55 protein-coding genes (2 of these 55 cut by a window edge) are annotated in these 56260 nt (G+C 61.6%); 29 read left to right on the top strand and 26 right to left on the bottom strand.

Annotated elements, in window-relative coordinates; translation table 11 throughout:
• Both C6382_RS18845 and C6382_RS18840 read left to right on the top strand, forming a co-directional pair.
• Nucleotides 1-487, top strand: the 3' portion of a protein-coding gene (locus tag C6382_RS18845; protein ID WP_107025869.1) for a protein-glutamate O-methyltransferase CheR. Its footprint begins 329 nt before the window's first position; 487 of the gene's 816 nt are visible here — the last part of the coding sequence; its start codon lies off the left edge, out of view; it ends in the stop codon at nucleotides 485-487.
• Nucleotides 488-605: 118 nt separating this feature from the next.
• Nucleotides 606-1262 carry a response regulator transcription factor gene (locus tag C6382_RS18840; RefSeq protein ID WP_107025868.1) on the top strand — a complete coding sequence of 219 codons (657 nt, stop codon included), beginning with the start codon at nucleotides 606-608 and terminating at the stop codon, nucleotides 1260-1262.
• 9 nt (nucleotides 1263-1271) lie between these two features.
• Here the strand turns inward: C6382_RS18840 and C6382_RS18835 are convergent, their stop codons facing one another.
• On the bottom strand, nucleotides 1272-1700 hold the full coding sequence (locus C6382_RS18835; RefSeq protein WP_107025867.1) for a thioesterase family protein: 429 nt from the start codon (nucleotides 1698-1700) through the stop codon (nucleotides 1272-1274).
• Nucleotides 1701-1923: 223 nt separating this feature from the next.
• Between C6382_RS18835 and C6382_RS18830 the strand changes: the two genes are divergently transcribed.
• On the top strand, nucleotides 1924-2268 hold the full coding sequence (locus C6382_RS18830) for a hypothetical protein (protein WP_256589142.1): 345 nt from the start codon (nucleotides 1924-1926) through the stop codon (nucleotides 2266-2268).
• Complete coding sequence (locus C6382_RS18825; RefSeq protein WP_107025865.1) at nucleotides 2268-2540, top strand: type II toxin-antitoxin system RelE/ParE family toxin; 273 nt, start codon at nucleotides 2268-2270, stop codon at nucleotides 2538-2540. The genes C6382_RS18830 and C6382_RS18825 overlap by 1 nt, the downstream gene beginning before the upstream one ends.
• A 68-nt stretch (nucleotides 2541-2608) precedes the next feature.
• Here the strand turns inward: C6382_RS18825 and C6382_RS18820 are convergent, their stop codons facing one another.
• From C6382_RS18820 to C6382_RS18805, 3 genes are all read right to left on the bottom strand, one after another.
• Entirely contained in the window at nucleotides 2609-4150 is a 1542-nt protein-coding gene (locus C6382_RS18820; protein WP_107025864.1) for a phosphoenolpyruvate carboxykinase, read from the bottom strand.
• Nucleotides 4151-4329: 179 nt separating this feature from the next.
• Nucleotides 4330-5232: an Hsp33 family molecular chaperone HslO gene (hslO, locus tag C6382_RS18810; protein ID WP_107025863.1), complete on the bottom strand. Its 903-nt coding sequence runs from the start codon at nucleotides 5230-5232 to the stop codon at nucleotides 4330-4332.
• 62 nt (nucleotides 5233-5294) lie between these two features.
• Entirely contained in the window at nucleotides 5295-5696 is a 402-nt protein-coding gene (locus C6382_RS18805) for an RNA-binding S4 domain-containing protein (protein WP_107025862.1), read from the bottom strand.
• A 141-nt stretch (nucleotides 5697-5837) separates the two neighbouring features.
• Here C6382_RS18805 and C6382_RS18800 point away from each other — a divergent pair, with 141 nt between their 5' ends.
• Both C6382_RS18800 and rimK read left to right on the top strand, forming a co-directional pair.
• Nucleotides 5838-6320, top strand: a complete 483-nt coding sequence (locus C6382_RS18800; protein ID WP_107025861.1) for an ATP-dependent zinc protease — start codon at nucleotides 5838-5840, stop codon at nucleotides 6318-6320.
• Complete coding sequence (gene rimK / locus C6382_RS18795; RefSeq protein ID WP_038605625.1) at nucleotides 6317-7222, top strand: 30S ribosomal protein S6--L-glutamate ligase; 906 nt, start codon at nucleotides 6317-6319, stop codon at nucleotides 7220-7222. Before C6382_RS18800 ends, rimK begins: the two co-directional genes overlap by 4 nt.
• 57 nt (nucleotides 7223-7279) lie before the next feature.
• On the opposite strand, the gene C6382_RS18790 is transcribed toward rimK, so the two are convergent.
• Entirely contained in the window at nucleotides 7280-8593 is a 1314-nt protein-coding gene (locus C6382_RS18790) for an ATP-binding protein (protein WP_107025860.1), read from the bottom strand.
• 127 nt (nucleotides 8594-8720) lie between these two features.
• Nucleotides 8721-9461 carry a two-component system response regulator OmpR gene (gene ompR / locus C6382_RS18785; protein WP_045180947.1) on the bottom strand — a complete coding sequence of 247 codons (741 nt, stop codon included), beginning with the start codon at nucleotides 9459-9461 and terminating at the stop codon, nucleotides 8721-8723.
• A gap of 240 nt (nucleotides 9462-9701) precedes the next feature.
• On the opposite strand from ompR, the gene C6382_RS18780 reads away from it, so the two are divergent.
• The 4 genes from C6382_RS18780 to C6382_RS18765 all read left to right on the top strand — a co-directional run bounded on the left by C6382_RS18780 (nucleotide 9702) and on the right by C6382_RS18765 (nucleotide 14771).
• The gene (locus C6382_RS18780; protein WP_107025859.1) at nucleotides 9702-12020 is read left to right on the top strand and encodes a Tex family protein; all 2319 of its coding nucleotides are present in this window, start codon (nucleotides 9702-9704) and stop codon (nucleotides 12018-12020) included.
• Nucleotides 12020-12403, top strand: a complete 384-nt coding sequence (locus C6382_RS18775; protein WP_107025858.1) for a PaaI family thioesterase — start codon at nucleotides 12020-12022, stop codon at nucleotides 12401-12403. The genes C6382_RS18780 and C6382_RS18775 overlap by 1 nt, the downstream gene beginning before the upstream one ends.
• Before the next feature lie 153 nt (nucleotides 12404-12556).
• Nucleotides 12557-14143 (top strand): glutamate--cysteine ligase, encoded by a 1587-nt coding sequence (gshA, locus tag C6382_RS18770; protein ID WP_107025857.1) that lies wholly within the window; start codon nucleotides 12557-12559, stop codon nucleotides 14141-14143.
• Between the two features lies 1 nt (nucleotide 14144).
• The gene (locus C6382_RS18765; RefSeq protein ID WP_107025856.1) at nucleotides 14145-14771 is read left to right on the top strand and encodes a TetR/AcrR family transcriptional regulator; all 627 of its coding nucleotides are present in this window, start codon (nucleotides 14145-14147) and stop codon (nucleotides 14769-14771) included.
• Nucleotides 14772-14834: 63 nt separating this feature from the next.
• On the opposite strand, the gene C6382_RS18760 is transcribed toward C6382_RS18765, so the two are convergent.
• The 8 genes from C6382_RS18760 to C6382_RS18725 form a co-directional block, all read right to left on the bottom strand.
• Entirely contained in the window at nucleotides 14835-15050 is a 216-nt protein-coding gene (locus C6382_RS18760) for a molybdopterin-binding protein (RefSeq protein WP_010221227.1), read from the bottom strand.
• An 18-nt stretch (nucleotides 15051-15068) separates the two neighbouring features.
• Nucleotides 15069-15881, bottom strand: a complete 813-nt coding sequence (gene ssuB / locus C6382_RS18755) for an aliphatic sulfonates ABC transporter ATP-binding protein (protein ID WP_107025855.1) — start codon at nucleotides 15879-15881, stop codon at nucleotides 15069-15071.
• Nucleotides 15878-16672 carry an aliphatic sulfonate ABC transporter permease SsuC gene (ssuC, locus tag C6382_RS18750; RefSeq protein WP_107025854.1) on the bottom strand — a complete coding sequence of 265 codons (795 nt, stop codon included), beginning with the start codon at nucleotides 16670-16672 and terminating at the stop codon, nucleotides 15878-15880. Before ssuC ends, ssuB begins: the two co-directional genes overlap by 4 nt.
• Before the next feature lie 10 nt (nucleotides 16673-16682).
• On the bottom strand, nucleotides 16683-17831 hold the full coding sequence (gene ssuD, locus C6382_RS18745; RefSeq protein WP_107025853.1) for an FMNH2-dependent alkanesulfonate monooxygenase: 1149 nt from the start codon (nucleotides 17829-17831) through the stop codon (nucleotides 16683-16685).
• Between the two features lie 58 nt (nucleotides 17832-17889).
• Complete coding sequence (locus C6382_RS18740) at nucleotides 17890-18855, bottom strand: sulfonate ABC transporter substrate-binding protein (RefSeq protein ID WP_107025852.1); 966 nt, start codon at nucleotides 18853-18855, stop codon at nucleotides 17890-17892.
• A 92-nt stretch (nucleotides 18856-18947) separates the two neighbouring features.
• Entirely contained in the window at nucleotides 18948-19541 is a 594-nt protein-coding gene (ssuE, locus tag C6382_RS18735) for an NADPH-dependent FMN reductase (RefSeq protein WP_107025851.1), read from the bottom strand.
• 200 nt (nucleotides 19542-19741) lie between these two features.
• A complete protein-coding gene (locus C6382_RS18730; protein ID WP_107025850.1) occupies nucleotides 19742-20380 on the bottom strand; it encodes a peroxiredoxin in 639 nt (212 codons plus the stop codon).
• A 158-nt stretch (nucleotides 20381-20538) separates the two neighbouring features.
• On the bottom strand, nucleotides 20539-21885 hold the full coding sequence (locus tag C6382_RS18725) for an OprD family porin (protein WP_107025849.1): 1347 nt from the start codon (nucleotides 21883-21885) through the stop codon (nucleotides 20539-20541).
• A gap of 549 nt (nucleotides 21886-22434) precedes the next feature.
• On the opposite strand from C6382_RS18725, the gene tauA reads away from it, so the two are divergent.
• The 4 genes from tauA to tauD are packed head-to-tail and all read left to right on the top strand — an operon-like array spanning nucleotide 22435 to nucleotide 25908.
• Complete coding sequence (gene tauA / locus C6382_RS18715; RefSeq protein ID WP_107025847.1) at nucleotides 22435-23412, top strand: taurine ABC transporter substrate-binding protein; 978 nt, start codon at nucleotides 22435-22437, stop codon at nucleotides 23410-23412.
• Nucleotides 23413-23424: 12 nt separating this feature from the next.
• Nucleotides 23425-24219, top strand: coding sequence for a taurine ABC transporter ATP-binding subunit (gene tauB, locus C6382_RS18710; RefSeq protein ID WP_107025846.1), 795 nt, complete (start codon nucleotides 23425-23427; stop codon nucleotides 24217-24219).
• Nucleotides 24216-25055, top strand: a complete 840-nt coding sequence (gene tauC, locus C6382_RS18705) for a taurine ABC transporter permease TauC (protein WP_107025845.1) — start codon at nucleotides 24216-24218, stop codon at nucleotides 25053-25055. Before tauB ends, tauC begins: the two co-directional genes overlap by 4 nt.
• 19 nt (nucleotides 25056-25074) lie before the next feature.
• On the top strand, nucleotides 25075-25908 hold the full coding sequence (gene tauD, locus C6382_RS18700; RefSeq protein WP_107025844.1) for a taurine dioxygenase: 834 nt from the start codon (nucleotides 25075-25077) through the stop codon (nucleotides 25906-25908).
• A 69-nt stretch (nucleotides 25909-25977) separates the two neighbouring features.
• Here tauD and betT read toward each other — a convergent pair whose 3' ends face one another.
• Both betT and epsC read right to left on the bottom strand, forming a co-directional pair.
• The gene (gene betT / locus C6382_RS18695) at nucleotides 25978-27939 is read right to left on the bottom strand and encodes a choline transporter BetT (protein WP_178082797.1); all 1962 of its coding nucleotides are present in this window, start codon (nucleotides 27937-27939) and stop codon (nucleotides 25978-25980) included.
• A 212-nt stretch (nucleotides 27940-28151) separates the two neighbouring features.
• Nucleotides 28152-29084, bottom strand: coding sequence for a serine O-acetyltransferase EpsC (gene epsC, locus C6382_RS18690; RefSeq protein WP_107025842.1), 933 nt, complete (start codon nucleotides 29082-29084; stop codon nucleotides 28152-28154).
• A gap of 294 nt (nucleotides 29085-29378) precedes the next feature.
• Between epsC and C6382_RS18685 the strand changes: the two genes are divergently transcribed.
• The 11 genes from C6382_RS18685 to C6382_RS18635 all read left to right on the top strand — a co-directional run bounded on the left by C6382_RS18685 (nucleotide 29379) and on the right by C6382_RS18635 (nucleotide 40177).
• On the top strand, nucleotides 29379-30377 hold the full coding sequence (locus C6382_RS18685; RefSeq protein ID WP_107025841.1) for a D-cysteine desulfhydrase: 999 nt from the start codon (nucleotides 29379-29381) through the stop codon (nucleotides 30375-30377).
• Nucleotides 30378-30484: 107 nt separating this feature from the next.
• Entirely contained in the window at nucleotides 30485-31279 is a 795-nt protein-coding gene (tcyJ, locus tag C6382_RS18680; protein ID WP_107025840.1) for a cystine ABC transporter substrate-binding protein, read from the top strand.
• Complete coding sequence (tcyL, locus tag C6382_RS18675; RefSeq protein ID WP_107025839.1) at nucleotides 31276-31941, top strand: cystine ABC transporter permease; 666 nt, start codon at nucleotides 31276-31278, stop codon at nucleotides 31939-31941. Before tcyJ ends, tcyL begins: the two co-directional genes overlap by 4 nt.
• 6 nt (nucleotides 31942-31947) lie before the next feature.
• Nucleotides 31948-32709 carry an L-cystine ABC transporter ATP-binding protein TcyN gene (tcyN, locus tag C6382_RS18670; protein WP_107025838.1) on the top strand — a complete coding sequence of 254 codons (762 nt, stop codon included), beginning with the start codon at nucleotides 31948-31950 and terminating at the stop codon, nucleotides 32707-32709.
• Between the two features lie 170 nt (nucleotides 32710-32879).
• The gene (locus tag C6382_RS18665; protein ID WP_146146919.1) at nucleotides 32880-33602 is read left to right on the top strand and encodes a hypothetical protein; all 723 of its coding nucleotides are present in this window, start codon (nucleotides 32880-32882) and stop codon (nucleotides 33600-33602) included.
• Nucleotides 33603-33776: 174 nt separating this feature from the next.
• Nucleotides 33777-35018 carry an SfnB family sulfur acquisition oxidoreductase gene (locus tag C6382_RS18660; protein WP_107025836.1) on the top strand — a complete coding sequence of 414 codons (1242 nt, stop codon included), beginning with the start codon at nucleotides 33777-33779 and terminating at the stop codon, nucleotides 35016-35018.
• Nucleotides 35019-35039: 21 nt separating this feature from the next.
• The gene (locus C6382_RS18655; RefSeq protein ID WP_107025835.1) at nucleotides 35040-36245 is read left to right on the top strand and encodes an SfnB family sulfur acquisition oxidoreductase; all 1206 of its coding nucleotides are present in this window, start codon (nucleotides 35040-35042) and stop codon (nucleotides 36243-36245) included.
• Nucleotides 36245-37630 carry an LLM class flavin-dependent oxidoreductase gene (locus tag C6382_RS18650; RefSeq protein ID WP_107025834.1) on the top strand — a complete coding sequence of 462 codons (1386 nt, stop codon included), beginning with the start codon at nucleotides 36245-36247 and terminating at the stop codon, nucleotides 37628-37630. The genes C6382_RS18655 and C6382_RS18650 overlap by 1 nt, the downstream gene beginning before the upstream one ends.
• Complete coding sequence (locus C6382_RS18645) at nucleotides 37623-38426, top strand: MetQ/NlpA family ABC transporter substrate-binding protein (protein WP_107025833.1); 804 nt, start codon at nucleotides 37623-37625, stop codon at nucleotides 38424-38426. Before C6382_RS18650 ends, C6382_RS18645 begins: the two co-directional genes overlap by 8 nt.
• A 1-nt stretch (nucleotide 38427) precedes the next feature.
• Nucleotides 38428-39543, top strand: coding sequence for a methionine ABC transporter ATP-binding protein (locus tag C6382_RS18640; protein ID WP_107025832.1), 1116 nt, complete (start codon nucleotides 38428-38430; stop codon nucleotides 39541-39543).
• Nucleotides 39533-40177, top strand: coding sequence for a methionine ABC transporter permease (locus C6382_RS18635; RefSeq protein WP_107025831.1), 645 nt, complete (start codon nucleotides 39533-39535; stop codon nucleotides 40175-40177). The genes C6382_RS18640 and C6382_RS18635 overlap by 11 nt, the downstream gene beginning before the upstream one ends.
• Nucleotides 40178-40273: 96 nt before the next feature.
• Here the strand turns inward: C6382_RS18635 and C6382_RS18630 are convergent, their stop codons facing one another.
• Nucleotides 40274-41329, bottom strand: coding sequence for a phosphorylcholine phosphatase (locus C6382_RS18630; protein WP_107025830.1), 1056 nt, complete (start codon nucleotides 41327-41329; stop codon nucleotides 40274-40276).
• 240 nt (nucleotides 41330-41569) lie between these two features.
• On the opposite strand from C6382_RS18630, the gene C6382_RS18625 reads away from it, so the two are divergent.
• On the top strand, nucleotides 41570-42961 hold the full coding sequence (locus C6382_RS18625; protein ID WP_107025829.1) for an L-cystine transporter: 1392 nt from the start codon (nucleotides 41570-41572) through the stop codon (nucleotides 42959-42961).
• Nucleotides 42962-43028: 67 nt separating this feature from the next.
• On the opposite strand, the gene C6382_RS18620 is transcribed toward C6382_RS18625, so the two are convergent.
• Nucleotides 43029-43547 carry a dihydrofolate reductase gene (locus C6382_RS18620; protein ID WP_107025828.1) on the bottom strand — a complete coding sequence of 173 codons (519 nt, stop codon included), beginning with the start codon at nucleotides 43545-43547 and terminating at the stop codon, nucleotides 43029-43031.
• A 63-nt stretch (nucleotides 43548-43610) separates the two neighbouring features.
• Between C6382_RS18620 and C6382_RS18615 the strand changes: the two genes are divergently transcribed.
• A complete protein-coding gene (locus tag C6382_RS18615; protein ID WP_178082794.1) occupies nucleotides 43611-45002 on the top strand; it encodes a DUF2868 domain-containing protein in 1392 nt (463 codons plus the stop codon).
• Nucleotides 44995-46359, top strand: coding sequence for a GTPase/DUF3482 domain-containing protein (locus C6382_RS18610; protein ID WP_107025827.1), 1365 nt, complete (start codon nucleotides 44995-44997; stop codon nucleotides 46357-46359). Before C6382_RS18615 ends, C6382_RS18610 begins: the two co-directional genes overlap by 8 nt.
• Here the strand turns inward: C6382_RS18610 and C6382_RS18605 are convergent.
• From C6382_RS18605 to C6382_RS18575, 7 genes are all read right to left on the bottom strand, one after another.
• Entirely contained in the window at nucleotides 46342-46896 is a 555-nt protein-coding gene (locus C6382_RS18605; RefSeq protein ID WP_107025826.1) for a phosphonate degradation HD-domain oxygenase, read from the bottom strand. The two genes, C6382_RS18610 and C6382_RS18605, sit on opposite strands and share 18 nt — an antisense overlap.
• Before the next feature lie 10 nt (nucleotides 46897-46906).
• Complete coding sequence (locus tag C6382_RS18600; RefSeq protein WP_107025825.1) at nucleotides 46907-48034, bottom strand: TIGR03364 family FAD-dependent oxidoreductase; 1128 nt, start codon at nucleotides 48032-48034, stop codon at nucleotides 46907-46909.
• A gap of 75 nt (nucleotides 48035-48109) precedes the next feature.
• Entirely contained in the window at nucleotides 48110-49135 is a 1026-nt protein-coding gene (locus C6382_RS18595; protein WP_107025824.1) for a putative 2-aminoethylphosphonate ABC transporter substrate-binding protein, read from the bottom strand.
• Between the two features lie 41 nt (nucleotides 49136-49176).
• Nucleotides 49177-50901: a putative 2-aminoethylphosphonate ABC transporter permease subunit gene (locus C6382_RS18590; protein ID WP_107025823.1), complete on the bottom strand. Its 1725-nt coding sequence runs from the start codon at nucleotides 50899-50901 to the stop codon at nucleotides 49177-49179.
• Nucleotide 50902: 1 nt separating this feature from the next.
• The gene (locus C6382_RS18585) at nucleotides 50903-51967 is read right to left on the bottom strand and encodes a putative 2-aminoethylphosphonate ABC transporter ATP-binding protein (protein ID WP_107025822.1); all 1065 of its coding nucleotides are present in this window, start codon (nucleotides 51965-51967) and stop codon (nucleotides 50903-50905) included.
• Nucleotides 51968-52078: 111 nt separating this feature from the next.
• Nucleotides 52079-52948, bottom strand: coding sequence for a LysR family transcriptional regulator (locus tag C6382_RS18580; RefSeq protein ID WP_107025821.1), 870 nt, complete (start codon nucleotides 52946-52948; stop codon nucleotides 52079-52081).
• A gap of 7 nt (nucleotides 52949-52955) precedes the next feature.
• Complete coding sequence (locus C6382_RS18575) at nucleotides 52956-55190, bottom strand: heavy metal translocating P-type ATPase (RefSeq protein WP_107025820.1); 2235 nt, start codon at nucleotides 55188-55190, stop codon at nucleotides 52956-52958.
• An 82-nt stretch (nucleotides 55191-55272) separates the two neighbouring features.
• On the opposite strand from C6382_RS18575, the gene cadR reads away from it, so the two are divergent.
• Nucleotides 55273-55716, top strand: a complete 444-nt coding sequence (cadR, locus tag C6382_RS18570; RefSeq protein ID WP_107025819.1) for a Cd(II)/Pb(II)-responsive transcriptional regulator — start codon at nucleotides 55273-55275, stop codon at nucleotides 55714-55716.
• A 114-nt stretch (nucleotides 55717-55830) separates the two neighbouring features.
• Here the strand turns inward: cadR and C6382_RS18565 are convergent, their stop codons facing one another.
• Nucleotides 55831-56260: the end of a thymidylate synthase gene (locus C6382_RS18565; RefSeq protein ID WP_107025818.1), read on the bottom strand. It continues 542 nt past the right edge of the window; only the last 430 of its 972 coding nucleotides appear in the window; its start codon lies off the right edge, out of view; the stop codon is at nucleotides 55831-55833.

Below are 56260 nucleotides of genomic sequence, written 5' to 3'. Positions count from 1 at the left end.
CGCCTGCGCGTCTGGCGAAGAGGCCTACAGCCTGGCCATGATCGCCAGCGAACACGCCGCCAACGACAACTGGCGCATCCTGGCCAGAGACTTGAGCCCAGGCATGCTCGGACTTGCCCGCGAAGGCATCTACGACATCGCCCAGGCACGTTACTTTCCGCAGGGCTGGCTGCAGCGCTACTGCCAATGTGGCGTTGGCGAAATGGCCGGTCGCCTGCAAATACAGCCTGCCCTGCGTGAGCGCGTCAGCTTGCGGCAAATCAATCTGATCCAGGCATTGCCTGATGACCTGGGCGTATTCGATGCGATATTGCTGCGCAATCTGCTGAGTTGCTTCAGCCAGGATGACAAGCAATGGGTGGTCCAGCGCCTGCTGGCCCGGCTGCGCCCGGGTGGCCTGCTGTTGATCGGCCACAGCGAAAGCATTCACGAGCTTGATCTGCCATTACGGCCGATACTGCCCTCGGTGTTCGAGCGCCTATGTTGACCTGCACTGCCGACACCGACGGCAGGCCTTCGATACTGATCACGCGCCGTCGCGGCAGCACTCATACGGACCGAGCAAACCTGCCGCCTCCCAACACTTGCGAAACAGGCTCGAACCCATGCTTTGCAGAATTCTTCTTGCCGACGACTCGCCGCTCTTTCGAGCTGGCCTGCGCGCGCTGCTCGAACAAAAAAAACAATACACCGTAATCGGTGACGCAGGCGATGGCATGACCGCTGTCGCCCTGGCGGAAAGGCTCAAGCCCGATGTCATCGTCCTGGACATGACAGCCAACACTCTGGACAGTGAGCAGATCCTGCGCGAGTTGTATTTGCGCGCACCGACCTGCCACGTGCTGATGCTCTCGTCACGTTCGGAACTGGATTTCGTCATGCGTTGCCTGCAACTCGGAGCCCACGGTTTCCTGCTCAAAAGTGCTACCGCGCAAGAGCTGGAGCAGGCATTGCAGGCCTTGAAGAATGGCGGTCAGTACCTGTCCTCGGCGGTTCTGCCGATGGTAATCGGCCAGGCCGTCAAACACAGCCGTAAGCGCATGCCCGCAAGCAACGCCATGCAGTTGACGCCCCGTCAACTGGAAGTTCTGCGGCTCATCGCCCGTGGCGAAAGCACCCGCTCGATTGCCGACGGTCTGGGCCTGAGCGTGAAAACCATCGAGGCGCACCGCTCACAGATCATGCATCGCTTGCAGATTCATGATGTGCCGGGCCTGGTGTTGTTTGCGGTACGTGAAGGCATTATTCGCCTGAACGACTGAGCGCGCGGCTCAGCCTTGCAAGTTCAGCAGCGCTGCCTGCAACTTGGCCGGCAACGGCACTGGCCGTCCCGAGGCGCGCTCGACGAACACCTGGACCACTTTGCCCGCCGCGCAAGGTTGCGCCTCGCCGACCCGGAACAAAGCCAACTGGTACTCCACCGAGCTGCCGGCCAAGCGCGCTACCCGCAGACCGACTTCAAGGGTGTCGGGGAATGCCGGCAAGGCGAAAAAGTCCGCTGCCGAACTGACCACAAAACCGACAACCTCCCCTTCCTGCGGGTCCAGACCGCCCTGCTGCTGGAGGAATGCCTGGATGCTGGTGTCGAAGTAGCTGTACACCGTGGCACCGGCGATATGGCCGTTGAGGTCGCTGTCCTGCCAGCGCGTGAGGATGGGTTGCAGGTGGGGATAGTTAAGGCGTTGATGAGTATCGGTCATGACTGGCCTGGGCTGCTGATACGGATCGAAGAAGCTTCCCACAATCACATCAGAAGTCCTATAGTCGCAATCAACTATAGATCGCATAGCATGGGCAGACCTGATGAAACAGAGACATTCCCCTATGCCCACTCATCACATTGACCACTCGCACCTCAGCCAAATGGCAGGCAGCGGCACTATCAATGCAACACATATAGTTGGGCAACCGGGCGGCTGGGCAGTGCAGGTTTCCATCAACGATCAGGAACACATCCTGACTGCACAACGCAGCGGCAACATTCGGTTGTTCAAGAAACTCGAGACGCTGGTCAGCTATCTCCAAGAATTGGGTATCGAGTACTTCAAGGTCGACACCTCTGGCTACGACCCCGGAATGCTCAAGACCTACCAACGCCCTGATCGCTCACAAGCGCTCAAGCTGGCTCATGAGGCAGCGGCCTATGAGGCCTGGTTCAGCGCCCAGGTCGAAGCCAGCCTTCAGGATCCGACACCGGTAACTGAAGACGACGAGGCTCGACGCCTGTTTGCCGCGCGCCGAGCAGCACTTAAAGCCCGCTCACACTAATGCGTCTGGCGTGGCGAGCCCTGGCGCTAAAGGACCGGGAGCAGATCATGGAACATATTGCGACGACCAACCTAGATGCTGCTATTGCACTGGATGAAGCCTTCGAGAACAAAGCCCAACAAGCGCAGCAAACACCACTGCTTTACAAAACAGGCAGGGTTCCAGGCACCCACGAAATTGTCGTTCGCCCGAATTATGTAATGGTCTACCGGGTGACCGCTGACTACGTCGAGTTCATTCGTGTTCTGCATTCAAGGCAACAATGGCCGTGATGCATTGAAACGTCAGACAACAAAAAGCCGCCCCTGAGGGCGGCTTTTTGTTCCACGCTGGCTTGAGCTTACAGCTGTGGGCCAGCAGCCTTGATGGCGTCGGACACTTCAAATTTCTTGAAGTTGTCGATGAACAGGTTGGCCAGGGCCTTGGCTGCTTCATCGTAGGCGGCTTGATCAGCCCAGGTGTTACGTGGGTTGAGCAGGACGGTATCAACGCCAGGAACGGCTTTTGGCACGTCCAGGTTGATGATGTCCAGGTGCTCGGTCTCGGCACCGACCAGCGCGCCACTCTGGATCGCTGCGATCACCGCTCGGGTGGTCGGGATGTTGAAGCGCTTGCCAACGCCGTAGCCACCACCGGTCCAGCCGGTGTTGACCAGGTAGACCTTGGAACCGAAACCACGGATACGCTTGATCAGCAGCTCAGCGTACTCGCCAGCCGGACGCGGGAAGAACGGTGCGCCGAAGCAGGTGGAGAAGGTCGACTTGATGCCGCTGCCCGAACCCATTTCGGTGGAACCGACCAGTGCGGTGTAGCCGGAGAGGAAGTGGTAGGCCGCCTGCTCTTCGCTGAGGATCGACACTGGTGGCAGTACGCCGGTCAGGTCGCAGGTCAGGAAGATCACCGCGTTCGGCTCGCCGCCGAGGTTCTTCTCGGAACGCTTCTCGACGTGCTCCAGCGGGTAAGCGGCACGGCTGTTCTGAGTCAGGCTGCCATCGGCATAATCGGCTTTCTTGTCAGCGTCGAGAACGACGTTTTCCAGGACCGCGCCGTGCTTGATGGCTTTCCAGATGACCGGCTCGTTCTTCTCCGACAGGTCGATGCACTTGGCATAGCAACCGCCTTCGATGTTGAACACTACGCCTTCGCCCCAACCGTGCTCGTCGTCACCGATCAGGTAACGGCTTTCATCGGCGGACAGGGTGGTCTTGCCAGTACCGGACAGGCCGAAGAACAGGGTGACGTCACCCTCTTCACCGATGTTGGCAGCGCAGTGCATTGGCAACACGTCAGCGGCTGGCAGCAGGAAGTTCTGCACCGAGAACATGGCTTTCTTCATCTCACCGGCGTAACGCATGCCAGCGATCAGCACTTTCTTCTCGGCGAAGTTGATGATCACGCAGCCATCGGAGTTGGTGCCATCACGCTCTGGCACGCACTCGAAGTTGGCAACGTTGAGCACTTGCCACTCATCACGGCCGGCAGGGTTGTACTGGGCCGGGTTGATGAACAGGCAGCGACCGAACAGGTTCTGCCAGGCAGTCTGGGTGGTCATCTTCACCGCCAGGTAGTGCTCGGCAGCTGCACCTACGTGGACGTGAGAAACGAAATGTTCTTGTGCGTTGTTGAAGGCCTCAACGCGGTCCCACAGGGCAGCGAACTTGTCGGCCGGGAACTTGCGGTTGATCGGGCCCCAGGCGATGGCATCCTGAGTGGACGGCTCTTCGACGATGAAACGGTCAACCGGCGAACGACCAGTGCGATGACCAGTTTTCACAACCAGCGCGCCAGTATCGGCCAGCTCGCCTTCACCGCGGTTCAGCGCTTCTTTTACCAGCTCATCGACGCTCAGGTCGGTGTACACGGTGTTGTTGGCTTGCGTCATGAGATTCCCCATCCGGCCTGCGGCCGAGTGCTCCAAACGATTTGTAGTAGAGCTTTGAAAACTACTACAGCGAAAAAAGTGGCCGGATTATGCCAGAAACGCCCAAAAAAAGTAGGGCCCTCCTGTCAGAACGGCGATTTTCCGGCGTTAGACAGGAGATTTACCTGTAGTGAAACGTTTCAGTGACGAGTATCTGACGGCGTGTCTACACCGCCACCGGCGAACAATTGCTCGATATCGGCGGCATCGAATTGATAGCGCTGGTTACAGAACTGGCAGTCGACCTCGATCTGGCCGCCATGCTCGTTAACCAGTTCCAGCGCGTCATGCTTACCGAGGCTGACCAACGCATTACCGGAGCGCTCACGCGAGCAACTGCAGCGAAAATGCAGTGGCTGTATATCGAACAGACGCACCGCATCCTCGTGATACAGACGATGCAGCACGGTTTCGTTATCCAGACCGAGCAGTTCTTCGGCTTTCACCGTGTTGGCCAAGGCCTTTACATGGTTCCAGCTTTCCTCACGCTCCTCGATGTCCTTCTGGCGATCGGCGGGCAACTGCTGCACCAGCAGGCCACGGGCACGAATGCCGTCGGCGGCCAGCGAGATGCAGGTGTTGATCTGCTGGGACATGACGAAATAGTTGGTGAAACATTCCGACAGGTCCTTGCCGTCCAGCTCCACCGTGCCCTGGTAGCGCTGACCGTTGACCGGCGTGATGGTCAGGACCAGATGCCCGCCAGGCATCAGGTCGGCAAGGCTGGCATCAGCCTTGATCTGCTCGGCCGCATAGCGTGCCAGGCCGCGAATTTCGTGCTCGCTGGTGCACTCGATGGCCAACAGGGGCACCGGCCCGCTCGACTGTGCCTGAAGGATCAACAGGCCATCGAACTTCAGCGTGCCGACCAATAGCGCGGCAGCCGCCATCAGCTCGCCGAGCAGCTGCGCAACAGGCTGCGGGTAGGGATGCTTGGCCAGCACTTCGGCGTAGCTACGCTCCAGCCCGACCATTTCACCGCGTACATCGCGGTCGTCGAAGATGAAGCGTTGGGTGTAATCGGTATCCGGCAATTCAGACATGGGGTCGGGTATTCGCGTAAATGAGTTAATGGCACCTAGTTTATCAGTGCGCTCCGCGCCCGTTAACCGGCGCTGTCGTGAAGCTGGTGGAGCTGACGCCGTTGTTTCTTGGTCGGCCGACCATCGGTCGTCACGCCCAGTGCGCCAGCCTTGCGCATGGCAGCCGCCTTCTCGCGCCGCTCGATACTCTCGGCAGTTTCTTCATACAGCGCCTGGGCCTCGGGCGCACCACGGCGCACCACAGACAGCGCCCTGACCACCACCGTGCGCTCATCAAAGCCGGTGCGCAAGACGAATTCGTCCCCCACCCGTGGCTCTTTGCCCGGCTTGCATCGTTCACCCCGGCAGTGCACCTTGCCACTCTCGATGGCTGCCTTGGCCAGCGCCCGGGTCTTGTAGAAGCGCGCTGCCCATAGCCATTTGTCCAAGCGGACCTTATCGTCCTCTTCCGGCTTTTGTGCCATGACATTTCCCCGCTTAATTTCGTCAACGGAACTGTACTACCGTATCTGGCGGATGCAAAAAAACCGCGGCGTGCTTACAGTTCACCGACCTGTCGCGCACACCGGTTCCGGCCTTGCGACTTTTTATGCTGGTTGAGCAATTTGAAGACATTTGACCATTTGACTGTGATTGGCCTGCGCGAGTGGGTAGCCTTGCCCGACCTCGGCGTGGCTGGCCTGCGCGCCAAGATCGACACTGGCGCCAGTACCTCGAGCCTGCACGCTACCGAAGTCGAACCCTTCGAGCGCAACGGCGAACCCTGGGTGCGCTTCAATGCGCACCTGGGCTCAGTCGTGCAGTTACGTCACCGGCGCTGCGAAGCACCGCTGGTAACCATGAAAACCATCAAGAGTTCCAATGGCCAGGCGCAAATCCGCTACGTGATCCGCACGCCGCTGGCGCTGGGTGACCGGGTCTGGGAAGTCGAATTCACCCTGGCTTGCCGCAAAGCCATGCGCTATCGCCTGTTGCTCGGTTCCAAAGCCCTGATTCATGGCCAGTTGGTGGTCAATCCGGGCCTCAAGTACGTTCAGGACAAGCCGGCATTTCCGGCCACTATTTCTCCTTCCACAGGTGTTGCATGAAGATCGCCGTGCTGTCGCGAAACCCGCGTCTGTATTCCACTCGTCGTCTGGTTGAAGCCGGTACTGCACGAGGCCATGAAATGGTTGTGATCGATACCCTGCGCGCCTACATGAACATCGCCAGCCACAAGCCGCAAATCCACTACCGCGGCAAGCCCCTGGAAGGCTTTGATGCGGTGATCCCGCGCATCGGTGCCTCGGTGACTTTCTATGGCTGCGCGGTGCTGCGCCAGTTCGAGATGATGGGCGTGTTCCCGTTGAACGAGTCGGTGGCCATTGCCCGTTCGCGTGACAAACTGCGTTCGCTGCAACTGCTGTCGCGCCGTGGTATCGGCCTGCCGGTCACCGGCTTCGCCCACTCGCCAGACGACATCCCCGACCTGATCCAGATGGTCAACGGCGCCCCATTGGTGATCAAGGTACTCGAAGGCACCCAGGGCATCGGCGTGGTCCTGTGCGAAACCACCAAGGCTGCCGAGTCGGTAATCGAGGCGTTCATGGGCCTGAAGCAAAACATCATGGTCCAGGAGTACATCAAGGAGGCCGGCGGCGCCGATATCCGCTGCTTCGTGGTCGGCGACAAGGTCATTGCCTCGATGAAGCGCCAGGCCAAACCCGGCGAATTCCGCTCCAACCTGCATCGCGGCGGCAGCGCCAGCCTGATCAAGATCACCCCAGAAGAACGCATGACCGCCATCCGTGCGGCCAAGGTCATGGGTTTGAGCGTGGCCGGTGTGGATATCCTGCGCTCCAATCACGGCCCGCTGGTGATGGAGGTGAACTCCTCACCGGGGCTTGAAGGCATCGAGGTCACCACTGCCAAGGACGTTGCCGGGATGATCATCGAGCATCTGGAGAAGAACGGCGGGCCAAACCTGACCCGCACCAAAGGTAAAGGCTAGTGGGAGCGGCGGTGCGACGACTCGACTTGCCCCGCGATAAATCGACCACACAAACCACTACACCGCATCACGCGGCAGCAGCAGGCCCAGCGGCAGACGCACGCGGGCCTCCAGGCCGCCGCCGGAGCGGTTGCGCAATTCGACATTACCGCCATGCTGGGCAGCGATACGCTTGACGATCGCCAGCCCCAGCCCTGTGCCCTTGCCACTGCGGGCACGGTCACCACGAATGAACGGGTTGAAGATGCCTTCCAGCTCGCTCGGATCAATGCCCGCCCCCCGGTCCAGCACACTGAGCACCACATAAGGCGCACTGCTGTCACCCGATACGTAGGCCGCCACCTCAACCCCTTTACCGGCGTGATACAGGGCGTTGCCAATCAGGTTGTTGAGCATGCGCTTGAGCGACACCCGGCGCAGCGGGAAAGGCGGAATCGGCTCGAGGCACAAACGCACCCGCTCTTCAGGCTGGTTGAACGGCGCGACCACTTCGCGCACCAGATCGCTCAGGTCGACCTCTTCCACTGGCTCGTCACGCCCGTCACGGATGAAGGCGAGGAACTGGTCGAGGATGGCGTCCATGTCTTCTATGTCACGCACCATGTCATCGGTCAGGTCACTTTCATTGGCCAGCAACGACAAGGACAGGCGCAAACGGGTCAATGGCGTGCGCAGGTCGTGAGACACACCCGCCAGCATCAATTCCCGCTCGCGTCCGGCCTGCTCGACATCTTCGGCCATCTGGTTGAATGCCCGGTAAACCTCGGTCATCTCGCTGGGCGTATCGCTGACCGGCAAGCGCACGCTGCGCCCCTGTCCCAACTGGCGGGCGGCAAACACCAGGCGCTTGAGCGGCTGGTTGAGCTGGCGGACAAAGATCCAGGCCGACGCCGTGGACAACAGTCCAATAGCCAGGAACCAACCCAGCACGCTCCAGATCTTTTGACCACGCAACGGATGCGGATACAGCGGCACCTTCAGCCAGCCGTCACCCAGGCTCGGCGCCCTCACCCACAATGCCGGTGGCGCGTGGATGCGCAGGCGTACCTCGGTATCGGCGCCAAGCTCGGATTGCATCTGACGCTGGTAGATTTCACTGTACGGCCAATGCTGTTCACCTTCCGGAACACCGGAGCCGACCACCCGGATCAACCCTGCCGCTTCAGCAATCTTGTCGCGGTCGGACTCATCGGCGGCCCAGTAAGCACGCAGGGTCAGGGCCACCCCGTGGCTGTACTGGCGATCGACCAGCACGTCTTCGTTCATCAGCAGGTAAACCAGGGTCAGGGCCTTGGAGAACAGCACGACGATCAGCACCAGCCAGAGGGTGCGGGCGAAGAAGCTTTGCGGGAACCACAGGGGCGTTTTCATCGACAACGGCTACACACTTTGCAGGAACGAGCATGGCTCGCAGGCTTTGCGGATCTCTGCACAGGCAAAAACAGGGCAACCCGAAGGTCCGCCCTGCTTGCAGTGACTGACTCCTACACTCGAAACATCACTTGCTGGCATTGCCATCCGGCACAAACACGTAACCAACGCCCCAGACGGTCTGGATATAACGCGGCTTCGACGGATCGGGTTCGATCATGCGACGCAGGCGGGATATCTGCACATCGATGGAACGCTCAAGCGCATCCCACTCGCGGCCGCGGGCCAGGTTCATCAGCTTGTCGCGGGTCAGCGGCTCGCGCGCGTGCATGACCAGCGCCTTGAGCACGGCAAACTCGCCGGTGGTGAGCATGTGCACTTCTTCACCGCGCTTGAGCTCACGGGTCGCCAGCGACAACTCATAGTCGCCGAAGGTAACGGTTTCGTCTTCGCTGCCCGGTGCACCCGGCACCGCAGGGGCCTGACGACGCAGGACGGCCTTGACCCGAGCCATCAACTCATCGGGGTTGAATGGCTTGGCCAGATAATCATCGGCCCCCAGCTCCAGCCCCTTGATGCGGCTCAGTTCGTCGCCCTTGGCGGTGAGCATGATGATCGGGATCTGGTTGTTCGCTGCGCGCAGGCGCCGGCAGGCGGTCAGACCATCCTCGCCAGGCAGCATCAGATCGAGAACCACCAGGTTGAAAACCTCGCGGGCCAGCAGGCGGTCCATCTGTTCGGTGTTGGGTACTGCACGGGCGCGGTAGCCCTTGCTGGTGAAGAAACGTTCCAGCAGGCTGCTCAAGCCCGGGTCGTCGTCGACGATAAGAATTTTTTCGCCTTCAGCGGTTTGTGCAGTGCTGCTCATGGATAGCTCCTCTAATCTCGGCACGCATTATGGCTTAGCCGCCATTGGCCGTGCCGTGTGCATTGTTAGCAGATTTTTCCCGGGGCGCCAGTTCTGCCTGGCCAGGAGCTGGCGCGCTGCTATCACCGCAAGCCCGGCGCGCTGGGTATAATGCGCCGCTTTCAGCCAGTGCCGCATTGTTCCGAGTGCCCCATGGCGCCCGCCCGCGGACTTTGTTTTCACAATTTGTCAGGTGGTTTTATGGACAGCATCAACAGCCGCATCGCCGAGGAACTCGGTGTCCGCCCACAACAGGTCGAAGCGGCCGTGGCCCTGCTTGATGAAGGCTCGACGGTGCCTTTTATCGCCCGTTACCGTAAAGAAGTGACCGGTAGCCTGGATGACACCCAACTGCGTCATCTGGAAGAACGCCTGCGCTACCTGCGCGAACTCGACGAGCGCCGCGCCAGCATCCTGGCCAGCATCGAAGAGCAAGGCAAGCTGACCCCGGAGCTGGCCCGCGAGATCAAGCTGGCCGACACCAAGACCCGCCTCGAAGACCTCTACCTGCCTTACAAGCAAAAGCGTCGTACCAAGGGCCAGATCGCCCTGGAAGCCGGCCTCGGCGAGCTGGCCGATGGTCTGTTGAACGACCCGCAACTGAGCCCGGAAACCGAAGCCGCACGTTTTGTCGACGCCGAAAAAGGCGTGGCTGACGTCAAGGCCGCCCTCGAAGGCGCCAAGTACATCCTCATGGAACGTTTTGCCGAAGACGCCAGCTTGCTCGACAAGCTGCGCAGTTTCCTCAAGCAGGAAGCCGTGCTCAGCGCCCGACTGGTAGCTGGCAAGGAAGAAGAAGGCGCCAAGTTCCGCGACTACTTTGAACATGACGAGCTGCTCAAGAGCGTGCCATCGCACCGTGCCCTGGCGATTTTCCGTGGCCGCAACGAAGGCGTGCTGGCCGCCTCGCTGAAAGTCGGTGAAGAACTGCCGGGCACCCTGCACCCGTGCGAAATGATGATTGCCGAGCGCTTCGGCCTGCAAAACCAGAACCGCCCTGCCGACAAATGGCTGGCCGAAGTGGTGCGCTGGACCTGGAAGGTCAAACTCTACAGCCACCTGGAAACCGACCTGTTCGGTGAACTGCGTGACAACGCCGAAGGCGAGGCCATCAACGTCTTCGCCCACAACCTGCACGACCTGCTGCTGGCCGCACCGGCCGGCCCGCGCGCAACCCTGGGCCTTGACCCGGGCCTGCGTACCGGCTGCAAGGTGGCGGTGGTCGATGCCACCGGCAAGCTGCTGGACACCGCCACGGTCTACCCGCACGTCCCGAAAAATCAGTGGGACCAGACCATCGCCGTGCTCGCGGCCCTGTGCGCCAAGCACTCGGTGGAACTGATCGCTATCGGCAACGGCACCGCCAGCCGTGAAACCGACAAGCTGGCCGCCGAACTGATCAAAAAGTATCCAGCGCTGAAAATGACCAAGATCATGGTCTCCGAGGCTGGCGCTTCGGTGTACTCGGCGTCGGAACTGGCTGCTCGTGAATTCCCGGATCTGGACGTGTCGATCCGTGGCGCCGTCTCGATTGCCCGCCGCCTGCAGGACCCGCTGGCCGAACTGGTGAAGATCGATCCGAAATCCATCGGCGTTGGCCAGTACCAGCATGACGTTTCGCAGCTCAAGCTGGCGCGTGGCCTGGACGCCGTGGTCGAGGACTGCGTGAACGCTGTCGGCGTCGACGTCAACACCGCCTCGGTGGCGCTGCTGGCGCGCATCTCCGGCCTCAACAGCACCCTGGCGCAGAACATTGTCAGCCACCGCGACGCCAACGGTGCGTTCAAGACCCGTGCGGCGTTGAAGAAAGTCAGCCGCCTGGGCGAAAAAACCTTCGAACAAGCCGCCGGCTTCCTGCGCGTGATGAACGGCGACAACCCGCTGGACGCTTCGGCGGTGCACCCTGAGGCCTATCCGCTGGTACAGCGCATCGCTGCCGAAACCGACCGCGACATTCGTTCGCTGATCGGTGACAGCGGTTTCCTCAAGCGCCTGGACCCGAAGAAATTCACCGATGAAACCTTCGGTCTGCCGACCGTTACCGACATCCTCCAGGAACTGGACAAGCCCGGCCGCGACCCGCGACCCGAGTTCAAGACCGCCGAGTTCCAGGAAGGCGTCGAAGACCTCAAGGACTTGCAACTGGGGATGATCCTCGAAGGCGTGGTGACCAACGTGACCAACTTCGGGGCCTTCGTCGACATCGGCGTGCACCAGGACGGCCTGGTGCACATCTCGGCGCTGTCGGAGAAGTTCATCAAGGATCCGCGTGAAGCGGTCAAGGCTGGCGACGTGGTCAAGGTCAAGGTCATGGAAGTCGACATCCCGCGCAAACGCGTCGGCCTGTCGATGCGCATGAGCGATACTCCGGGCGAGAAGATCGACGGTGCCCGTGGTAGCCGCCCGGGTTCTGCGCCGCGTCAACAGAGCGCCTCGCCCCGCGCCAAGGAGACCCCGGCGCCAGCCAACAATGCCATGGCCTCGCTGTTCGCCAACGCCAAACAGCTGAAGAAGAAGTGATGGAATTGCCACAGGATGTTGTCCTCAGCGCCTTCAGCCAGCTGCTTGGCTGCCGTCTGCAACGCCTGGAAGCGGGCGTTGCAGAGATGACGCTGGCGCTGGAACCGCATCTGCGCAATCGCGGCGGCAAACTGCATGGCGGGGCAATCTTCAGCCTGGTCGACACCGCCATGGGCCTGGCCTGCTCCAGTGCCCATGGCTTCGATCAGCAGAGCGTGACCCTGGAGTGCAAGATCAACTACCTGCGCGCGGTGGGCGACGGTGAAGTATCGTGCATCGCCCGTGTGCTACACGCCGGGCGGCGCACCCTGGTGGTCGACGCCGATGTACTCCAGGGCGACAAGCTGGTGGCCAAAGCCCAGGGAACGTTCGTCGTCCTCTAGCCGCAAGCAGCCAAATTGCGATACTTTCGGCAGAGCGCAGGCACTGCCGAAAGCCGGCCAAAACCAGGCGACAACGCCAGTTCCTCTGTCCACCCTTGTAGACCGTCATTTCCACCCCCATATTGGGGCGACTGACGCGTGAAGGAATCCATCTTGAGCGAACTTCTCAACCGCCGCCTGAGCCTGCTCGGCCAAGGCGACAACCTCTCCCTGCTCAAGCAGTGCCTGCACGGCATCGAGCGCGAATGCTTGCGTGTGACCGAGGACGGTCGCCTGGCACAGACCCCGCACCCCGAAGCTCTCGGATCGGCGTTGACCCACGAGCAGATCACCACGGACTACTCAGAGTCGCTGCTGGAGTTCATCACCCCAGCCCTGGCCGACCCGGCGCAGACCCTCGAAAGCCTGGAGAGTATCCACCGCTTCGCCTACACCAAACTGGGCAGCGAGTACCTGTGGAGTCCATCGATGCCCTGCCCGCTACCGGCCGAGGAAGACATTCCGATTGCCTGGTACGGCGATTCCAACATTGGCAAGCTCAAGTATGTCTATCGCAAGGGCCTGGCCCTGCGTTACGGCCGCACCATGCAGTGCATTGCCGGGATTCACTACAATTTCTCGCTGCCAGAGAAACTCTGGCCGCTGCTGCGCACCGCCGAAGGCAGCAACCTCGATGACCGCGCGTACCAGTCGGCGGCCTACATCGCCCTGATCCGTAACTTCCGCCGTTACAGCTGGTTGCTGATGTACCTGTTCGGCGCTTCGCCGGCGCTGGATGCCGGTTTCCTGCGCGGACGCCCGCACCAGCTCGAACAGTTCGACGCCGATACGCTCTACCTGCCGTACGCCACCAGCCTGCGCATGAGCGACCTGGGTTACCAGAGCAACGCCCAGGCCGGCCTGACACCTTGCTATAACGATCTGAACAGCTACACAGACAGCCTGCGCAAGGCCGTCGCCACCCCGTATGCGCCGTATGTGGAAATCGGCACGCACAAGGATGGCGAGTGGGTACAGCTCAATACCAACATCCTGCAGATCGAAAACGAGTATTACTCCAACATCCGCCCCAAGCGCGTGACCTACAGCGGTGAGCGGCCGATCCAGGCCCTGATGGCCCGCGGTATCCAGTACGTCGAAGTGCGCTGCCTGGACATCAACCCGTTCCTGCCGACCGGCATCGATTTGCCAGAATCGCGTTTCCTTGATGCCTTCCTGTTGTTCTGCGCCCTGGAAGACAGCCCGCTGCTGGGTTACCTGGAATGCGGCAACTGCACCAGCAACTTCCTCAGTGTGGTCAAGGAAGGTCGTCGCCCGGGCTTGATGCTGCAACGCCACGGCAAGCCGGTGGAACTCAAGGAATGGGCCAATGAGCTGCTTGAGCGAATTGCGCCACTGGCCGCGCTGCTCGACCGCAGCCTGGACAGTGATGAGCACGCCAAAGCCCTGGACCTGCAGAAAGCCAAGGTCAGCGACCCGTCCCTGACGCCCTCGGCCCAAGTGTTGGCGAGCATGACCGAGCGCAAGCAAAGCTTCAGCCGCTTTGCCCTGCACCAGAGTCAGGTGCATGCCGAGTTCTTCCGCGCCCAAGCCCTGCCGGCAGACGAACAGCAGCGCTTCGAAACAGCGGCGCGCGAATCCCTGGAGGCCCAGGCCAGGCTTGAGCGTGAAGAGGACAAGGCCGACTTCGACCTGTTCGTCAGCGCTTACCAGGCCAGCATCCTGGCGATCAGCAACTGACATGAGCCGTACTGCCTCCACTCGCAAACCCCGCGCCGCCAGTCAGGCGCGGATCGACTCGATCCTCGAGGCGGCGCGCACCCTGCTGGCCAGCGAAGGCGTGGCCTGCCTGTCGATTTACAGTGTCGCCGAGCGGGCGCAGATCCCGCCGTCATCGGTGTATCACTTTTTTGCCAGTGTACCGGCCTTGCTCGAGGCCCTGACCGCCGATGTGCATGGCGCGTTCCGGGCGTGTCTGGCGGCGCCTATTGAAGCGTCCACACTGAACACCTGGCACGACCTCTCACGCCTGGTCGAACAGCGCATGCTGAGCATCTACAACCAGGATGCCGCCGCCCGTCAGTTGATCCTCGCCCAGCATGGCCTGAGCGAAGTGACCCAGGCCGACCGCCAGCACGACATCGAACTGGGCGATTTGATGCACAAGTTGTTCGCCCAGCACTTCCAGTTGCCAGTGTTACCGGATGATGTCGATGTGTTTGCCCTGGCCATGGAGCTGGGAGATCGGGTTTATGCCCGCTCAGTGCAACTGCACGGGCAGATCACGCCGCGCATGGCTGAGGAAGGCATGCGGGTGTTTGACGCGTATCTGGGGTTGTATCTGCCACCTTTTCTACCCAAACGCTGATGGCGCTATCGCGGGGCAAGCCCGCTCCCACAACCGGTGGGAGCGGGCTTGCCCCGCGATGCTTTAGAGCTTGGCGATCGACACTTCAGTGGACTTCACAAAGGCAATTACTTCACTGCCAATGGTCAGCTCCAGCTCGCGCACCGAACGGGTGGTAATCACCGAGGTGACAATACCCGACGCCGTCTGCACGTCGATTTCCGAAAGTACCGGGCCTTCGAGGATCTCCTTCACAGTGCCTTTGAACTGGTTACGTACGTTGATCGCTTTGATGGTCATCAGCTTGCTTCCTTCTGGTCAATGAGCCCAACGCAGCTGCGTTGGCAAAGGTGCTACGGGTTCCGGCCCGGGCGGTGCACCCGGCACCGAGAGCACGCGGTTGAGAACTTCGGTTTCCAGCGCCGCCAGGCGATGGGAGCCACGCACACGGGGGCGCGGCAGGTCGACGAGCAGGTCCAGTCCCACTTCACCGTCTTCGATGAGGATCACCCGGTCAGCGACTGCAACCGCTTCGCTGACATCGTGGGTCACCAGCAAGACGGTAAAGCCATGCTCACGCCAGAGCCGTTCGATCAGTTGCTGCATCTCGATACGGGTCAGGGCATCCAGCGCGCCCAACGGCTCATCGAGCAACAACAGGCGCGGCTGGTGGATAAGCGCACGGGCCAGGGCCACGCGCTGCTTCTGTCCACCCGACAGCGCCGCCGGCCACTCGTTGCCACGTTCGGCCAGGCCGACTGCCTCCAGGGCTTGCAACGCCTGCGCTCGCCAGTTGCCGGACAAGCCCAGGCCAACGTTGTCGATTACTTTTTTCCACGGCAGCAGGCGCGCTTCCTGGAACATCAGCCGGGTGTCTTCGCGTGCCTCGCGCAACGGTGCCGAGCCTGCCAGCAGCTCGCCGCCGCTGGGCTGGTCGAGCCCCGCGAGCAAGCGCAACAGGGTGCTTTTGCCGCAACCGCTGCGCCCGACAATGGCCACGAACTGTCCGGCAGGAATATGCAGGTCAATGTCACGCAGTACCTGGCGTTGGCCAAAGGTTTTCTGCAGGTTGTTTGCCGCCAGCGGTATGCCGCGCAATAGCCGTGCCGGTGGTGCTTTGAGGATGGTCATGCGCCCTCTCCCCGGGTCGGTTGATAAGCCGGGTGCCAGCGCAGCCAGACCCGCTCAAGGCCCCGTGCCGCCAGATCGGCAAGCTTGCCGAGCACGGCATAGAGCACAATCGCCAGGACCACCACGTCGGTCTGCAGGAACTCACGGGCATTCATCGCCAGGTAGCCGATGCCGGCGTTGGCCGAGATGGTTTCGGCAACGATCAGGGTCAACCACATGAAGCCCAGGGCGAAGCGCACACCGACCAGGATCGAGGGCAAAGCGCCGGGCAGAATCACCTGGCGAAACAGCTCGAAGCCGGACAAGCCATAGCTGCGCGCCATTTCCACCAGGGCCGGATCGACGTTACGGATGCCGTGGTAGGTGTTGAGGTAAATCGGGAACAGGGTGCCCAGGGCGACCAGGAAAATCTTCGCCGACTCGTCGATGCCAAACCACAGAATCACCAGCGGGATCAGCGCCAGATGCGGGACGTTGCGGATCATCTGTACCGAGCTGTCGAGCAGGCGTTCACCCCATTTCGACAGACCGGTGATAAAGCCCAGGGCCAGGCCGATTGCGCCACCGATCAGGAAGCCAAGCGCGGCACGCCAGCCACTGATTGCCAGGTGGTTCCAGATTTCGCCGCTGCACACCAGTTCGACACCCGCGCTGAACACGGCGCTCGGTGCCGGCAGGATGCGCGTCGACAACCAGCCGACGCTGACTGCCAATTGCCAGACCGCCAACAGCAGCAGCGGCAGCGCCCATGGCGCCAGGCGCTGCGGCCAGGGAGTGGATGCACGACTCATGGCCAGACCCTCAGTGCTGTGCTGCGGATTTGGGCAGGATGTCGTTGGCGACCATCTCGCCAAAGGGGCTCACGTAACCACCGCTTTTCGGCAGTTGCGGGCGCTCCACATCCAGATGCGGGAACAGCAGTTCCGCCACCCGGTAGGATTCTTCCAGGTGTGGATAACCGGAGAAGATGAAGGTATCGATGCCCAGTGCGGCATATTCCTTGACCCGTTCTGCCACCGTCGGCCCATCGCCCACCAGCGCCGTGCCGGCACCGCCACGCACCAGGCCGACACCGGCCCAGAGATTGGGGCTGACTTCCAGGTTGTCGCGGTTGCCGCCATGCAGCGCGGCCATGCGCTGCTGGCCCACCGAGTCAAAGCGCGCCAGCGACGCCTGGGCGCGGGCAATGGTGTCGTCGTCCAAATGCGAAATCAGGCGTTCGGCGGCCTGCCAGGCCTCGGCATTGGTTTCGCGGACAATCACATGCAGACGAATGCCAAAGCGTACGCTGCGGCCTTGTTTGGCGGCCTTGGCGCGAACTTGCTCGATCTTCTCGGCAACAGCGGCCGGCGGCTCACCCCAGGTCAGGTACAACTCGACCTGCTCGGCTGCGAGATCCTGTGCGGCCTGCGAAGATCCACCAAAGTACAGCGGTGGACGTGGTTGCTGGATCGGCGGATAGAGCAACTTGGCGCCTTTGACCTGGATATGCTGGCCGTCGTAATCGACCGTTTCGCCTTCCAGTACCCGACGCCAGATGCGGGTGAATTCCACCGACGCCTGATAGCGCTCTTCATGACTGAGGAACAGGCCATCACCGGAAAGCTCTTGCGGATCACCACCGGTCACCAGATTGAACAACGCCCGGCCTCCGGAGAGCCGGTCCAGGGTTGCCGCCTGCCGTGCCGCCACGGTCGGCGAGATGATGCCCGGGCGCAGGGCGACCAGAAATTTCAGACGCTGAGTCACCGGAATAAGCGACGCGGCAACCAGCCAGGAGTCCTCGCAGGAACGTCCGGTCGGGATCAACACGCCGCCAAAGCCCAGGCGGTCGGCAGCCTGGGCAATCTGCTGCAAGTAACCGTGATCGACTGCTCGCGCACCTTCCGAGGTGCCCAGGTAGTGACCGTCGCCATGGGTGGGAAGAAACCAGAAAACGTTGAGGCTCATTGGAGTTGTCTCCTAAGGGGAACGCAAGCCGGGACCACGTCCCGGCACGGGCGAATCGTCAAGGCGCAGTGGCGACCTTGGCCGGGGGAGTCCAGATCACATCCTTGATGCGGAGCGGCTTGGGAATCAGCTTGAGCGTGTGGAAGGTGTCGGCGATTTTCTGCTGGGCGCTGACCACGTCCGGGGTCAGGAAGTGGGCGCCATAGCCCTGGCGTTTGACCGAGGTCAGAGTGATGTCGGTCGGCAGACCAAGCAGCGGCGCGACCTGGTCGGTGACTTCCTGCGGGTTGGCTTTGGACCATTCGCCCACGGCGCGCACTTCCTCGACCAGTGTGTTGATCACTTCAGGGTGCTTCTGCGCATAGGGTTTGGTTGCCAGGTAGAACTGGTGGTTGTCGACGATGCCCTTGCCGTCACGCAGGGTACGTGCCTGCAACTGCTGTTCGGCAGCGGCCTGATAGGGGTCCCAGATCACCCAGGCATCGACGCTGCCACGCTCGAACGCGGCGCGGGCATCGGCAGGGGGCAGGAACACCGGCTGGATGTCGGTATATTTGAGGCCGGCATCCTCCAGAGCGCGCACCAGCAGGTAGTGCACGTTGGAGCCTTTGTTCAGCGCGACTTTCTTGCCTTTGAGCTCCTTGACCGACTGGATCGGCGAGCCCTTGGGCACCAGGATCGCTTCGCTGTGCGGCGCTGGCGGTTCATAGGCGACATACAGCAGATCTGCACCGGCTGCCTGGGCGAACACCGGCGGGGTTTCGCCGGTCACACCGAAATCTATGGAACCGACGTTCAGGCCCTCAAGCAACTGCGGGCCGCCGGGGAATTCAGTCCATTGCACCTGTACGCCCTGGGCCGCCAAACGCTTCTCCAGCGAGCCCTTGGCCTTGAGCAGCACCAGGGTGCCGTATTTCTGATAACCGATACGCAGGCTTTGGGCCTGAGCTTGAGTAATGGCGCCGAAGGACACAGCCGCAGCAAACAGAGCGACCAGACCACGACGCAAAATGACAGTGCGCATAGCGCTCTCCTTTTGCTGTTGGGTTCAGGCTGCACCTGCTTGCCCGTTGGCGGGCGAGTAAGGTGGGAATTGCAAAAATCGGGTGGTGCGGCTCAGATGCTCCAGCGCGCACTGAGCAGACGCTCATTCAGCACACCGGGCGCGACCGGTTTCGGTCGGCGTGCCAGGGCACTGTGAAACAGTTCAAGCGACTCGTTCAGACGTTGTTCCAGAACCGGCGCCAGTTGCGCGGCGGTATTGCCTTCGCCATAGATAATCTGGCTGTCATCCGCGAAGATCCCTTGCAGGGTTTCCTGAGCCTTCAGTGCGGACAACACTGGCTTGAGCGCGTAATCCACCGCCAGCATGTGGGCGATACTGCCGCCGGTGGCAATGGGCAATACCACCTTGTGGTTCAGGGCACGTTCAGGCAGCAGGTCGAGCAGGGTTTTCAAGGCCCCGGCAAACGACGCCTTGTAGACCGGCGTCGCCACCACCAGGCCATCGGCCTGCTCTACCAGTTGCAGAAAGTGCTGCACTTTGGGGCTATCGAAACGCGCATGCAGCAGGTCTTCGGCTGGAAAGTCGCGCACCTGGAAAGTCACCACTTCGACGCCCTGGCCTTGCAACCACTGGCGGCTGCGCTCGAGCAGCACACCGGAGCGTGAACGCAGACTGGGACTACCACCGAGAGAAACAACCAGCATTGGAGCGCATCCTTGATCGTGTTCTAAAAGGCCGCGAGTTTGCGTGCTCGCTGGAATGGAGTGACCTTAACAGCTTGATACATATATCAATAAATCATATTTAATCATTTATATATTCCTTTATAGTCTATGCGGAATTTCGCGGATCCAAATAAAAAAGGGCCGTCGAAACGGCCCAAAATCCCTGCTATGGCTACAGATCAGCGGTTGGGTTGCGGGGTCAGGCGCAGGTATGGCTTGACCGCCCGATAACCCTTCGGAAAGCGTTGCTTGATTTCGTCTTCATCCTTGAGCGAGGGCACGATCACCACCTCGTCACCGTCCTGCCAGTTGGCCGGCGTGGCAACCTTGTGGTTGTCGGTCAGCTGCAACGAGTCGATCACCCGCAGGATCTCGTGGAAGTTGCGCCCGGTACTGGCCGGGTAAGTAATGGTCAGGCGGATCTTCTTGTTCGGGTCGATGACGAACAAGGAACGAACCGTCAGGGTGTCGCTGGCATTGGGATGAATCAGGTCGTAGAGGTCGGAAACCTTGCGGTCGGCATCGGCCAGGATCGGGAAATTGACGATGGTGTTCTGGGTTTCGTTGATGTCTTCGATCCAGCGCTGGTGGGAGTCCACCGGGTCGACCGACAAGGCGATGGCCTTGACCCCGCGTTCGGCGAACTGCTCCTTGAGCTTGGCGGTAAAACCAAGCTCGGTGGTGCACACCGGGGTGAAATCGGCCGGGTGCGAGAACAGCACGCCCCAGCTGTTGCCCAGCCATTCATGGAAACGGATCTTGCCGGCGCTGGATTCCTGTTCGAAGTCGGGGGCGATGTCGCCGAGTCTGAGGCTCATGGTGCGGCTCCTTGGCTGGGTTTGGTATGGGGTTACTGTGCCTGCACTGGAATAAAAACAAAAAGAATAAATATTGATTTATCTATAACTTTTTAACCTATAAATCAGCAGGCACAAAAAAGCCTCGCATCAAGCGAGGCTTCTCGTTTCAACCGGACTTACATGAAGCTGTAAGTGTAGTTGAAGATCAGGCGGGTTTGGTCCTGGTCGCGAGCGGACTCGGAACCTTCACCACGGTAAACGCCATGACGCAGGCTGGCGCCCAAGCCTTTGAGGGTGCCTTCCTGAATAACGTAATCGACACGCGCGTCGCGTTCCCACTCGTCATACGTACCGTTGCCGGACTTGTAGCGAACGTCATCACCGCGCAGGTAGTTGACCGAAGCCTTCAGGCCTGGCACGCCCAGACGTGCGAAGTCATACGCGTACTGACCGAAAGTGGTGTTCTCGCCAGCACGGACAAACGAGTTGATCATGCTGTCGGTGAACAGGTAGAAGCTCGAGCCGCCGTTGCCTTCGTTGCGGGTAGTGCCATCTCTGAGGACGTCACCTTGGCCCAGGTAGACGAAACCACCGTCATCGCCGACCTGCTGATGACCGAGCAGGAACGAGTGACCACCCAAAGTGTAGGTGAACATGGCGCTCCAGGTCTTGTTATCGACCTCGCCTTTGTTCTTGGCATAGCCACCGTTGTTGCTGAAGATGTGATCAGCATCACCATCACTGTTCGCGCCATCGCTGCTGCTGTCGAAGTAGCGCAGGTCGGTTTTGAAGGATTGGTCGTCAGCAATCGGGAAAACGTGGGTCAGGCCCAGGAAGTGCTGCTTGTAGTAGTCTTCCAGGTTCGCGTAGTAGTACTGCAGGGTCAGGTCTTTGGTGACCTTCCAGTCGCCACCGGCGAACTGGAACTTATTGCTGTCCTGGGTGCCACCTGCAACAGCCAGACCGGTACGGTTGCTCGACGCACGGCCCATGGCGTGAGTCAGCTGACCGGCGTTCAGGGTCAGGTTGTCGATTTCCTTCGACTGGATGGTGCCACCTTCAAACGTTTGCGGCAGCAGACGGCCATCGTTCGCTACGAGGATTGGCAGGGTAGGTGCCAGGGCGCTACCGAAGTGAGCTTCAGTCTTGGAGAAACGTGCTTTGGCATTGGCACCAAAGCGCCCCCACTGGCTCTCAGCCGATTTATCGGTGTCGCTTGGGAAGAAGGTGCTGCTATCCGGGTGGTGGCCTTTACCGCCATCCAGGTGAATACCCCACAGGGCTTGCGCATCAACACCGAAACCAACGGGCCCCTCGGTGAAGCCCGAGATGTAGTCGAGCTTAAAGCCCTGGCCAGATTCACGGTTGTCGGCGTTTTTGCCATGGAGCTCGCGGTTATCGTTATCGAAATACATGGTCCGCGAACTAACCGACAACTTGCTGTCTTCAACGAAACCGGCGGCATTCGCTTGCTGGGCCAGAACCCCTACGGCCACGGCGAATGCCAAGGTCGACTTGTACATGTTTTGCTCCTCTACGTTTCTAATTCTTGTGTGTCGCTTACGGCAGGATCTATCGCCCTGCTCGACGTCGATTGGCGATTAGCACCAAAGCGTGACTGTCACGTCAATCGTAACTATTCGTTTCACGACTTTGGTCTAATGCGCCAACCCTTGGGCCAAGGATAATGACAATCCTATAAATCCAAAAAGACTTATTTCGTAATTTTTCAGATTATTACGGAATATGGACAGAAATTTCTCCGCTGCCATTATCGGCACATGCGCAAATTCCTAAAGGCTATTTGCTTGCAGATTTTTAGATCGTTTAGCTTTGAGGCGCCGCATTTACCCACCGCCCCCCTTCTGCAGCTCGACCTCATCCTTTCGTTTTCTGCAGGCCTTGGCATTGACCACCGTCAGGTTTGGAAGACGACCGCTCCCGCGCACGCCCGGTCACTTAAAGCGATTGGCTCCTAAGCTAATGCTAAAAAGTTATTTATTTTACATTTCTTAGATCACTTAGTCTTTCAGCCATGGCTTCCCCACCGACCGCCTGACAAGGAGTTCACCATGACCCTGCATGCTCCGCTGCGCCTGTTCGCCGCCCTGACCCTGGCTGGCGCCAGCTGGTTCGCTCAGGCGGCTGACCTGACCGTTGCCTACCAGACTACTGTCGACCCGGCGAAAGTTGCCCAGGTCAACGGCGACTATGAAAAAGCCAGCAAGGCCAGCATCGACTGGCGCAAGTTCGACAGTGGCGCCGATGTGATCACCGCCGTGGCCTCCGGCGACGTGCAGATTGGCTACCTCGGTTCCAGCCCCCTGGCGGCCGCCGCGACCCGCAAGCTGCCGGTGGAAACCTTCCTGATTGCCACCCAGATCGGCGCCGCCGAAGCCCTGGTGGCGCGCGAAGGCGCCGGGATCAACTCGCCCCAGGACCTGATCGGCAAGAAAATCGCCGTGCCGTTCGTTTCAACCGGTCATTACAGCCTGCTGGCCGCGCTTAAACAGTGGAATATCGACCCGGCCAAGGTACAGATCCTCAACCTCGCGCCACCGGCGATCATCGCCGCCTGGAAACGCGGTGACATTGACGCCACCTACGTCTGGGACCCGGCCCTGGGTGTGGCCAAGGAAAACGGCAAGGTGCTGATCACCTCCGGCGAACTGGCCGAGAAAGGCGCACCGACCTTCGATGCCTGGATCGTGCGCAAGGACTTTGCCGCCAAGCACCCGGAAATCGTCACGGCCTTCGCCAACGTCACCCTCGATGCCTACGCCGACTACCGCAAAGACCCACAAGCCTGGCTGGCCGATCAGAGTAACGTCGACAAACTGGTCAAGCTCTCCGGCGCCAAAGCCACGGACATTCCGGCCCTGCTGCAAGGCAACGTGTTCCCGCTGGCAGCCGAGCAGCTTGCCGCACTCGGTGCACCGACCACCCAGGCCATCACCGCCACCGCCACCTTCCTCAAGGAACAGGGCAAGGTTGAAGCGGTACTGCCGGACTACGCGCCGTACGTCAGCGCCAAGTTCATCGCCAACTGATCGGAGCTCGTCATGGCATTGCTTGAGCTGGAGCGCATCAGCGCACAGTACCCCGGCGCAGCCGAACCGGTGCTGGCCGATATCAACCTGAGCCTGGGCCCACAGCAGTTGCTGGTGGCCCTCGGCCCGTCGGGCAGCGGCAAGACCTCGCTGCTCAATCTGATCGCCGGATTCGTCACGCCCAGTGCCGGACGCATCAGCCTCGATGGTGTGCCGGTGCAAGGCCCGAGTGCCGAGCGCGGCGTGGTATTCCAGGACGATGCCCTGCTGCCCTGGCAGGATGTCCTGGCCAACGTTGCCTTCGGCCTGGAACTGGCGGGTGTGCCGCGCCCCGAGCGTGAACGCAAGGCCCGGGAAATGCTCGCCCTGGTTGACCTGGCCGACTTCGGCACGCGGCGCATCTGGCAATTGTCCGGTGGTCAGAAACAACGTGTAGGTCTGGCCCGCGCCTTGGCCGCCGATCCGCGGGTACTGTTGATGGACGAGCCGTTCGGTGCCCTCGATGCCTTTACCCGTGAACAGATGCAGGAGTTGCTCCTGCAGGTTTGGCAACGCACGGCCAAACCGGTGTTACTGATCACCCACGACATCGAAGAAGCAGTGTTCCTCGCCAGCGACCTGATCTTGCTGGCACCCAATCCAGGGCAGATCGTCGAACGCCTGCAGCTGGATTTCGGTCAGCGTTACGCCGCCGGCGAGTCGGCCAGGGCGATCAAATCCGATCCGCGCTTTATCGAAACCCGCGAGCACGTGCTGAGCCGGGTGTTTTCTCAACGTAGCGCCGCCGTGCGGCAGGAGTTCGCATGAGCAGCCTGGAAGTGCCGGTCGCGGCCAAACGCAGTACTTCCTCTGCACCGCCTGCAAAGATCCGCCGCAGCCTGAGTACCCGCTGGATCAGCGGCCTGACCCTGGCCACCCTGCTCCTGCTGTGGTGGGCGGTGACCGCCGCCGAGTGGATCGAACCGTTGTTCCTGCCGTCCCCTGAGGCCGTGCTGAGCAAGGCCTGGTTGCTGCTGACCCAGGGCTATATGGAGTCAACCCTGTGGCAACACCTGGGCGCGAGCCTGGAACGCATCGGTCTGGCACTGGGCGCGGCGATTGTCACAGCGATTCCGATCGGCATCGCTATCGGCCACAACCGAATTGCCCGCGGCATTCTCGATCCGCTGATCGAGTTCTACCGCCCTATTCCGCCCCTGGCCTACCTGCCACTGATTGTGATCTGGTGCGGCATTGGTGAGCTGTCGAAGGTATTGCTGATCTACCTGGCAATCTTCGCCCCGATTGCCATTGCCACCGCCACCGGCGTGCGCACGGTCGATCCGAGCAAGCTGCGGGCGGCGCAATCCCTGGGGGCTTCCCGGGCCCAGCTGATCCGCCATGTCGTCCTGCCCAGCGCCCTGCCCGAGATCCTCACCGGTGTACGCATCGGCCTGGGCGTGGGCTGGTCGACCCTGGTCGCCGCCGAGCTGATTGCCGCCACCAGCGGCCTGGGCTTCATGGTCCAGTCGGCTGCGCAGTTTCTGGTTACCGATGTAGTGGTGCTGGGCATCCTGGTGATCGCGCTGATCGCCTTTGCCCTGGAAATGGGGCTGCGCGCCCTGCAGCGCAAACTGGTGCCCTGGCACGGCCAGAGTCATTGAAGAGCCATCGAGAATAGCCATGAGCCTGACCATTACCCCGCTGAGCACTGCACTCGGCGCACAGATCAGCGGTATCGACCTCAGCCGCGCGATCAACGACGAACAACGTGACACCCTCGAGCAGGCCCTGCTCAAGCATCAGGTGCTGTTCTTCCGTGACCAGCCGATCAACCCGCAGCAGCAGGCGGCGTTCGCCGCGCGCTTTGGCGACCTGCATATTCATCCGATCTACCCCAACGTGCCGGAAACCCCGCAGGTGCTGGTCCTCGACACCGCCGTGACAGACGTGCGCGACAACGCCATCTGGCACACCGACGTGACCTTCCTGCCGACCCCGGCATTGGGTGCGGTCCTCAGCGCCAAGCAACTGCCGAGCTATGGTGGCGATACCTTGTGGGCCAGCGGCATCGCAGCCTTCGAGGCCTTGTCGGCACCGCTCAAGCAATTGCTCGACGGGCTGACCGCGACCCATGATTTCACCAAATCCTTCCCACTCGAGCGCTTCGGCACCACGCCCGAAGACCTGCAACGCTGGGAGACGACGCGGCGCAACAACCCGCCGTTGTCACACCCGGTGATCCGCACCCACCCGGTGAGCGGGCGCCAGTCGCTGTTCGTCAATGACGGTTTCACCACGAGGATAAATGAGCTGAGCGAGGCGGAAAGCGAGGCGATACTGAAGTTGCTGTTCGCCCATACCACACGGCCGGAGTTCACCATCCGCTGGCGCTGGCAGGAGCATGACGTGGCCTTCTGGGACAACCGCGTGACCCAGCATTACGCGGTGGACGACTACCGGCCACAGCGGCGGGTGATGCATCGGGCAACGATTCTCGGGGATGCGCCGTTCTGACTATTGATCGCGGGGCAAGCCCGCTCCCACAGCGAATCTCGGTGGGAGCGGGCTTGCCCCGCGATGCTCTTAACGCACCAAATGCAAAAACTGCATATGCCGTTCGTACTGATCAAGGATGTCGTTGATGATCTGCTCCTTGCTGTAGCCCACCAGGTCATAGTCCTGGCTGCCTTCGCTCAGATGCACCTCGGCGCGATAGTAACGACGGTTCTTCAATTCCTGGCTGCCCAGCCCGCCCAAGGCAAATGATGGCGTGAAGTAGCCACGCATCTGCACCTGATAAATGAAGGGCTGCTCCTCTCCATGACCGATCTTCAGACTGACGTTGTCATGGCTCGGGTCTTCCTGGGTAATGACGTTCAGGCCCTTCTCAACGAACACCTCGGTCACCTCGGCTATCGCCGGTCGCACCACGTCATCCATGAACCGGTAGACTTCGTCGCGCGACGGGAAATGCACCGCCTGGCTCAGACGCTGACGCCAGCCACCGCGGCCACGGCGCGAGTTGGCGAACGGCGCCAGCGAATGCATCTGTGCAATCTGGCGCTGCGACTCCAGGTAAAACGCCTTGTGCAGGCCCCACATCATCGCCAGGAGAATCACCGAGAACGGCAACGAAGTAAGCACCACCGCCGATTTCAATGAGTCGATGCTGCCGGCGAACAACAGGCCGATGGTCACCAGGGCAGTCATTGCCCCCCAGAACACCCGCAGCCAGTTCGGCCCGTCTTCGTCGGCATTGCCGCCACGGGCGGACAAGGTCGACAGCACCACGGTGCCGGAGTCGGCCGAGGTGACAAAGAACACAAAGCTGATGAACACCGTGACGGCGATGACCGTCTTGCTCCAGGGATAAGTTTCCAGCAGCAGGTAGAGGGTCATCGAGGGGTTGTCGATAGCCGACTGGCCCAGCGCGGTCATGCCGTGATCGAGTACCTGCGACATTGCGCTGTTGCCGAAGATCGACATCCACGCCAGGGTGAAACCCAGCGGGATCAGCAGCACACCGAAGACGAACTCACGGATGGTCCGGCCACGGGAGATCCGCGCAATGAACAGCCCGACAAAGGGCGCCCAGGCAATCCACCAGGCCCAGTAGAACACGGTCCAGCCACCCAGCCAGTCTCTGGCTTCGTTATAGGCATACACATCGAAACTCTTCCTCGGCAACGCGCCCAGGTAGTCACCCAGGTTCTGGATCAAGGTATTGAACAGGTGCTGGGTGGGCCCGGCGAACAGGACGAACAGCAACAGCCCGCAGGCCAGGAACATGTTGATGTCGGACATCACCCGCACGCCCTTCTCGACCCCGGCCACGGCAACCGCCACCGCCGCGCCCATCATCAGGGTGATCAGCACCACCTGCACCCACTGGGCGTGGGGAATGCCGAACAGGTAATCCAGGCCCGAGTTCAGGTGCAGCACGCCAAAGCCCATGTCGGCACCCAGGCCGAACACCGTGGCGATGATGCCGAAGCCATCCACAGCATAGCCAATCGGCCCGTTGATACGCTTGCCGATCAGCGGGTACAGCGCCGAACGCAGGGCCAGCGGCAGGTTGTGGCGATAGGCGAAATAGGCCAGGGCCATGCCGACGAAGGCGAACACGCCCCAGCCGTGCAGGCCCCAATGCAGAAACAGCAACTGCATCGCCTGACGCCCGGCCTCGACCGTTCCGGCTTCACCCTGGGGTGGCTGAAGCATGTGGGTCAGGGGTTCGGAGACGCAAAAGAAGAACAAGGTAATGCTGATACCGGCGGCGAACAGCATGCCGGCCCACGACAGGTAGCTGAACTCGGGTTCGTCGTGGTCGGCACCGAGCTTGATCTTGCCGTAGCCGGACAAGGCGGTGACCACCACGAAGACCAGGTACAGGGTCATCGCCAGCATGTAGTACCAGCCGACCGTATTGGCCGCCCAGTTCTGTGCCGCCAGCAACCACTCACCGGCCGCTTGCGGATTGCTGATGACCACCAGTGCGAAAATCAGGATAAAGCTCGCCGCGAAATAGAAAACCGGCGGATTCATGCGGATCTTGCCGCTAGGTAAAGAACTCGGTGCACTCATTGAACGTGCACCTCGATATGAGGGAAAAGGCTTGGATTGAACGGGTTCAGCAAAGGGTGTCCTCCTGTTGAACGCCGGCAGCGGACCACCGTTTTAACTTGAACAAGCGTTCAAGTTAAACATGGATGGGGTCCGCAATGCGACCCAATGCCGCAATCCAAGCCCTGGATCGGCTACTTCTGGGTCCCGTCATCGTGCTGCAGATTGGCCTGGGTCAGGTTGCTGCCCGGGGCCACACTGCGGGTCAACCAGACGTTGCCGCCGATGGTCGAACCCTTGCCAATGGTGATGCGTCCCAGAATAGTCGCACCGGCATAAATCACCACGTCGTCCTCGACGATCGGGTGGCGCGGATGGCCCTTCTGCAATTGCCCGTCCTCATCCGCCGGGAAGCGTTTGGCCCCCAGGGTCACGGCCTGATAAATGCGCACCCGCTCGCCGATGATTGCCGTTTCGCCGATCACCACACCGGTGCCATGGTCGATGAAGAAGCTTTTGCCGATCTGGGCACCCGGATGGATGTCGATACCGGTGGCCGAATGCGCCAGCTCCGAGCTGATCCGTGCCAGCAAAGGCAGGCCGGAGCGGTAAAGGTGATGGGCCAGACGGTGATGGATCACCGCCAGGATTCCCGGGTAGCACAGCAACACTTCATCGACGCTGCGCGCCGCCGGGTCGCCGTGAAAGGCTGCCAGCACATCGGTGTCGAGCACACTGCGCAGGCCCGGCAACGCGGCAGCGAAGTCCTGGATCAAACGCAGTGCCGTGGCGTCAACGTCGGCGGTGTTGCACTTGCCGTGACGAGCAACATAGCGCAATTCCAGGCGCGCCTGGGCCAGCAAGGCGGTCAGGGCCGAATCGAGGGTATGCCCGACGTAAAAATCTTCGCTTTCCTCACGCAGGTCCACCGGCCCCAGGCGCATGGGAAACAGCGCCCCGCACAATTGCTCGAGGATGTGACGCATGGCTTCGCGCGAAGGCAGTTCGCGACCACCCTGCTCACCACTACTACGACCATTGCTGCTGCGCCACTTGTCACGGGCGCTACGCAAGCCGGCAACAATGCCCTGCAGTTGCCAATGCCCTGTCTGCGCGTTTTCGCTCACGGTTACGTCTCCTGCCGCGGCGGCGGTAATGGAATGAGAAGGCCGCCAGATAGACGCTCACTTTACGGCAAATGGCCGCGAGAGAAAAAATAACCCTTTATTCCAAAACGCAATAAAGCCGGCATAAGCCGGTAGGAGCGAGCTTGCCTCGCGATGCGATCGACCAGACAAAACGCTATCGCGGGGCAAGCCCGCTCCCACAGAAGCCCGGTCCCACCACCGCTTACAGGGCCGGGAGTTGCCCACCGGCCCAGTGCTGCCTATAGTCGGATTTTCCCTTGCAGATGTATTGCCATGATCGACCGACAGCTCTCCCGCTTCAATCGTCTGGACCTGCTTGGCGCGCCGACCGCGCTGGAAAAGCTGCACCGCCTCTCGGCCTGGGCGGGCCGCGACATTTATGCCAAACGCGACGACTGCACACCCCTTGCCCTGGGCGGCAACAAGCTGCGCAAACTCGAATACCTGGCCGCCGATGCCTTGAGCAAGGGTGCCGATACCTTGGTCACGGCCGGGGCGATCCAGTCCAACCATGTGCGCCAGACTGCTGCCCTGGCGGCCAAACTCGGCCTCGGCTGCGTGGCCCTGCTGGAAAACCCGATCGGCACTGACTCGCTCAATTACCAGCACAACGGCAACCGCCTGCTGCTGGAGTTGTTCGACGCCAAGGTCGAGCTTGTGGATAACCTCGACAATGCCGACGAGCAACTGCAAGCCCTGGCCGTGCGCCTGCACGCCAGCGGGCGCAAACCCTACATCATGCCTATTGGCGGCTCCAACGCGCTCGGTGCGCTGGGTTATGTGCGCGCCGGCCTGGAGCTGGCCGCCCAGATCGAGCACTGCGGTGAACAGTTCGCCGGGGTGATCCTCGCCTCCGGCAGTGCCGGCACCCATAGCGGCCTGGCCATCGCCCTGGCCGAGAAATTGCCACAGTTGCCGGTGATCGGCGTTACCGTGTCGCGCAGTGACGAAGCGCAGCGGCCAAAAGTCGAGGGGCTGGCCGAGCGTACCGCCGAACTGCTGGGCATTCGCCTGCCCGAGACATTCAAGATCGAACTCTGGGACGAGTACTTCGCCCCGCGTTATGGCGAACCGAACGCCGGCACCCTCGCCGCGATTCGCCTGCTGGCAAGCCAGGAAGGTTTATTACTGGACCCGGTGTACACCGGCAAGGCCATGGCCGGCCTGCTCGACGGTATTGCCCGCCAGCGTTTCGACGATGGCCCGCTGATTTTCCTGCATACCGGTGGGGCACCGGCATTATTCGCCTACCCTGAGGTCTGGAATAGCTGAATGTAATATTCATAAATAATATAAGAAAATGAATTTATATTATTTTTAAGCCTATTAGCGTCACCCTATAGTCGCCAACCACTACACAACAACATTGGGGCTTCGTCATGACAGTAATCGCTAAACAGCTTCTCAATGCGGGCGTCGCCCTGCTGCTGGGCGCCAGTCTGCTCGGTCAGGCGGTTGCTGGCGAGCAGCTGAAAACCATCAAGGACAAGGGGGTAATCAACATCGGCCTGGAAGGCACCTACCCGCCGTTCAGCTACGTCGACGAGAGCGGCAAACTTTCAGGTTTTGAAGTGGAGCTGTCAGAGGCCCTGGCCAAGGAGCTGGGCGTCAAGGCGAAGATCCAGCCAACCAAGTGGGATGGCATCCTGGCTGCCCTGGAGTCCAAACGCCTGGACGCCGTGGTGAACCAGGTGACCATCTCCGAGGAGCGCAAGAAGAAGTACGACTTCTCCGAGCCCTACACCGTTTCCGGCATCCAGGCGCTGGTGCTGACGAAAAAGGCCTCCGAGCTGAACATCAAATCCGCAGCCGACCTGGGCGGCAAGAAGGTCGGGGTAGGCCTGGGCACCAACTACGAACAGTGGGTCAAAGCCAATGTACCTACCGCTGACGTGCGCACCTACGAAGACGATCCGACCAAGTTCCAGGAACTGCGTGTCGGCCGTATCGACGCCATCCTGATCGACCGCCTGGCCGCTCTGGAATACGCCAAAAAAGCCAAGGACACTACCGCTGCCGGTGACGCGTTCTCGCGTCAGGAAGCCGGTATCGCCCTGCGCAAGGGCGAGCCTGAACTGCTCGACGCCATCAACAAGGCACTGGACAAGCTGCGCGCCGACGGCACCCTGGCCAAGCTCTCTGAGAAGTACTTCGGCGCCGATGTGACTAAATGATCGAAGACAGCCTGCAGCTTGCGCTGGACAGCGCGCCCTTCCTGCTCAAGGGTGCGTACTTCACCGTCATTCTCAGCCTCGGCGGAATGTTCTTCGGCTTGCTGCTGGGCTTTGCCCTGGCCCTGATGCGCCTGTCACGCATCAAGCTGGTGAGCTGGATCGCACGGGTCTATGTGTCGTTCTTTCGCGGCACCCCGCTGCTGGTGCAGCTGTTCGTGATCTATTACGGCCTGCCCCAGGTAGGCCTGGAGCTGGACCCGCTACCGGCGGCGCTGATCGGCTTCTCGCTGAACATGGCCGCCTATGCCTGTGAAATCCTGCGCGCCGCGATCGGCTCCATCGACCGCGGTCAGTGGGAGGCCGCCGCCAGTATCGGCATGACCCGTGGCCAGGCCATGCGCCGGGCCATCCTGCCCCAGGCGGCGCGCACCGCGCTGCCGCCGTTGGGCAACAGTTTCATTTCACTGGTCAAGGACACCGCCCTGGCCGCGACCATCCAGGTGCCGGAGCTGTTCCGCCAGGCGCAGCTGATCACCGCGCGCACCTTCGAAGTCTTCACCATGTACCTTGCCGCCGCACTGATCTACTGGGTGCTGGCCAGCGTTCTCGCACACCTGCAGAACCGCCTGGAAGCGCGGGTCAACCGGCACGACCAGGAGTAATGCGTCATGATCGTGGTAGAGCGACTGAGCAAGCAGTTCAATGGCCAGACGGTCCTGAACGACATCAGCCTGAAGGTCGAGGCCGGCGAAGTCATTGCCATCATCGGCCCCAGCGGTTCCGGCAAAACCACCTTCCTGCGCTGCCTGAACCTGCTGGAAACGCCGAGCAGCGGCCGTATCCAGGTCGGTGATGTGACGATCGATGCCAACCTGCCCCTGACCAAACAGCAAGGATTGATCCGCAAACTGCGCCAGCAGGTCGGTTTCGTGTTCCAGAATTTCAACCTGTTTCCCCATCGCACGGCGCTGGAAAACGTTATCGAAGGACCACTGGTGGTCAAGAAGACCCCGCATGAGCAAGCCCTGGCCCTGGGCATGAAGCTATTGGCCAAAGTTGGCCTGGCGGGCAAAGAGGCGTCGTATCCGCGCAAACTATCCGGCGGCCAGCAGCAACGGGTGGCGATTGCCCGGGCCCTGGCCATGGAGCCCGAGGTGATTCTGTTCGACGAACCGACCTCGGCCCTGGACCCGGAACTGGTCGGCGAAGTGCTGGCAACCATCCGCGGCCTGGCCGAAGAAAAGCGCACGATGATCATCGTCACGCATGAAATGAGCTTCGCCCGCGATGTCGCCAACCGGGTGATCTTTTTCGACAAGGGCGTGATTGTCGAACAGGGTGAAGCCAGGGCGCTGTTTGCTCATCCCCGGGAAGAGCGAACCCGACAGTTCCTCGGCAAGTTCCTCGGCGTCCAGAACACCGGGTACTGAGTTCCCCACCAGACGCCATACCCACTCTCGCCCGCAGGTTTTCCCTGTGGGTGTAGTCCCGTTCCGAAGTTTTCCGCCAGCGGCCAAATGGCAGCGTGCGGGCTTGATCCTGCGCGTCGGGTGGCCAATAACCGCCAATCCAGCAGATGCTCATGCCAAGGATGCGCGCCATGCCCAATGTCAGCCAAGGACCCGAACTTTCCCCACCTATCCTCCCCGGCATCAATGCTGCCGGTATTGGATGCCACAGCGCCGCGCGATTACATGCACGCGTGCCGATCCAACCGCCCATGGAAGCCGGCGATCTGCTGACCTTGTTCTGGGGCCAGCGCTTTGTCGGCGCCCACACCCTGCAAGCCCATGAGCCGGATGGCAGCATCGACCTGTGCATACCCGCCAGCTTGCTGCACAACGGTATCCACCGCCTGCATTACCGCCTGCTCAAACCCGGCGACCACCCGCTGCGCTCACCCGAACTACAGGTCCTGGTAAAACTCGACTGCCCTGGAGGCAACAGCCCCCACGAGCACTTGCAGCCATTGCAGCTGGCAGGCCGCTTACGTCGCGAGGGCCTGTTTCTGCACACCCTGAACAACGACCTGCCCTGCACCCTGGCGCCTTACCGGAACATGGCCGAAGGTGACCGGATCACCTTGCGCTGGGGCGACCTGCGCGTGGATTTGCCTAGCGTGAGCAAGTGCCAGGTCGGCCAGCCGCTGCAGGCCAGGATTCCCCTGACATTGATCGAGGAAAACGGTCCCGACCCACATCTGGAACTGAGTTACTGCATTCTCGACCGGGTCGGCAACCGCTCGCAGTGGGCGCCGGCAGTGCATCTGAGAGTGTTTTCCGGGCGACCGTCGAGTACTTCTATGCATATTCCTACAAGTTAGTTTATTTAATTTTTATACAGCATTAGGGTATATGAACCGGACCACCGGACCAGCGCATTTCAGTCGGCGCAGCCCGCGCCGACCTCTTCAATACGTGAGGTTAGGTATGGTCAGGAACACAATCACCCCAGTGCGTAACGCCAGGGCATTGAGTGCAGCCAAGGAGCGGCACTGATGTCCAGTCTGGCAGATACCAACGTCCACAGTGATCTCGACAGCGCTCCGTTGCTGTTGCCGGCCAAAGTGCTGCGCAGCGACGCTGAGGCCTTGCAGGCCGCCCATGAGCTGGCTGAAGTTGCCCGCCACCAGGCCGCTCGACGCGACCAGCAACGCAAGCTGCCCTGGGCAGAAGTCGAACAGTTCACCCGCAGTGGCCTGGGCAGCATTTCCATTCCCCGCGCTTACGGCGGCGCCCAGGTGTCGTTTGTCACCATCGCCGAAGTGTTTCGCATCATCAGCGCCGCCGACCCGGCGCTGGGGCAAATCCCGCAAAACCAGTTCGGCATCCTGCAGTTGCTCAAAGGCACCGCCAGCGAGCGGCAGAAGGACCTGCTGTTCAAATCGGTACTCGACGGCTGGCGGATCGGCAATGCCGGCCCCGAACGCGGCAGCAAGCACACCCTGGAGCTCAAGGCGCGGATCACCCGCGAGGGTGATCACTATGTGCTCAGTGGCCAGAAGTTCTATTCCACCGGTGCGCTGTTCGCCCACTGGGTAGCGGTCAAAGCACTGAACGATGACGGCCGCCAGGTCATGGCCTTCGTCCGGCGCGGCACGCCAGGGCTGCGCATCGTCGATGACTGGTCCGGCTTCGGTCAGCGCACCACGGCCAGCGGCACCGTGCTGCTGGACCGGGTTCAGGTCGATGCCGAACTGGTGATCGATAACTGGCGCCAGAGCGAGGTACCGAACATCCAGGGCGCCGCTTCGCAATTGATCCAGGCCGCCATCGATGCCGGCATCGCCGAAGCGGCGGTCGCCGACGCCATCGCCTTTGTGCGGGAAAAGTCGCGGCCCTGGATCGATGCCAAGGTCGAGCGCGCCAGTGATGACCTCTATGTGATCGCCGATATCGGTCGCCTGCAACTTGAGCTGCACGCTGCCCAGGCCTTGTTGAGCAAGGCTGCGCGCATTCTCGATGAGGTCAACGCCGCGCCTGTGGATGCCTCCTCGGCAGCCCAGGCTTCGATTGCCGTGGCCGAAGCCAAGGTGCTGACCACCGAAATCGCCTTGCAGGCCAGCGAGAAACTCTTCGAACTGGCCGGCAGCCGCGCCACCCTCGCCGCGTTCAACCTCGACCGGCACTGGCGCAATGCCCGCGTACACACACTCCACGACCCGGTGCGCTGGAAATACCACGCCGTTGGCGCCTATCACCTCAACGCTACCTTGCCTGCCCGGCATTCCTGGATCTGACCAGAGCACTGGAGCCTATTTATGAGCCTTCTGCCACAACCGCACGAAAACGTCGCGGTCATCCACACTGACGCCCAGGCGTTGCAAATTGCCGAAGAACTGGCTGTCGAACTGCGCCGCGACAGCATCCTGCGCGACCGCGAACGCCGCCTGCCACACCCGGAACTGACGCTGTTTTCGCGCTCCGGCCTGTGGGCCATCAGCGTCCCCAAAGCCTTTGGCGGCGCCGGTGTCTCCAACGTCACCCTGGCCAAAGTGATCGCGCGCATCGCCCAGGCCGACGCCTCCCTGGGCCAGATTCCGCAAAACCATTTCTATGCCCTGGAAGTGCTGCGGGTAAATGGTAGCCCGCGGCAACAGCAGCGCCTGTACGCCGAAGTACTGGCCGGCAAACGCTTCGGTAACGCCCTGGCCGAACTTGGCACCAAAACCGCCCACGAGCGCACCACCGCACTGAGCCGTGACGGTGACGGCTACCGCATCAACGGGCGCAAGTTCTACGCCACCGGCGCCCTCTATGCCCAGCGCATACCGACTTCCGTGGTCGACGAGCAGGGTGTGCAGCAACTGGTATTTGTCCCTGCTGACAGCGCCGGGCTACAGGTGGTCGACGACTGGAGCGGCTTTGGCCAGCGCACTACCGGCAGCGGCTCGGTGCTGTTCGAGAATGTCCGGGTCGCCGCCGAGGACGTGGTGCCCTTCCAGAGCGCCTTCGAACGACCGACCACGGTCGGCCCGCTGGCGCAGATCCTCCACGCTGCGATCGACACCGGTATCGCCCGCGCCGCCTATGAAGACGCCCTGCAGTTCGTGCGTACCCGCAGTCGGCCGTGGATCGACTCCGGCATCGACAAAGCCAGCGACGACCCGCTGACCCTGAAGTCCTTCGGTCACCTGGCGATCCGTGTGCACGCCGCCGAGGCTCTGCTCGAACGCGCCGGCGAGTACCTCGACCAAGCCCAGACCGAACCCAACGCCAGCACCGTGGCCGCCGCCTCCATCGCCGTCGCCGAAGCCCGGGCGATCAGCACCGAAATCTCCCTGGCTGCCGGCAGCACCCTGTTCGAACTGGCGGGCAGCCAGGCCACCCTCGCCGAACATGGCCTGGATCGCCACTGGCGCAATGCCCGTGTGCATACCCTGCACGACCCGGTGCGCTGGAAGTACCACGCCATCGGCAACTACTACCTCAACGATGAAAACCCACCGCTGCGGGGGACCATCTGATGGCCAAGAAGAAAATCCTCCTCAATGCCTTCAACATGAACTGCATTGGCCACATCAACCACGGCCTGTGGACTCACCCGCGCGACACCTCCACCCAGTACAAGACTCTGGAGTACTGGACCGAGCTGGCCCAGTTGCTTGAGCGCGGGCTGTTCGACGGGCTGTTCATCGCCGACATCGTCGGTGTTTACGATGTTTACCAGAACAACGTCGAGGTGCCGCTCAAGGAGTCTATCCAGTTGCCGGTCAACGACCCGTTGCTGCTCGTGTCGGCCATGGCTGCGGTGACCCGTCACCTGGGCTTCGGCCTGACCGCCAACCTGACCTACGAGCAACCCTATCTGTTCGCCCGCAAGCTCTCGACCCTCGATCACCTGAGCCGCGGCCGCGTGGGCTGGAACATCGTCACCGGTTATCTGGACAGTGCCGCCCGGGCCATGGGTCTTGAACAACAAGCAGAACACGACCGCCGCTATGATCAGGCCGACGAGTACATGCAGGTGCTGTACAAACTGCTGGAGGGCAGCTGGGAAGACGGCGCAGTAACCAATGATCGCCAGCAGCGGGTCTACGCCCGCCCGGACAAAGTGCACAAGGTGCAGCACCAGGGCGAGTTCTACCGGGTCGAAGGCTATCACCTGTGCGAACCCTCGCCACAACGCACCCCGGTGCTGTTCCAGGCCGGCAGCTCCGAGCGCGGCCTGGGCTTTGCCGGCAACCATGCCGAGTGTGTGTTCATCAGCGGCCAGACCAAGGCCGGTACCCGTGCCCAGGTCGACAAGGTCCGTGCAGCTGCAATGGCCGCTGGCCGTGATCCCGAGGCGATCAAAGTGTTCATGGGCCTGACCGTGATCGTCGCACATACCGAGGAACAAGCCTGGGCCAAGCACGCCGAGTACCTGCATTACGCCAGCGCCGAAGCGGGTGTTGCGCACTTTGCCAGTTCCACCGGCATCGACTTTTCCGCGTACGCACTGGACGATCCGATCCAGTACATCAAAAGCAACGCCATCCAGTCGGCGACCAAGACCCTGCAGAACAACGACTGGACCCGGCGCAAACTGCTCGACCAGCACGCTCTTGGCGGGCGCTACATCACCCTGGTCGGCTCGCCGGCCCAGGTCGCCGACGAGCTGGAAAGCTGGATCGCCGAAACCGGCCTGGACGGCTTCAACCTGACCCGCACCGTAACCCCGGAAAGCTATGTCGATTTCATCGACCTAGTGATCCCCGAGTTGCAATGCCGAGGCTCCTACAAGACCGCCTACGAGCCAGGCAGCCTGCGCGAAAAACTCTTCGCCAGTGACCAGCCCCTGCTGCCCGCCGACCATCCCGGCGCCAGCTATCGCCACACCACCCCGACCGGAGCGCTACAGCATGCTTAAGACCTTACTTGCCCGCCCCGTTGCGGCCCTGGCTCTGACCCTCGCTCTGATTGGCAGCAGCCAGGCCGCCGATGCGTTAAAAGTCGGCACCACCGCAGCCTTCGCCATCCCGCTGGAAGCGGCCGTCAGTGAAGCGAAGAAACAGGGGCTGAATGTCGAACTGATCGAGTTCAGCGACTGGATCGCGCCAAACGTCAGCCTGGCCAGCGGTGACATCGATGTGAATTACTTCCAGCACATCCCGTTCCTGGAAAACGCCAAGGCTGCGGCCGGTTTTGATCTGGTGCCCTATGCATCGGGGATCATCAACAACGTCGGCCTGTACTCGAAAAAGTACAAGAGCTTTGATGAGTTGCCACAGGGCGCCAGCGTGGCCATCGCCAACGACCCGATCAACAGCGGCCGCGGCCTGCAACTGCTGGCCAAGGCCGGCCTGATCACCCTCAAACCCGGCGTGGGCTACAAGGCCACCGAAGAAGACATCATCGCCAATCCCAAACAGTTGAAAATCCTCCAGGTCGAAGCCGTGCAACTGGTGCGTGCCTACGATGATGCCGACCTGGTCCAGGGTTACCCGGCCTACATCCGCCTGGCCAATACGTTCGATGCCACCTCGGCCCTGCTGTTCGACGGCCTAGATCACAAGGAGTACGTGATCCAGTTCGTCATCCGCCCGCAGAACAAGGACGATCCGCGCCTGGCCAAATTCATCGACATCTACCAGCACTCGCCTGCAGTCCGTGCCGCGCTCGACAAAGCCCACGGCAAGCTTTACCAACCGGGCTGGGAGAGCTGAGATGAGCGCCGCCACCGCCCGTTCGCCCTCTTCGGCATCGCAGCTTCAGGCTCAACAGCGAGTCCTGCGGCCTGAGCTGAGCAGCGCCCATGTGCGCTTTATCGGCCTGGGCAAGACATATCCGGGGCAAGCCACGCCGGCGCTTGAAGCCATCGACCTGAACATCCAGCGCGGCGAAATTTTCGGCATCATCGGCCGCAGTGGTGCCGGCAAATCGTCGCTGATCCGCACCATCAATCGTCTCGAGCAACCGAGCGTTGGCCGGGTGCTGATCGACCAGATCGATATCGGCGAATTCGACGAAGACCGCCTGGTACAACTGCGCCGACGCATCGGCATGATCTTCCAGCACTTCAACCTGATGTCGGCCAAGACGGTGTGGCAGAACGTCGAACTGCCGCTCAAGGTTGCCGGTGTGCCCAAGGCCCAACGCCAGCGCAAGGTCGCCGAGTTGCTGGAACTGGTCGGCCTGGAACAGAAACACCACGCCTATCCGGCGCAGTTGTCAGGTGGGCAAAAGCAGCGTGTCGGCATCGCCCGGGCGCTGGTCCACGATCCGGATATCCTCCTCTGCGATGAAGCCACTTCGGCACTCGACCCGGAAACCACGGCGTCGATTCTTGAACTGCTGCGCGACATCAACCAGCGCCTGGGCCTGACCATCGTACTGATTACCCACGAAATGGCGGTGATCCGCGATATCTGCCAGCGGGTGGTGGTGCTCGAACGCGGACGCGTCGTTGAGCAGGGCGCGGTCTGGCGGGTCTTCGGCGATCCTCAGCATGATGTCAGCAAGACCTTGCTTGCGCCTTTGCAAGCAGCCTTGCCGAGCCGCTTGCAGAGCCTTCCGCAGCCCCAGGCAAACAGCGCCGAAGCAGGCCTGGTACTGGATCTCAAGATCAGCGGCAGTGATCAACAGGCCCCAGAGTTATCCACATTGCTCACCAGCCTCGGTGGCCAGGTCCGTTTGCTGCAAGGCGGCATCGAGGCCATTCAAGGCAGACCGCTGGGGCGGCTGGTGCTGTCGGTGACCAACTCCCCGCACAGCCATGAACAGATAATTCAACGTGCCCGGCAATGGGCCACGCAGGTAGAGGTGCTGGGTTATGTGGACTGATCGCTTGCTCCAGGGTGTACTCGATACCCTGCTGATGGTCGGTGTGTCATCGCTGATCGCGTTACTTGCCGGGATACCGTTGGCGGTGATCCTGGTCACCAGCGGCAAGGGCGGGATTTACCAGGCGCCGACCCTGAACCGGGTGCTCGGGGCCTTCGTCAACCTGTTCCGCTCGATCCCGTTCCTGATCCTGATGGTCGCGCTGATCCCCTTCACCCGCCTGATCGTCGGTACTACCTATGGCGTCTGGGCTGCGGTGGTGCCACTGACCATTGCCGCCACGCCGTTCTTTGCGCGGATCGCCGAAGTCAGCTTGCGCGAAGTCGACCATGGCCTGATCGAAGCCGCCCAGGCCATGGGTTGCCGACGCTGGCATATCGTCTGGCACGTATTGCTGCCCGAGGCCCTGCCAGGCATCGTCGGCGGTTTCACCATCACCCTGGTGACCATGATCAACTCCTCGGCCATGGCTGGTGCCATCGGCGCGGGTGGCCTGGGCGACATCGCTTACCGCTATGGCTACCAGCGTTTCGACAGCCAGATCATGCTCACCGTGATTGTCATGCTGGTGGTGCTGGTGGCCTTGATCCAGCTAGGTGGTGACCGGCTGGCCACAGGTTTGAACAAACGCTGACCTACCGCTTGAAGGGGCTACCGGTGGGTGGGCTTGCCCCGCGATAGCGGTCTGTCTGCCAAACAGCATCGCGGGGCAAGCCCGCACACAGGGTTCCTATTGAATCTGCTCAGGGGTAACGATCACCCAGTTCTTGTCCGCCGTCACCGGCAAGCCCTCTTTGGCCTGAGCTGCCGCGTTCTGGGCAATCATGCCGTTGAGCTGATCCATGTACTTGGCTTTGCGATTTATCCACAGGTGAATGCCCCCTTTGCTGACATCGACACTGTGGAACTGCATATAGCCGTCACTGGTGGGGGTATCGCCACCGACCAGCACCGGCTTCTTCCATTGGTCGATGTAGGTAAGGATGGCTGCCTGCTTGCCCGCCATCCAGGTTGCCGGGGTCCACAGATAAGGCGTCAGTTCCAGGTCCAGGTTGGCCTGCGGGTCATAGCGGCCAGCGCTGATCTGTTTGCGCGCGGTGGTCAGGGCGCCATTCTCGCGGTCCTTGAGCAGCAAACTGACACCAATGACATTCTGCGGTTTGACGTTGTAGCCGTATTTTGGATCAGAGGCGACCATGCGCACCAGTTCCTCGGACGCGGCGGTCATGACATACACCTCGATACCATTGGCCATCAGCTTGTTGAACAGCTCGGTCTGGCCAGTGAAGACTTTCGGCGGCTGCACCTCGATGGTCTTGACCTGATCACCCTCGAAATAAGTACTGGGGATCGGCTTGCCCGAAGCCATCAGTTCATCGACATAGCCCTTGAGCTCTTTGAGGGTGAAGCCGGAGAACACCTGGGCGACCCAGGGATAGCAGACCATGTCGTCGATTTCGCAGAGCCGGTAGTAGTAGCTGAACAGGCTCTCCCTGTGTTCGGCAGTGTCTTTGAATGGCATCAGCTTCAACGATGGATCGAGCTTTTCCCGGCTGAGTAAACCCTTGTTTTCCATGAACGGCAGCAGCGACTCTTCAAGGTCGAAACGGTAGCTGGTGTTGTCCATGTCAAAGACTGCGTAATTGCCTTTGTTGGCATTGGCCGCAATCATCGTGTCCAGCTGCTTGGCCGCATCAGCAGGCCAATGCTTGAGTTCGCTGGCCCAGGTTTGACCGGCCAACAGCAGCGCCAGGCCGGCGGCGAAAACTTTCGGAGCAGACATCATGTGCATTTCTCCAGAAAAGAGGCTCGCCCAAGCTAGCCAAAGCAAAGAGCTGAGTACGACCTGACAACGACGCCAACACACTCCTCAGCGGCGTTGTACATGCCATTTGCGACACGCCTATATTCCAAAAACGACTATACAAATTACCTTTTGATATAAATTCGTTCGTTTTCATGCTGTTAGCATTTCTGTTCGCAATCGCACACAGAGGCGATGCCCCGCTTTTTCTCTGGAGCTTCAATGAATCTGCCGCTGTCACTCAATCTGCTGGCGTTCCTGGCATTGCTGCTAGGTCTGGCACAAACCCGTCATGGCAACTGGAGCCTGGCCAAGAAAGTCCTGGTCGGCCTGGTCCTCGGTGTGCTGTTCGGGGCTGCCCTGCATGCCATCTATGGCGCTGGCGACCCGGTGCTCAAGGCCACCATCAGCTGGCTCGATCTGGTCGGTAACGGCTATGTGCAGTTACTGCAGATGATCGTCATGCCGCTGATCTTCGCCTCGATCCTCAGCGCCGTGGCCCGCCTGCACAATGCCTCGTCGCTGGGCAGGATCAGCTTCCTGACCATCGCCACCCTGCTGTTCACCACGGCGATTGCCGCGCTGATCGGTATCGTCCTGACCAACCTGTTCGGCCTGAGCGCCGAAGGGCTGGTCGCCGGCACCGCCGAAACCGCACGGATGCAGGCGATCCAGAGCGACTACGTGGGCAAGGTCGCCGAGCTGAATATCCCGCAGCTGCTGCTGTCGTTCATCCCCAGCAACCCGGTGGGCGACCTGGCCCGGGCCAAGCCGACCTCAATCATCAGTGTGGTGATCTTTGCCGTATTCCTCGGCATGGCCGCCCTGCAGCTGCTCAAGGATGACGCGGAAAAGGGCAATCGCGCCCTGGCCGCCATCGACACGCTGCAGGCCTGGGTGATGCGCCTGGTACGCCTGGTGATGAAGCTCACCCCGTATGGCGTGCTGGCGCTGATGACCAAGGTGGTGGCCAGCTCGAACCTGGACGACATCCTCAAGCTTGGCAGTTTCGTCGTGGTGTCTTACATCGGCTTGGGCCTGATGTTTGTGGTGCATGGTCTGTTGCTGGCGATCAGCGGCGTCAATCCGCTGCGCTTCTTCCGTAAGGTCTGGCCGGTACTGACCTTTGCCTTCACCAGCCGCTCCAGCGCCGCCAGCATCCCCCTGAGCATCGAGGCGCAAACCCTGCGCCTGGGCATTCCGCAGTCGATTGCCAGCTTTGCCGCCTCGTTCGGTGCGACCATCGGCCAGAACGGCTGCGCCGGTCTGTACCCGGCGATGCTGGCAGTGATGGTGGCGCCAGCAGTGGACATCAACCCGCTGGATCCGCTATGGATTGCCACACTGGTGGCTATCGTAACCTTGAGCTCGGCCGGCGTGGCCGGGGTGGGTGGCGGTGCAACTTTCGCCGCGCTGATCGTGCTGCCGGCCATGGGCTTGCCGGTGGAACTGGTGGCCTTGCTGATCTCGGTTGAACCGCTGATCGACATGGGTCGTACGGCGTTGAACGTGAATGGCTCGATCACGGCGGGGGCGATTACCAGCCAGATGCTCAAGCAGACTGACAAGTCAGTGCTTGAGGCTCAGGAGCATGCGCAGCTGTCGCATTCCTGAGTTTTATCGCCGGCAACGCCGGCTCCTACCGCGCCCTGTAGGAGCCGGCATTGCCGGCGAAGCGTTCTTAGATCCTTTCCCAGATCTCGAAGTGATACGTCGGCTTCTCTCCCTGCGCCGGATTCTCCTGGCTCGACGCCAGCCGCCACTGCGCCGCATCGAACTCAGGGAACCACGCATCCCCTTCCGGGCTCAGCTCAACCCGCGTCAGGTACAGCCGATCGGCCAGACCACGCTCAATGGCTTGGGTATACAGCTGCGCGCCACCAATCAGCATCAGCTCATCGACACCCTGCTCCAGCGCCCACTGCTCGGCACGCACCATCGCCTCATCGAGCGAAGCAAACACTTCGGCACCGTCAAGCTGCAGCCCGGGCTGGCGGCTGACCACCAGGTTCAAACGCCCAGGCAATGGCCGGCCCAGCGAATCCCAGGTCTTGCGCCCCATGATGATTGGCTTGCCCAGGGTGGTGGCCTTGAAATACTTGAAATCCCCCGGCAGGTGCCAGGGCATGCTGTTGTCGATGCCGATCACACGGTTCTCGGCGAGCGCCGCGATCAGGCTGAGGGGAAGTGATGTTTTCATGCTGGCGAGGATAGCAAAGCCCGATCGTCGATGCCTGGGTTATGCTTTGGGCTGACTTGATCAATGGAAGACCGCGTGACTGCACTGACTGACCTGGACAAACGCTGGCTGACTGAGGCGGTACGCCTGCGCGAGGAACATGCAGGGCCCCTGGAGGATCAGCAAGCCAATCGCTGTGCCCGGCAACTGGGCGGCGACCTGCCAACGCGCATCGAACAGCGCGCCTTGTGGCTGGCCGACCGCGACGGCATGCGCAGCGCCCTGCAGCACTGGAAGCATGGTGCGCGGCTGGCACTGGCGCTGTTGCTGGTGCTGGCGATCTGCAGCGGCGCCGGCCTGGCCCTGGCCGCCCTCGGCGACAGCCAGCGTCCGGTGAATGTGTTCTGGGCGCTGGGTAGCCTGCTTGGCTTGAACCTGTTGTTGCTCGCAGGGTGGGCCATGGGTTTTTTCTTCGCGGGGGAGCAAGGCGCAACCCTGGGCAAACTGTGGTTGTGGCTCAGCGAGAAGTTCGCCCGTGATGCCCAGGCCGCGCATTTGGCGCCCGCACTGTTGGTACTGCTACAACGCCAGAAACTCAACCGCTGGCTGCTTGGGCTACTGGTTCATAGCCTGTGGCTGGTGGCCCTGGCCACAGCGCTGCTGATGCTGCTGGTTCTGCTCGCTACCCGGCGTTACGGTTTCGTCTGGGAGACTACCATTCTCGGCGCCGACACCTTTGTCGGACTGACCCAGGCCCTCGGCGCCCTGCCTGCCCTGCTCGGTTTCAACGTGCCGGACATCGACATGATCCGCGCCAGCGGCGACAGCCAACCCGCTCTTGAACTGGCCCGCCAGGCCTGGGCCAGTTGGCTGCTCGGAGTGTTGCTGGTGTTCGGCATCCTTCCACGTTTGCTGCTCGCCGCCTTGTGCCTGTGGCGCTGGCGCAGCGGCCGCAAGCGCCTGGGGCTGGACCTTAACCTGCCTGGCTACAGCCAGTTGCGCGAGGCGTTGATGCCCAGCAGCGAGCGCCTTGGTGTCAACGATGCCGCGCCGGAAGCCCTGCCGCAGATTGTCCGTGGGGTAGGTGATGAACACAGTGACGGGGCCTTGCTGGTCGGCCTGGAGCTGGACGACCAGCACCCCTGGCCGCCCGCACTGCCCGCCACGGTTAGCAACGCTGGCGTGCTCGACAGCCGCGAATCGCGCAACAAGCTACTGGAACAACTCAGCCGCTTCCCGCCGGCACGCCTGGCCATCGCCTGCGACCCACGACGTTCGCCAGACCGCGGCAGCCTGGCACTGCTCGCCGAACTTGCGCGCAATGCCGGCGCCACGCGCATCTGGCTGTTGCAGGCCCTGCCCGGCCAGGCCCTGGACGCCGATCGCCTCGGTGACTGGCATCAGGCACTCGACCAGCTGGGGCTGGAGCATGCCGACAGCGCCCCGCTGAACTGGCTGGAGCATGGCCATGACTAAGCCGCTGAAACTGGCCGTGGTCGGCCATACCAACGTCGGCAAAACGTCGCTGTTGCGCACCCTGACCCGCGATGTCGGCTTTGGTGAAGTATCCCATCGACCCAGCACCACCCGCCATGTTGAAGGCGCACGCCTGTCGGTGGATGGCGAACCGCTGCTGGAGCTCTACGACACCCCGGGCCTGGAAGACGCCATTGCCCTGCTCGACTACCTCGAACGCCTGGAACGGCCGGGCGAACGCCTCGACGGCCCGGCACGGCTAGAGCGTTTTCTTCAGGGCAGTGAAGCGCGCCAGCGTTTCGAGCAGGAGGCCAAAGTGCTGCGCCAGTTGCTGGCCAGTGATGCCGGTCTGTATGTGATCGATGCCCGCGAACCGGTGCTGGCCAAGTACCGCGATGAGCTGGAAGTCCTCGCCAGCTGCGGCAAGCCGCTGCTACCAGTGCTCAATTTTGTCGCCAGCAGCGACCATCGCGAACCTGACTGGCGTGAAGCGCTGGCCCGGATCGGCTTGCATGCGCTGGTGCGTTTCGACAGTGTCGCGCCTCCGGAAGATGGTGAGCGCCGCCTCTATGAAAGCCTGGCGCTGATGCTGGAAAAGTCCCGCCCGGCCCTGCAACGTTTGATCGACGACCAACAGGCCCAGCGCCTTGCCCGCCAGCTCAGTGGCAAGCGCCTGATCGCCGAGCTGCTGCTCGATTGCGCCGCCTGCCGCCGCAGTGTGCTGGCCGAGCCGGGTGCTGAAGCGGTCGCCATCGAAGCGTTGCGCAAGGAAGTTCGCCAACGTGAACAACGTTGCGTCGAGGCCTTGCTCAAGCTGTATGCGTTTCGCAAGGACGATGCCAGTGCCAGCGAACTGCCGCTGCTGGATGGACGCTGGGGCGACGACCTGTTTAACCCCGAGACCCTCAAACTGTTGGGGGTGCGCCTTGGCAGCGGAGTGGCCGCAGGTGCGGCGGCGGGTGCCGGTGTCGATCTGCTGGTCGGCGGTTTGACTCTGGGTGCTGCGGCGCTGGCTGGAGCCATAGCCGGCGGGGCATTGCAGACCGCGCGCAGCTACGGTTCACGGCTGCTCGGCAAGCTCAAGGGGCAACGCGAACTGAGCGTGGATGACAGCGTGCTACGGCTGTTGGCCCTGCGTCAGCATCAGTTGATTCAGGCGCTGGACAGCCGCGGGCATGCGGCGATGGAGCGGATCAAGCTGAGCGCGCCGCAAGAGCAGAGCTGGCGTGAAGGCAAGCTACCGGACGCTTTGAGCAAAGCGCGCGCGCATCCGCAGTGGTCGTCGCTCAACCCGGGGGCGCGGGTCAATCAGGCTGAGCGCCAGGAGCAGATCGACTTGTTAGTGCAGGAGCTTTAGGGCCTTGGCCTTGAGCACATCCAGGTCAATCACCGGCACGTGCATCTCCTTGGCCAGCTCATCCCACTCACGCATGCGCAGGCTCACCTTGCACAACGGATCGCGCTCGAAAGCATCCGCCTCGGCTTCGCTCATTACCCCACCCTGATACGCCAGGGTGCGCCGGCTGGCTTCGCTCAAACGCTGGTAATAGCCCGGTTTACGCAAGGTCAGGTAACGCTTGGCCTCGACATGGTATTGCACCAGCTTCGCCAACCGCTCACTGAAACCGCAACGACGCAGGTAGTTGGCGCCGACCTGCTCGTGGCTGACCACGCCGTAGCCGCCCATGTCCCCTTCGGCGCCACCACAGATATGGCCGATGTCATGGAAGAACGCCGCCAGTACCACTTCATCATCGAAACCTTCGTCCAGGGCCAGCTGCGCTGCCTGGGACATGTGCTCCAGCTGCGACACCGGCTCGCCGATGTAATCCTCATCACCATGCTGCTGGTACAGGGCGAAGATCTCGCTGACAACCTGTTCGGCCGTTCTCATGGTTATCCCCTCAAGCGCTTTCGTTGAGCAGGTGAGCGACATGCCGCTCGGCCAGGGCCGGACCGACGCTCATGCCGACGCCGCTGTGCATCAGCGCGGCGCTGATGCCTGGCGCCACCTGCAACAGCGAAAACGGCCCGGGTCCGCCAGAACCATAGACGCCTTGCCAGCGCTCGACCACCTCGATACGTCCACCGAGGGTGTGCTCGGCCAGTTCGATCATCCAGTTGTCGATCTGCTCGGCATTGAACGGAGTGGCATCGCTGCCATAAGCATGCGAGTCGCCGATGATCAGCTCGCCATGGGGTGTGGGGCTGATCAGCAAATGAATGCCATGCGCCATCAGCTGCGGGCTGTCGCTGTGCAATTGCGCCTTGAGGGCCTGAGCCTGAGGCAGATCGGCGAAGGCGCCGTAATGCACGCAACTGAGCCCCGTCAGCAGCGCGTGTTGCAGGTCCAGCTTGAAACGCGGCCGGGCACGCAACATCTGCAAGCGGCAAACCTGCGGTTGTAGCTTGGCGATGGGCTCGGCGAGCAGGGTCTGGTAGTCATGCCCGGAGCACACCACGATCTGCGCGGCGCGGAAATCGCCTGCAGTAGTCGAGACCTTTCCAGGTTCGATATCGCGCACCAGGGTAGAGAAGTGAAACTGCACATCCAGTTCCTGTTGCAGGAAGCGGATCAGTGTGGGGATGGCTTCACGGGAGTACAGTTGCTGGTCTTCCAGGCCGCACAACGCCGCACGGTGATGGCGGAACTGACCGCCATACAGATCGTTCAGGGCTGCACCCGCCAGCAGCTCGACCTTGTAGCCCTGCTCCACCGCCCGTTCAGCGCAAAAGGCCTCCAGCAGTTCCTGTTCAAGGGCAGTACGCGCGAACAACAGCGAACCATTGCTCTTCAACTCGAAGCCGGCCTGACGCGACCAGTGCCCCCAGATCCCGCGGCTGGCCTTGGCCAGTTCGAGCATTTCACCCGGCGGTTGACCGGTTACCAGGGCCTGGCCGAAGTTGCGCACCGAGGCGCCCAGTGGGGTAGCCGTGCGCTCAAAAACACGCACCTTGAGGCCACGCCGGGCAGCGGCGTAGGCATGGGACAGGCCAAGAATGCCGGCGCCGACAATTAATAGATCGGTCATTTGGATCTCCTTCAGGATCGCGGGGCAAGCCCGCTCCCACAGACGGTGGGAGCGGGCTTGCCCCGCGATGCGGTCTTACTGCTGCGCTACCTTCTCCGACTTACCGTCATAGCGCTTACGCCATTCGGCCAGGATGGTGTCGCGATTCTTCGACGCCCAGGCAAAGTCGTTTTTGATCAGGCGCTGCTCGTAGTCTGCCGGCAGTTCAGTCTGCGGCTTGGCAATGCCAGGCTGTGCCAGCACGGCGAAGTTTTCCTTGTACAGCTCCATCGCCGCCGGGCTTGCCGAGAAGTCGGCCAGGCGCTTGGCAGCGTCTTCATGCTTGCTGCCCTTGAGCACCGCAGTGGCTTCGATTTCCCAGCCCAGGCCTTCCTTCGGCAGGACGATGTCCAGTGGCGCGCCCTGACGCTTGAGCTGCACGGCCGGGTATTCGAAGGAGATACCAATCGGGAACTCACCGGCCGCCGCCAGCTTGCAAGGCTTGGAGCCGGAGTGAACGTACTGGCCGATGTTCTGGTGCAGGCCGTCCATGTATGCCCAGCCCTGCTTCTCACCAAAGGTCTGCAACCAGGCGCTGACATCCAGGAAACCAGTGCCGGACGACGCCGGATTAGGCATGACGATCTTGCCCTTGTACTCAGGCTTGGTCAGGTCCTGCCAGCTCACCGGCTTGGTCAGGCCCTGCTTCTCGGCTTCGATGGTATTGAAGCAGATGGTCGCGGCCCAGACGTCCATGCCGACCCAGGCTGGTGGATTGGCCGCATCACGGTAGTTGCCGCCGATCTTGTCCAGGTCCTTCGGTGCATAGCTTTGCAGCATGCCCTGCTGGTCGAGGATCGCCAGACTGGATGCGGCCAGGCCCCATACTGCGTCGGCCTGCGGACGGTCTTTTTCGGCCAGCAGCTTGGCGGTGATGATGCCGGTGGAGTCACGTACCCACTTGATCTCGATATCCGGGTTGGCCTTTTCGAAGGCCTGCTTGTAGCTCTTGAGTTGTTCGGCTTCAAGTGCGGTATAGACCGTCAGCTGGGTTTCGGCGGCAGCGGCCTGCAGGCTGAACGCAGTGAGGACGGCAGCGGCAAGAGCAAGTGGCTTGAACATGATGCGGTTCCTTTGAACGGTACGAGGGTTGGGTAGAGCAGTCAGTGGCCCGGTGCGCGCTGGCGCCAGGCTTGGGAACGTTGCAGGAGGCCGCGCGAGGCCCAGGCCAGGAGCAGCGATACGCTGGCGCTGGTCAGCAGGATCAGGGTCGACATCGCTGCCGCGCCACCGACGTTGCCGGCATCGTCCATGTTCAACACAGCGACGGCGGCAAGGATGGTGTCCGGGCTGTAGAGGAAGATCGCCGCCGACACCGTGGTCATCGCCGATACGAACAGGTAGCGGATGATGTCCAGCAGCGCTGGCAGGCAGATCGGTACGGTGACCCGCAGAAAGTGCCGGTACAGCGGTGCCTTGAGCGACAGCGCGGCCGCCTCGAACTCGCCGTCGAGCTGACGCAGGGCGGTGGTCGCGGTCATGTTGGCGGTGGTCAGGTAGTGCGCAATGGTGCACACCACCAGCAGCGCCATGCTGCCGTAGAACACGTGCAGGGGGTTGCTGGTGAGGTTGAAGAAGAACACGTAGCCCAGGCCCAGAACCAATCCAGGTACCGCCATCGGCACGAAGCTGAGCAGACGCAGCACCAGATTGAGCGCGCGCTGGCCCTTGGTCTTTTCCATCAGGTAGGCACCGGTGAAGATCACCGCGCTGCCGATCAACGCCGTGCCCAACGCCATGGTCAGGCTGTTGGTGTAGGCCAGCCAGCCGCCACCGGCCGTTTCATCGAACTGATAGTGCTTGAGCGACAAAGTCATGTTGTAAGGCCAGAAGGTCACCAACGACGAGTACACCGCCATGCCCACAACCAACAGCAGCACCGCGCAGACCATCAGAACAATCGCCAGGAACCAGGCATCACGACGGCGCGACGGTTGCGGCAGGAACACCTGGGCGCGACCACTCATCGAATCACCCTGGCGCCGACGCAGCCAGGCATCGACGGTAAAGCTGAGCAGTGCCGGCACCAGCAGAACCATGCCGATCAAAGCGCCGCGACCGAATTGCTGTTGCCCGACCACGGCCTTGTAGGCCTCCAGGGCCAACACCTGATAGTCGCCACCGACCACCACTGGCACACCGAAATCGGTGATGGTCAAGGTGAACACCAGGCAGAACGCGGCGAACACCGCCTGGCGGGTGGCCGGCCAGGTAATGCTGTAGAAGGCGCGCCAAGGGCCGGCGCCCATGCTCGAAGCGGCATCGAACAAACGTGCGTCGGCCAGAGACAGCGCCGAGAGCAGGATCATCAGGGCATGGGGAAAGGTGTAGATCGCTTCACCGAGGACAATGCCCCAGAAGCCATAAATGTTGTCGCTGAGCAGCCCGCGCAGCATGCCCTGGTTGCCGAACAGATAGACCAGGGCGATGGCCGGCAGCATCGAAGGTGCCAACAACGGCAGCAACGAGATACCACGCCAGATACGTTTGCCGGGGATCAGCGTGCGTTGCAAGGCATAGGCGAACAGGTAGGCCAGCGGCACGACAATCGCGGCGACGCTGAGCGAGACTTTGAGGCTGTTGCCGAGCAGCCAGTGAAAGTTGGCGCTGGCAAACAATTCGCGCGCGGCAACCAAGCCACCGCCCTGCCCGGCATCACTGCTGAAACCACGCCAGAAGATCGCCAGCAGCGGCATCAACACCGCGACCGTCAGTAGCAGCAGCAGCAGCCATTTACCGCCGACCACGAACAATCTATCACCCAGTGAAGCGCCGGAGCGCTGTGCTGCCTTCGCCTGCGCGATCGGCATGGCCATTGGCGCGGCCATCTCAGGCAAACACCTGCAGGCTGCGCGGTGGCAGGGCGACCCAGATATCCTGGGAGCCCAGGCGCGGCATCGACTCGGGTGCGACTTCGGCCAGCAGGGCGTGGCCCGGCAGCTCGTTGAACTCGAAACTCATCCGGCAGCGGTTACCAAGGAAGGTGATCTCGCGCACCCGTGCCGGGAACAGGTTTTCTTCATGGACCGGCGGATTGACGCTGATCGCTTCAGGGCGGCAGAACAAACGACCGCTGCGAGCCTGACCGGCACCCTCGGCCAGACGCATGTTCAGCGCGCCGACCTGCGCATGACTGTCACTGTGACGCTGGAACGGCAACCAGTTGCCCTGGCCAACGAACTCGGCCACGAACGGCGTGGCTGGCTTGTCATAGATGTCTTGGGGCGTGGCGTATTGCTCGACCTGACCGTTGTTCATCACCGCGATGCGGTCGGCCATGAGCATGGCTTCGTCCTGGTTGTGGGTGACCATCAGGGTGGTGATGCCCAACTGGCGTTGTAGCTGACGCAGCTCGGTACACAGGTGCTCACGGACCCGGGCATCGAGCGCCGACATTGGCTCATCGAGCAACAGCAACGAAGGTGCCGGGGCCAAGGCGCGAGCCAGGGCTACACGCTGTTGCTGACCACCGGAGAGCTGTCCGGGATACTTTTTCTCGCTGCCGGACAGACCGACCAGCTCAAGCATCTGCGCCACACGCTGGCGCACCTCGTCACGGCCGCTTCCAGCCAGGCCGTAGGCAATGTTGGCCTCGACCGTCAGGTTCGGGAACAGCGCATAAGACTGAAACAGGATGCCGTAGTCGCGGGCCTGGGGCGGCAACTCGGAGATGTCGCGATCGCCGATGTACAGGGTGCCACGGTCCTGGCGCTCGAGACCTGCGATGCAGCGCAACAACGTGGTCTTGCCACAGCCGGACGGGCCCAGCAGACACACCAGCTCACCGGCGGCGATGTCGAGGGAAACATCCTGCAGGGCGGTAAAGGCGCCGAAGCGCTTGTGGATACCGCGCACTTTCATCTGTGCGCCGGGGTTTGCGACTGGAGAGTTCATGGCAGGACCTCATCGAACGAATGAGGGCCATGCTAGGGAGGTAATGCGAAGGTTCTGTGGCTGGGAAGCAAAAGATGGTGATAGTGGTATAGGCAGATTTTGGTGTTGCCTTTAGATTTCCAGTGCTGAAACTTCCTGTGCCACCCCCAGAAAAGCCGCAGGCAGCCGCGCCTGGCGCCGCTCCTTCAGGCAATACAGGTATTCATGCATCACTGGCGCATTGTCCAGGCTCAACACCCGCAACTCCGGGTTATGCGGCACTTCATGACGGGCAATGATGCTGATGCCGATATTGCGCAACACTGCTTCACGAATCGACTCACGGCTGCCAATCTCCAGAATCGAACCTACCTTGACCCCAGCTTCTTCAAGCATCTGCTCGGTCAATTTACGTGTGGTCGAGCCTTGTTCACGCACCAGCAGGCAGTGCCCTGCCAGCGCCGACAGCGGCAGCGATTCTCGGCTGGCCAATGGATGATTGCGGTGCACCGCCACCACCAACGGATCGGTACCCAGCACCCGGCGTACCAGGCGTGCGTCCTCCAGCAGTTGCGAGGACGCCGCCAGGTCCACGCGATAGTCTTCCAACAGTTCCAGCACCTGCTGGGAATTGCCGATTTCCACCGAGACTTCAACCTGCGGCAAGCGCTCGCGAAAGATTTTCACCAGATCGAGGATGTAATACGGCGCAGTGGCGGCAATGCGCAATCTGCCCTGGCCCTGACCACTGTTGCGCAGGAAGAACTCAATGTCGGCTTCCTGCTGCAGCAGGGTCTTGACCATCGGCAGCAGCCGCGCACCGTCATCGCTGAGGGTCAGGCGCCGGCCGCCACGGTAAAACAGCTCCACCGCGTACTGGCTTTCCAGGTTGCGGATCTGTGTGGTCACGGTCGGCTGGCTGAGCCCGAGTTTCTTCGCCGCCAGGGTAATGCTGCCCAGGCGGGCAACCATGTAGAAGGCTTTCAACTCGGAACTCAACATACTTCCTCTATTTTCGCAGCAGGCGCAGGCCGTTGAAGACCACCAGCAAACTCACGCCCATATCGGCGAACACCGCCATCCACATGGTCGCCATACCGGCGAAGGTGACCGCCAGAAAGATCGCCTTGATCCCCAGCGCCAGCACGATGTTCTGGGTCAGGATCGCTGCGGTCTGACGCGAGAGCCTGACGAACGCCGGGATTTTGCGCAAGTCATCGTCCATCAGCGCGACGTCGGCGGTCTCGATCGCCGTGTCAGTGCCCGCTGCGGCCATGGCAAAGCCGATCTCCGAGCGGGCCAGTGCCGGGGCGTCATTGATACCGTCGCCGACCATGCCGACCCGATGTCCTTGAGCGTACAGGTCCTCAATGGTTTTGAGTTTGTCGGCAGGCAACAGGTTGCCATGGGCCTGGTCGATACCGACCTGGGCGGCAATGGCCTGAGCAGTATGGGGATTGTCGCCGGTGAGCATGACAGTCTTGATCCCCAGCTCATGCAGTTCGGCAATCGCCTCGCGGCTGCTGTCCTTGACCGTGTCTGCCACCGCGAAAAAGGCCAGCGGACCGGACTGGTCGAGCAGCAGCACCACGGACTTGCCCTGGCGCTCCAGCGCATCGAGCTGGGCTTCAAGCTGCGGTGAGCACAAGCCAAGCTCCTCGACCAGGCGATGGTTGCCCAGGTGATAGAGCGCACCGTCGACTTCGCCGCGCACGCCACGACCGGCCAGGGCTTCGAACGCCGAGACTTCACTCAGGGTCAGTTGCTGCTCTTTGGCTAATACCGAAATAGCACGCGACACCGGATGATCGGAACGGTCGCCGAGGCTTGCGGCCAGCGCCTGGGCGCGATTTTCGAACAGCGGATCAAGGACGAAATGATCGGTCTGCACTGGCTTGCCGTGAGTAATGGTGCCGGTCTTGTCCAGCGCCAGGAAGTCGAGCTTGCGCACACCTTCCAGGTACACCCCGCCCTTGACCAGGATGCCTTTGCGCGCTGCCGCAGCCAGACCGCTGACAATGGTCACCGGGGTGGAAATCACCAAGGCGCATGGGCAAGCCACCACCAACAACACCAACGCGCGGTAGATCCAGTCGAACCAAGCACCTGCCATGAACAGCGGAGGAATCACTGCAACGGCCAGAGCGAAGACAAACACCGCCGGGGTATAGATGCGCGAGAACTGATCGACAAAGCGCTGGGTCGGCGCGCGGGCACCCTGGGCCTCCTCAACGGCCTTGATGATCCGCGCCAGGGTCGATTGCCCAGCTGCCGCCGTCACCCGGTATTGCAGAGAGCCGGCCTGGTTGATCGTGCCAGCAAAGATCTTATCGCCCGGGCCTTTTTCCACCGGCAGGCTCTCACCGGTAATCGGCGCCTGGTCGATGCTCGACTGGCCACTGACCACCTCGCCATCCAGGCCGATACGCTCACCGGGGCGCACCCGCACCAGCGCCCCCAGCGCCACTTGCTTGACCTCGACTTCACGCCACTGGCCATCGGCCTGCTGCACCGTAGCCATGTCCGGGCTCAGTTGCATCAGCCCGCCAATCGCATTACGCGCGCGGTCCAGCGAGCGTGCCTCGATCAACTCGGCGACGGTAAACAGGAACATGACCATGGCCGCTTCCGGCCACTGGCCGATCAATACCGCGCCGGTCACGGCGATACTCATCAGCGCGTTGATGTTCAGGTTGCGGTTCTTCAGGGCGATCCAGCCCTTTTTGTAAGTGCCCAAGCCACAACTGAGGATCGACACCAGCGCCACTAGAGCGACCACCCAGGAGGGCGCCAGCTCGGCGAAGTGAATGCCTTCGGCGGCAATTGCCGCAACCCCGGACAACGCCAACGGCCACCAGTGCTTTTTCCCTGGTGCCGCAGGCGCGGCAGGTTCTTCGCTGCCCTCGGCCAGCGGTTCGGCCTGCATGCCCAGCGAAGCCACGGCTTGTTCGATGGTCAAGGTATCGGTATGGGTATGCCGAACCCCGAGGATGCGGTTGATCAGGTTGAATTCCAGTTGTTCGACGCCCGCCAGCTTGCCCAGCTTGTTCTGGATCAGCGTCTGTTCGGTCGGGCAATCCATGGCCTCGATGCGGAAACGGCTCAGGCGCGCATCGCCGCTGACAGATTCACCCAACTGCACCAGCGCTGGCGCAGCATCGTGGGAACAGCAGCTGTGGGCATGCTTATGGCTGGCGTGATCATGCGGGTCTTTACCCGGGGTATGGCTGACAGGCTGGTTCATGGGTTCATCCTTAAATGTCCTGTTGCTAAGTGAACACCCTGTAGCCACTATAGGGTCAAGCAACCTGCCGAGGTATTTTCAGATGAAGATCGGAGAACTGGCCAAAGCCACCGACTGCGCAGTGGAAACCATCCGTTACTACGAGCGGGAAAATCTGCTGCCGGAGCCTGCGCGCAGTGAGGGTAACTACCGGCTATACACCCAGGTCCACGTCGAGCGCCTGACCTTTATCCGTAACTGCCGCACCCTCGACATGACCCTGGAAGAGATCCGCAGCCTGCTGCGCCTGCGTGACAGTCCGGACGACCAGTGTGAAAGCGTCAACGCCCTGATCGACGAGCATATCCAGCATGTGAAGGCGCGAATCGACGGGTTGCAGGCGTTGCAGGCGCAATTGCTGGAGCTGCGTCAGCATTGTCATCCCAAGGAAGTGCAGTGCTCGATCCTCCAGCACCTGGAGGTCAATGGTGCAGTGACGGCTCCCGAGGCGGAGCATTCACATGTGGGCAGGAGCCACGGGCACTAACTCACGTTATGCCCTGTAGGAGCCAGCATTGCTGGCGATGTCCGGCAAAGCCGGGCCAAGGGGGCGACGCTGTCGCCCATCGCCAGCAACGCTGGCTCCTACAGCCGGGAGGGCTCAGACCGCCATTGGTGCGGTCATTGGCGCATGGTGCTCGTATCCTTCAAGGCTGAAGTCGCTCGGCTCGACCTTCTCCAGCCACTCCGGCTCGTACACGCCGGTCTTGGCATACTCCGGCACACGATCATTGATCACCAGCTTCGGCGCCGCCAGTGGCTCACGCTTGAGCTGTTCGTTGAGCATGTCCAGGTGGTTCTCGTAGACGTGCGCATCACCGATGAAGTAGGTGAACCAGCGCGGCGTGTAACCGGTCAGGCGACCTACCAGCGACAGCAGTGCGGCGCCTTCGGTGAGGTTGAACGGTGTACCCAGGCCCAGGTCGTTGGAGCGGATGTAGAGGGTCAGGGAGATTTCCTTGGTCTCGACATTCGGATGGAACTGGTACAGCAGGTGGCATGGCGGCAGGGCCATTTCGTCAAGCTGGGCG

This window comes from Pseudomonas sp. BBP2017, from assembly GCF_003024385.1.
Taxonomy (GTDB): domain Bacteria; phylum Pseudomonadota; class Gammaproteobacteria; order Pseudomonadales; family Pseudomonadaceae; genus Aquipseudomonas.
Note: the sequence above shows the minus strand (reverse complement) of the source record. Positions and strands in the feature narration are given on the sequence as shown.

Excerpts from the sequence above, each read along its gene's own strand:
- tcyL (WP_107025839.1), top strand. The coding sequence starts at position 31,276 with ATGATCGAAGACAGCCTGCAGCTTGCGCTGGACAGCGCGCCCTTCCTG.
- C6382_RS18725 (WP_107025849.1), bottom strand. The coding sequence starts at position 21,885 with ATGTACAAGTCGACCTTGGCATTCGCCGTGGCCGTAGGGGTTCTGGCC.
- C6382_RS18835 (WP_107025867.1), bottom strand. The coding sequence starts at position 1,700 with ATGACCGATACTCATCAACGCCTTAACTATCCCCACCTGCAACCCATC.
- ssuC (WP_107025854.1), bottom strand. The coding sequence starts at position 16,672 with ATGAGTCGTGCATCCACTCCCTGGCCGCAGCGCCTGGCGCCATGGGCG.
- ssuB (WP_107025855.1), bottom strand. The coding sequence starts at position 15,881 with ATGACCATCCTCAAAGCACCACCGGCACGGCTATTGCGCGGCATACCG.
- C6382_RS18625 (WP_107025829.1), top strand. The coding sequence starts at position 41,570 with ATGAATCTGCCGCTGTCACTCAATCTGCTGGCGTTCCTGGCATTGCTG.
- C6382_RS18645 (WP_107025833.1), top strand. The coding sequence starts at position 37,623 with ATGCTTAAGACCTTACTTGCCCGCCCCGTTGCGGCCCTGGCTCTGACC.
- C6382_RS18590 (WP_107025823.1), bottom strand. The coding sequence starts at position 50,901 with ATGGCCGCGCCAATGGCCATGCCGATCGCGCAGGCGAAGGCAGCACAG.
- C6382_RS18605 (WP_107025826.1), bottom strand. The coding sequence starts at position 46,896 with ATGAGAACGGCCGAACAGGTTGTCAGCGAGATCTTCGCCCTGTACCAG.
- C6382_RS18630 (WP_107025830.1), bottom strand. The coding sequence starts at position 41,329 with ATGATGTCTGCTCCGAAAGTTTTCGCCGCCGGCCTGGCGCTGCTGTTG.
- C6382_RS18740 (WP_107025852.1), bottom strand. The coding sequence starts at position 18,855 with ATGCGCACTGTCATTTTGCGTCGTGGTCTGGTCGCTCTGTTTGCTGCG.
- C6382_RS18825 (WP_107025865.1), top strand. The coding sequence starts at position 2,268 with ATGCGTCTGGCGTGGCGAGCCCTGGCGCTAAAGGACCGGGAGCAGATC.
- C6382_RS18840 (WP_107025868.1), top strand. The coding sequence starts at position 606 with ATGCTTTGCAGAATTCTTCTTGCCGACGACTCGCCGCTCTTTCGAGCT.
- C6382_RS18575 (WP_107025820.1), bottom strand. The coding sequence starts at position 55,190 with ATGAACCAGCCTGTCAGCCATACCCCGGGTAAAGACCCGCATGATCAC.
- C6382_RS18580 (WP_107025821.1), bottom strand. The coding sequence starts at position 52,948 with ATGTTGAGTTCCGAGTTGAAAGCCTTCTACATGGTTGCCCGCCTGGGC.
- C6382_RS18655 (WP_107025835.1), top strand. The coding sequence starts at position 35,040 with ATGAGCCTTCTGCCACAACCGCACGAAAACGTCGCGGTCATCCACACT.
- C6382_RS18595 (WP_107025824.1), bottom strand. The coding sequence starts at position 49,135 with ATGTTCAAGCCACTTGCTCTTGCCGCTGCCGTCCTCACTGCGTTCAGC.
- hslO (WP_107025863.1), bottom strand. The coding sequence starts at position 5,232 with ATGTCTGAATTGCCGGATACCGATTACACCCAACGCTTCATCTTCGAC.
- C6382_RS18730 (WP_107025850.1), bottom strand. The coding sequence starts at position 20,380 with ATGAGCCTCAGACTCGGCGACATCGCCCCCGACTTCGAACAGGAATCC.
- rimK (WP_038605625.1), top strand. The coding sequence starts at position 6,317 with ATGAAGATCGCCGTGCTGTCGCGAAACCCGCGTCTGTATTCCACTCGT.
- tauA (WP_107025847.1), top strand. The coding sequence starts at position 22,435 with ATGACCCTGCATGCTCCGCTGCGCCTGTTCGCCGCCCTGACCCTGGCT.
- C6382_RS18610 (WP_107025827.1), top strand. The coding sequence starts at position 44,995 with ATGACTAAGCCGCTGAAACTGGCCGTGGTCGGCCATACCAACGTCGGC.
- C6382_RS18635 (WP_107025831.1), top strand. The coding sequence starts at position 39,533 with ATGTGGACTGATCGCTTGCTCCAGGGTGTACTCGATACCCTGCTGATG.
- C6382_RS18650 (WP_107025834.1), top strand. The coding sequence starts at position 36,245 with ATGGCCAAGAAGAAAATCCTCCTCAATGCCTTCAACATGAACTGCATT.
- C6382_RS18585 (WP_107025822.1), bottom strand. The coding sequence starts at position 51,967 with ATGAACTCTCCAGTCGCAAACCCCGGCGCACAGATGAAAGTGCGCGGT.
- C6382_RS18775 (WP_107025858.1), top strand. The coding sequence starts at position 12,020 with ATGGAATTGCCACAGGATGTTGTCCTCAGCGCCTTCAGCCAGCTGCTT.
- C6382_RS18600 (WP_107025825.1), bottom strand. The coding sequence starts at position 48,034 with ATGACCGATCTATTAATTGTCGGCGCCGGCATTCTTGGCCTGTCCCAT.
- ompR (WP_045180947.1), bottom strand. The coding sequence starts at position 9,461 with ATGAGCAGCACTGCACAAACCGCTGAAGGCGAAAAAATTCTTATCGTC.
- ssuE (WP_107025851.1), bottom strand. The coding sequence starts at position 19,541 with ATGCTGGTTGTTTCTCTCGGTGGTAGTCCCAGTCTGCGTTCACGCTCC.
- cadR (WP_107025819.1), top strand. The coding sequence starts at position 55,273 with ATGAAGATCGGAGAACTGGCCAAAGCCACCGACTGCGCAGTGGAAACC.
- tauD (WP_107025844.1), top strand. The coding sequence starts at position 25,075 with ATGAGCCTGACCATTACCCCGCTGAGCACTGCACTCGGCGCACAGATC.
- C6382_RS18685 (WP_107025841.1), top strand. The coding sequence starts at position 29,379 with ATGATCGACCGACAGCTCTCCCGCTTCAATCGTCTGGACCTGCTTGGC.
- ssuD (WP_107025853.1), bottom strand. The coding sequence starts at position 17,831 with ATGAGCCTCAACGTTTTCTGGTTTCTTCCCACCCATGGCGACGGTCAC.
- tcyN (WP_107025838.1), top strand. The coding sequence starts at position 31,948 with ATGATCGTGGTAGAGCGACTGAGCAAGCAGTTCAATGGCCAGACGGTC.
- C6382_RS18640 (WP_107025832.1), top strand. The coding sequence starts at position 38,428 with ATGAGCGCCGCCACCGCCCGTTCGCCCTCTTCGGCATCGCAGCTTCAG.
- C6382_RS18620 (WP_107025828.1), bottom strand. The coding sequence starts at position 43,547 with ATGAAAACATCACTTCCCCTCAGCCTGATCGCGGCGCTCGCCGAGAAC.
- C6382_RS18760 (WP_010221227.1), bottom strand. The coding sequence starts at position 15,050 with ATGACCATCAAAGCGATCAACGTACGTAACCAGTTCAAAGGCACTGTG.
- C6382_RS18660 (WP_107025836.1), top strand. The coding sequence starts at position 33,777 with ATGTCCAGTCTGGCAGATACCAACGTCCACAGTGATCTCGACAGCGCT.
- C6382_RS18665 (WP_146146919.1), top strand. The coding sequence starts at position 32,880 with ATGCCCAATGTCAGCCAAGGACCCGAACTTTCCCCACCTATCCTCCCC.
- tauC (WP_107025845.1), top strand. The coding sequence starts at position 24,216 with ATGAGCAGCCTGGAAGTGCCGGTCGCGGCCAAACGCAGTACTTCCTCT.
- C6382_RS18780 (WP_107025859.1), top strand. The coding sequence starts at position 9,702 with ATGGACAGCATCAACAGCCGCATCGCCGAGGAACTCGGTGTCCGCCCA.
- C6382_RS18615 (WP_178082794.1), top strand. The coding sequence starts at position 43,611 with ATGGAAGACCGCGTGACTGCACTGACTGACCTGGACAAACGCTGGCTG.
- tauB (WP_107025846.1), top strand. The coding sequence starts at position 23,425 with ATGGCATTGCTTGAGCTGGAGCGCATCAGCGCACAGTACCCCGGCGCA.
- C6382_RS18790 (WP_107025860.1), bottom strand. The coding sequence starts at position 8,593 with ATGAAAACGCCCCTGTGGTTCCCGCAAAGCTTCTTCGCCCGCACCCTC.
- C6382_RS18765 (WP_107025856.1), top strand. The coding sequence starts at position 14,145 with ATGAGCCGTACTGCCTCCACTCGCAAACCCCGCGCCGCCAGTCAGGCG.
- C6382_RS18805 (WP_107025862.1), bottom strand. The coding sequence starts at position 5,696 with ATGGCACAAAAGCCGGAAGAGGACGATAAGGTCCGCTTGGACAAATGG.
- betT (WP_178082797.1), bottom strand. The coding sequence starts at position 27,939 with ATGAATCCGCCGGTTTTCTATTTCGCGGCGAGCTTTATCCTGATTTTC.
- tcyJ (WP_107025840.1), top strand. The coding sequence starts at position 30,485 with ATGACAGTAATCGCTAAACAGCTTCTCAATGCGGGCGTCGCCCTGCTG.
- C6382_RS18820 (WP_107025864.1), bottom strand. The coding sequence starts at position 4,150 with ATGACGCAAGCCAACAACACCGTGTACACCGACCTGAGCGTCGATGAG.